Below are 57,671 nucleotides of genomic sequence, written 5' to 3' on the forward strand. Positions count from 1 at the left end.
TTCCTTCATTCAGCAAAAGCAAACGGTCACAATACAAACTGGCAATGTTCACATCATGAAACACACCGATCACCGTTAAGTTAGAGGAAGCGGTCTCTTGTTTAATCAAATCGAGTAACTCTTTTTGATAAGCTAAATCAAGAAAACTGGTTGGTTCATCCAGCAATAAATAGTCAGGGCACTGAGCCAGCGCTTGAGCTAAGTAAACCCGCTGCTGTTCTCCACCGCTTAACTCATGGATGGATTGATCCTTAAATTGCGCAATATCTGTTTGGTCCATCACCTTGCTGACAATCTCGATATCTTCTTTCGTAACAGATTGCAGCCACCCTTTCTGATAAGGATAACGCCCAAACTGGACCGTTTCTTCCACTGTAAATGAAAAGGCTTGATCGGTCTTCTGAGGGAGAACCGCCAATTTTTGCGCAAGTGCCTTTGGGCGGTAGGATTGAACTGGATGACCACTTAGTGTTACTTGGCCGCTCTCAGGTGCTAAAATACCTGCGATCATTTTAAGTAGCGTCGTCTTACCGCTCCCATTCGGACCAAGGATGCCGAGGAATTCCCCTCGCTCCACTTCAAAACTCACGCCGTGAATGACCTCTTTTTCACCATATCCTCCTCTAACTTCCTTCACTTGAATCATAGATGCGTCCCTCCTCTATATCTGCGGATGAGGATGATGCCAAAGACAGGAGCACCAATTAACGCCGTAATGATGCCAATAGGCAATTCAGTCGGTTCAATGATCGTACGGGAGAGCACATCTGCTAAAACGAGAAAGGAAGCACCATTCAGCATCGACAAAGGCAGCAAATGACGATGATCCGTAATGGATAAAAGACGGATAAAATGTGGAATCACCAGTCCTACAAATCCGATCGTTCCTGACACAGCCACCGCACTTCCAGTCAGAATCGAACCAGCAAGCAACACCACATATTTGCTCCGTTTCACATGCACCCCTAACAGTTTTGCCTTTTCTTCGCCATATGTCATCACATTTAAATCTCTTCCCATCAGGATGAGTGCAAATGTACCAATGAGGAAAAAAGGAAGGAAAAGAGCAATATATCGCCAGCCTCTCATAGACACACTGCCTAGAAGCCAATGAATAATCTCTTTTAAATCATCACCTGTTAACGCAATCATTAATGAAATGAGCGCTCCTAAAAAAGAGCTAAAGATGACCCCCGTCAAAATTAAAGAAGAAATGCTCATTCCTCGGTGAACCAGACGGGCAAAAAAGAGGACGAGACATAGTGTGACAAGCGCTGTTGTCATACTCAAAAAAGGCAGTGTAAAACTGCCAAGCAAAGGAAACTGCAAACTGAAAAACAATGTGGCTACAGCCCCCACAGATGCCCCTTGAGATACCCCAAGTGTATAAGGGTCAGCGAGGGGATTTTTTAATAAACCTTGAAAGGCTGCACCAGATAACGCCAGAGCTGCTCCGACTAACGCCGCTAATATCACTCTCGGCAGCCGGATATTCATCATAATATTGCGGTCAATTGCATCAATGGTTCCGGCCTGAATTCCAAATACTTCATGAACAAAGATCCGAAGTATAGAAGGAATGGGAATCCCTAAACTGCCAAATGAGATTCCCATTCCAATGCTCACCACAAGAAGTAAAGCACTTGCTGTGTATGCGATGATGATTTTATTTGAACGTGTCAGGATAGATGCTTTTCGCAAGAGCCTCCACTCCTTCAACCAATCGCGGTCCCGGTCGTGATGCCAGATCCGTATTCAATTGAAAGACTTGTTTTTCTTTGACTGCTTTGATCGCCTTCCAGCCGTCTCTTTTTTTCAGATCAGCTAAACTTGCGCCATCAATCGTAACAATAGCATCAGGATTTCGTTTAATAATTGATTCTTCCGTCATTTGCACCCAGCCTATTTGGTCGCCAGCAGCATTTTTTGCATGAATGACAGACAACATTTCGTCCATAAACGTTTGTTTACCTGTTGTATAAATTTCAGGCGCACCTGATACTTCGACAAAAACTGTTTTTTGTTTGTCTTTGGAGATGGATTCTGCTTGTTTTTTGATGTCATTCAGTTTTGATTTCATCTCATCTACAAGCTTCGTTGATGCCTCTTTTACGCCAGCTGCTTCACCAATCATATTAATAGACTTATACACATCTTTGAAGGAAGCTGCATCATTAACAGTCAGCACTTGAATACCTGCATCTTCAAGCTGTTTAAATCCGTCTTTTGAGCTCATTTGTGATGCATGTGCTAAGACAAGATCAGGCTTTAAGGAAATAACCTTCTCTACATTGAAATCAAGACCGCCAATCTTCTCCACCTTTTCTACTTCCTTTGGATAGTTGTCAAAGTCTGATCTACCAACGATTTTATCTCCAAGACCAAGGGCATAGGCAACCTCTGTATTACTTGGAATTAACGAAACAATTCGTTTAGGCTGTTCTTTGATTTCAACTGTTTTACCAGCTGCATCTTTGATGGATACAGGAAATGCTGCAGCCGCTGTCTCTTTAGGCTTTGAACTGTTTGTTTTTTGGTCCGTTTCCGCACCTGCACACCCTGCTAAAACACCGATCACAAGTAACAATGATAGCCAAATACCAGTTAACTTTTTCATCAATAAACCCCCTGCTTTATGTACTGCTTGACGTCATCTCTTTCGTCAATTCTTTTCTAATTTCGGGAATATTATACTACAGTGCAGATAGGTTGTATATGTGATTCCGAATACGTCTTGTCTGTCCTTGTAAAAGAAAAACAGCCTTTGACGTGGCTGTTTTCACTTCCGCTATTGGTTGATATGTTCACCATTAATGACAACTTTCTGAAATGAAGGAGATACTGCATGTTCCAATGAAAGAGGGTACGTGACATCCTCAATGACACAGTCTTTCATTTTAAAGTGTGTGACCGGGGAATGTGAGTATGCGGCGATCTTGACACCATATCGCCCTCCGCTGCTTTTTAATCCTTCTACTTCAATATGACGGACTACAGGTCTATGCGGACCGGCATCCCCTTCCTCATACATCATGTCGATACAGACCACCTCATGCTTTAAGCTTTTCACTAGATTGTTTTTAAAATAGATGTGTTCAATGGTACCGCCCCTGACAGAGTTGGTCTTAATGCGCAATGCCCTGTCGAGGTTCGGACTGTCCATGACATTATCCTCTGCATATACATACTTGACGCCTCCAGAGATTTCACTCCCGATCGTTACTCCGCCATGACCATCACGCATCGTATTTCTACGAATGACGATATTTTCAGATGGAACACCGATTCTCCGGCCGTCCTCATTTCTGCCCGATTTAATGGCAATACAATCATCGCCATTATCAAAATAACAATCTTCAATGAGCACATGTCGGCACGACTCTGGATTCACACCATCTGTATTTGGGCCATGACCGATGATATTCACCCCACGGACGATGACGTTTTCACTTAACACCGGATGGACTTGCCACATCGGTGAATCCTTTACTGTTACTCCTTCAATGAGAATGTTTTGGCAATTGTATGGCTGGATAAAGCTTGATCTTAAATAATGTCCTTCGCCAAACACCCTTTCTTCCACTGGTATTCTTTTTTCAGCCATTTCAAAAAGAAGCTGTCGATCCCGATCTTGAGAGGGTTGACCATTTGTTCCATACTTCCAAGGCCACCAGTGGTGTTCATCGCCCCTCCCGTCCAGCGTGCCTGCTCCTGTAATCGCGATGTTTTCTGCATGATGGGCATAAATAAGTGGTGAATAATTATAAAGCTCAATTCCTTCATATCTTGTTAGAACAAGTGGGAGATAATCACGTGTATCTTGGCTGAAGCTCACATAGGCGTTTTCATGAAGATGAAGCTCTACATTGCTTTTCAATTCAAGAGCGCCTGTCAAAAATGTCCCTTCAGGAATCAGCACACGCCCTCCTTTCAAACGATGTGCATCATCGATGGCAGACTGAATAGCATTTGTCGAAAGCTCTATCCCTTTGTTATCTGCACCATAATGAATGACATTGAATTCACGATCTGGGAACTTTGGCGCTTTTATCTGCTTTAACACATGATCTATACCATCTGTTTCTTTGTCTTTTTTCCCTTGCTTTGCTAAACGTGCGAGTCCAATTCCTGTTAGTACTGTTCCTGCTGTCACATACATCAAATTCCATTTTTTAGACATTTCCTCATCCCCCAGACGCCTTAAAGTGTCACACCTGTTTTAAAAATGGCCAGCTCTCTAAAATTGTTTTTTTCATGATTTAACAGCTTTCCACTCGCCACATCAATCACCGTGGCAATGAATTTCTCTAGCACCACATCTTCTGGTACATCTTCAAGCAATTCCCCCGCATTAAAGTCGATCCAATGTTTTTTTGTTTCATATAAAGCGGTATTGGTCGATACCTTCATCGTTGGAACAAATGTGCCAAACGGTGTGCCTCTGCCTGTTGTAAAGAGGACGAGCTGACAGCCAGACGCTGCGAGAGCAGATGAAGCAACCAAATCATTCCCAGGCGCACTTAATAAATTCAATCCTTTTCGTTTTAGTAGCTCCCCGTATGTTAAAACATCCTTTATAACGGAAGTACCCGCTTTTTGTGTGCAGCCGAGAGATTTATCTTCTAATGTCGAAATTCCTCCTGCTTTATTTCCCGGGGAAGGATTTTCATATACTGGCTGTCGATGATCCATAAAGTATTGTTTAAAATCATTGATCATCTGCACAATACTGTCGAATGTCGCTTTTGATTCCGCTCTCTCCATTAAGATCGTTTCAGCCCCGAACATTTCCGGTACTTCTGTTAAAACGGTGGTCCCTCCTTGAGCCACAATAAAATCGGACAGTCTGCCTAAAAGTGGATTTGCGGTAATGCCTGAAAACCCATCTGATCCTCCGCATTTCAACCCAATTTTCAGCTCAGATAACGGAATGTCTTCACGCTGATCTTCTTTCGCTGCGTCATAAATTTCCTTGAGCAAAGCGACACCTGTCTCAATCTCATCCCCTACTTCTTGGCTTCTTAAAAATTTCACCCTCGTCTGGTCATACTCCCCTAATGTAGCTTTAAAATCCTCAATGTCATTGTTTTCACAGCCAAGCCCTAGAACGAGAACCCCTCCAGCATTCGGGTGCTTTACGGCATTTTGTAAGATGGTTTTTGTGTTTTCATGATCATCCCCAAGTTGGGAGCACCCATAATTGTGCTTTAATACTAACGCCGTTTCAAAAGGATGGATGCTTCCCCCCATTTCAGCAGTAAATATTTGAATGATTTGATCGGCAATGCCATTGACACACCCAACTGTTGGGACAATCCAAAGCTCATTTCGTATACCACTTGCGCCATTTTTTCGTTTATACCCTTTGAATGTCAGATTCGTTTTTTCATAGGGGTTTTCTGTTAAAGAAGGTCGGTATTCGTAATCGAGCTTACCTGATAGATTCGTTTTGATATTGTGCGTATGCACCCATTCTCCAGTCGAAATCGCAGTGGATGCATGACCAATGGGGTAGCCATATTTGATGATATTCTCTTTTTCTTTGATCTCAGCCAATGCAAATTTATGACCTTTAGCAACGGTTTCTTTTAAAATGATTGTATGTCCTTGGTGCTGAAGCTCTTCGCCTTGCTCAAGCACTTTTAAAGCGATGCCAACATTATCTGAAGGATGAATCACAACAAAGTCTCTCATACCTTCTCCCCCTGACTTTCATATTGAAGTATTTGGTGAACAGCAGCTCTCATGCCATTTTCATGAATGCAGGTGAGCTGCTCGGCTACTGCATCCTTCAGCCCTGCGATCCTCGTCAAATCCATCCCCCATAAAACTTCGTTTGAAAGAAGTCGATCGACCATTAATTCATAGGAATGTTCCACTTCCTCCCATGCTTCCTTCATGAATGTCATCACAGACTCATCATCCTTTATTTGCTCTGCTTGGATTTGATAAAAATAAATCAAACTGCTCAGTGAGAACATAAGTTTCGTAGGCAACTGTTTTTTTAGCTCTATATAATCTAGAAGAGACGGGAGAATACGTGCCCGAAATTTAGATACACCATTTAAGGCAATATCGAGTAATTGATGTTTGACAAAAGGGTTGCAGAATCGATCCCAAACGGATTGTGTATAAAGCAGCAGCTCTTCTTCAGGAAGTGGCAAACTTGGCAGCACTTCCTCCTCAAGCATGCGGCGAATGAACACACCAACATGCTCATCATCCACCGCTTTTTTGACAGTATCCAAGCCACATGAATATGCAATCGGCACCATCGCTGTATGCGCACCGTTTAAAATGCGAACCTTGCTCATACGATAGGGAGCGATATCTTCCACAAAAAGTACGTTTAACCCTGCTTCTTGAAAAGGAAGCTCTTTTTGAACAAACGGAGGTGCTTCAATGACAAACAGGTGATAATATTCTGCCGTGACAAGCAATTCATCAATATACCCCTCTTCTTTTTGAACAGTCTCCGCTGCTTTCTGAGAAAATCCTGGGACAATCCGATCAACTAACGTATTACAGAACGTGTTGGCTTCCTTGACCCAAGCCACAAAATCAGGCGGAAGATTCCACTCAGCTGCCATTGTGATCACATATTCTCTTAATCGATCACCGTTTTGTTCAATCAATTCACAAGGTAAAATGATCAAGCCCTTTTTCTCATCTCCAGAAAAAGCTTTGAAGCGGTGATACAAGAAGGCTGTCAGCTTTCCTGGAAAACTTGCTTGCGGCCGATCTTCTAATCGGTCCTCTTTTCTTAACACAAGTCCTGCCTCTGTTGTATTAGAAAAGACAAAGCGCACATCAGGACTTTCCGCTACATGTAAAAAGGCTTCATAATCTGTATATGTGCTGATTCCCCTGCTGATGGATTGAATGACGATCCGTTCGTTCATTTCTTTTTGGTCATGAAACCCTTGAATACATAAAGTGTACAAACCATCTTGTTCATTTAGAGCGGTCACTGATCCTTTTCGAGGAGGAACAACCACTGCTCTTCCTTTAAAATCTGTACAGTCGTTTAACTTCTGGATCTGCCAATTCATAAATCCCCGCATAAAGTTCCCTTCGCCAATTTGTAGAATGGTTTCAGGATATTCAGCCACTGGGTACACATCTTTGGATAATCGTCTCAAACGCTTTTCCTCCCCGCATTTTTTGCACACGTGAACATTTTCATTTAAAAGATGCTGATTACTGCACCTTTTTTACTGAATCTCTAATCATCAGCTCTGTGTGGACATACACTTTTTCCAGATGATCGTCTTCTTGCTTTTCACCGTTGATGACTGAAAGGATCGCTTCTGCTCCAAGCGCACACATTTTTTCAATTGGCTTTTTGACTGTTGTGAGGGCAGGCGTTGTATAAGATGAAAATGAAATATCATCAAAACCGATAATAGAGAGATCATCAGGACACCTTTTACCTTTTGCAAACAATGCATTCATCGCACCAATCGCCATGTCATCGTTTGAGCAAAAAAGGGCAGTTGGCGGATCATCAAGAGTGAGTAAGGCTTCCATTGATTCATAGCCGCTCTTCATATGATAGTCGCCTGTGATCATGTATTCCTTCTTCATGGGTACATGATGGTCAATGAGTGCTTGCAAAAAACCAGCTTTTCTTTCCTGTGTGGATTTAAACCCTTCTTTCCCTTCAATAATGGCAATTTGTTTATGCCCCTGCTGAATGAAATAGTGTGCAGCTTGGTATGCCCCTTCACCATCATCCGCTAATATATTCATCACTTGATTACTTTCTACACGGCGATTCAGTACAATAATGGGAATGCCCTGTTTTTTCACATGATGGATAAACGCTTCATCATGCTCGCTTTGGCTCATAAGCAAAATACCATCATACCGCTGTTTATGAATGGTTGTGTAATCGTGAAAATCGTCAATTCCTCTTACAACCAAATGATAGTTTTCTGTTATTACACTGTTGACGCCTTTTAATGCATCAACAAAGAAACTTGAGGATGTGCCTTCTGTTAAACTCGTAAAAAACAGACCAATTGTAAATGATTTTTGCGAGACAAGGCCTCTGGCATGGACATTCGGTGAGTAATTCAGCTGTTTTGCAATCGACAAGATGTTTTGTTTTGTTTTCTCTTTAATAAAAGGACTGTTATTCAAAGCCCTTGATACTGTGGTATGAGAAACGTTTGCCAATTTTGCTATATCTTTGATTGTGACTGTCATGCTATTCCGCCTTTTATGATTTTTTATCATCTTATCATAAAAACGCTTTCATATTCTTGCTTTTTGTTCATATCATCTTGCTTTTATGCGAAAGCTCATTTGCCCGTTCAAATTGAAAATACTGCTTTGCATTTTCATAGCTGATTCCTTTTACCATTCCCCCTAGCAAATTGAGATCATTAGGCGCTTCACCTTTTTCCACCCAATCTCCAATGATGTCACATAACAGTCTACGAAAATATTCATGTCTTGTGTAAGACAGGAAGCTTCGTGAATCTGTCAGCATCCCAATAAATCGGCTGATCAGTCCGATACTGGAAAGTGCCATCATCTGCTCTGTCATTCCCTGCTTTGTATCATTAAACCACCAGGCTGTTCCATGCTGCATTTTCCCAGGAGTCTTTCCATCTTGAAAACTTCCAGCTATCGTTGAAATCACCACATTGTCCCTTGGATTCAAGGAATAGAGGATGGTTTTTGGCAATGCATGTGCTTGTTCTAACCGATCTAATACGCGGCAAAGAGGTTTTGCAATGTCTTCATCATTCATTGCATCATATCCGGTATCTGGTCCAAGCCGCTCAAACATTTTCGAGTTGTTGTTTCTGAGCGCATTGATATGAAGCTGCATCGCCCATCCCCGCTGAGCATATGCCTGACCTAGTTCAATGAATGTGTGTGTTTTAAATTGAACCTTCTCCTTTTCCGTCAATGGATGTCCAGACATTCTTTTATGAAAAATGATCGTAGCTTCTTCTTCCGTCGTGTCTTCGTACGTCATTTCATTGATGGCATGATCTGAAATCAAACAGCCCTGTTCATGAAAGAAATCGATTCGCATATGAAGTGCTTTTATGAAGTCTTGATAGGATTCGATCTTGATAGATGAAACCTCCGCTAGCTGATGAACATACTCGATAAACAAGTCATTTGTGATATCTAATGCCTTATCTGGCCGAAACCCTGGCAGTACTTGCACAGAAAAGCCTTCTTCCCGCAGTTGTTGGTGATAAATCAACGAATCAACCGGATCGTCTGTCGTCACAACCGTTTCAACATTTGATTTCACAATGAAATCTCTCGCACCAAATCCATCTCCTTGCAACTTTTCATTTACTTTTTTCCAGATGATGTCTGCGCTTTCTTCATTCAAAAGTTCTTCAACATCAAAATATCGTCTTAGCTCTAGATGGGTCCAGTGATAGAGAGGATTTCCAATCGTCATCGGAACAGTTTTCGCCCATGCTAAAAATTTCTCATCATCTGAGGCATCCCCTGTGATATGTGTTTCAGGTATCCCATTTGCTCTCATGGCGCGCCATTTGTAATGATCCCCGTAAAGCCATGCTTCGGTTATATTTCGGAACGTTTTATTTTCATAGATTTCTTTTGGACTTAAATGACAATGGTAATCAATAATCGGAAGGTTCTTTGCAAACTCATGGTATAGCTTTTCCGCCGTTTGACTGTTTAATAAAAACTGCTCATCTAAAAAGGCTTTCATCAAACTCCCCCATCTCTTATAATGATGAAAATCAATTTGTTCACGTTAACAATTTTATTGTAATCGTTTACAAAATTGATTTCAATCCTAAAACAAGAAAAAACGATCTCCTTTAGAAAAGAAAATCGTTTTTTGGTTATTTTACAGAGGGTGTTTTCTTTAGGATAATCGCAATAGTTGTTCCTTGACCTAATTCACTTTCTACTTGAATATCGCCATCGTGTAGCAAGACAAGCTCTTTTGCAATCGCCAGTCCTAATCCTGTTCCATTTGTTGGATCATTCGTATTTGTCCCTCTATAGTAACGATTAAATAAATGATCCACCGTTTCTTGCGCCATTCCGCGTCCGTTATCTTTCATTTCGATCCGAACTTCATCATTTGTTTCAGATAGAACAGCTTGAATAAGAGTACCTTTCTGGTTATGCTTCACTGCGTTCGCCAGCAGGTTCTCAATGACTCGTCTAAACCAGGCTTTATCGATCTCAAACATGACACCCTCTGTTTGATCTTCAAAGGATGATAAATAATCTTCTGAAAGCGTGCTTCTTGAAAACTCGTCCATAATGGAGGCTAAAAATTCACCAAGCTCAACAGGTTTTCGATTAATAGGCAATGCACCATTTTTCAATCGATACGTGAGGTTTAAATCCTCAATCAAGGTCGACATGTATTCTGATTTCTCACGAATGACTTGTCCCATTTCCATGACTTCTTCCTTGGACCATTGGTATTGATCTGATTCTAGCATTAATCCATAGCCGTAAATCGTGCTAAGAGGCGTTTTTAGATCATGAGACAGCCCTGCGATCCATTCTTCCCTTGTGGTTTGAATTTTTCTTCGGTTTGCTTCATTCTCTTTTAACGTATTGGTGAGCTGATCCATTGTTTTGAGGATATCCTCAAACAGCCGGTACTCCCGCTTAATACGGCCCTTTTTATTTTTACTTACTGGAATACCTTTTCTATTTGTTGGCTCCTGCAACTTATTTCTTGATAAGAAAATCAGCCAGCGGATAATGTGATAGATCGGTAGCCCATAGCGATACGAGTACCATAATGTCATAACGATAATAATCGTAAGCGCAAGACCTGCAATCAAAAGCGTTGTATATTGGTTTAAAGCCTCTGTCTCTTTATCATAAAGCTCGTCTGGGCTGTATACTTTGTTTGGCACCGAAACAATCATATACAAATCCTTATTCACTTTGATATACGACAGGTCACTTCTAAACTCCCAAGGCTTTGATTGATACTTGAGCAGTTCAACATCCGTTACGTTATTTTTCAAATTATTTTTGGCTCGGATACCTTTTAAGTATTTTCCTTCTTCATTAAACAGATGCACCGATCCATTCATTCTTTTCAAAAATTCTTTTGTTTCAACCGAATATTGAGACAATGCAGCCAGGTTTTTTTCATGCTGCTTGAGATAATTGGCTACCTTTGTGCTGTTCGTTTTAAATCCATATAAGACGATAAAGCTTTCTTGATCAATCTCAATTGGCCAGAAGTACATCTTGTAATCTTTAAATTGTCTTTTTTCAAAGATCTTGATCATTTCATCCTTTTGATAGGATGTTGGAATGTTTTTAGGGAGTTGATAGCTATAGACGTTGCGTTTTTTGGAATCAATCACTTGTAGCCAGCCATCACGTTTTTCCACTGCTTGTTTGAGCTGATCATCGGCTTCCATTTTTCCATCCTCGTTAAAATAAAGCCAGCTCATGAGTGTATCTCCATCTGCCTTCGTTAAACCAGTTTCAGTCATATTCTCATAGCGCTTTTGAAAATAAAGATTTTCAGAGAATGTTTGCCCGATCGTTAGAATGACGATGACAATAAACATTTGTCCGACAAAGTGAAAGAAAAGTTTTGTTCGTAAATTCATAAACTATTGAAGAACCTTCACAGGTTGCGGAATGAACTTATAGCCCATACCACGGATCGTCACAATATATTCAGGCTGGCTTGGATCTAACTCTATTTTTTCTCTCAGCTTTCGGATATGAACCATGACGGTGTTGTTGTCACCATATGACGGAACACCCCATACTTTCTCATAGATTTGATCTTTTGAAAGTACCACATTCGGATGGTCACAAAAATACTTCAGCAAGGACAAAAGCTGAGCTGAGCAAGCTGTCACCTTTCCCCTTACTTTCAACTCGGCTGCATGAGGATGGTACGAGAAATGAGCATATTCATATTGACTGTGCGCTTCTTCCTGCTCCTCCTGTAAGGAGATATAAGTTCGGTTTAAGTGCGCCTTAATTCTAGCTACTAGCTCTAACGGATTAAATGGCTTTGTGATGTAATCGTCTGCACCTTGTGCAAATCCAGTCAATTTGTCTACATCAGACGTTCTTGCTGTTAAATAGAAAATCGGTGCCTTCGTCATTTTCCTGATGTCAGGCAGAACATCAAAGCCTGACTTACCGGGCATCATCACATCTAGAAGTAAGAGGTGGATGTCCTCGTTTTTGACAATATCTAATGCTTCATCTGCATGATAGGCTTTATAAATATGTTGAAACCCTTCTTTTTTTAATACGCGTTCAACCATTTTTACAATTGCTTCTTCGTCATCTGCAATCAATATTTTTGCTGTTTCCACGCATCTCTTTCCTTTCTAGCTATGATCTCTAACCGTATATTACCATTGTCCAAAGTAAAAAAGTACCTCTTTTCTGCATAAAAGCGAAAAAAGATCAACTGGAGAAAATGGCATCACAAGGTAATATCAAAAAATGCAAAAAAACCCGGTCATACATACCGAGTTTTTTGTCCATCTATTATCCGTTCACAGCTTCAAGCTTTCTTTCATGATTCATTAAGTCATATGTTAAACAGATTGGCTTATTCGTTCTCGGATCAAGAACAATTTCTGCATCGATGTGGAACACCTGACTGAGCACCTCTTTTGTCATGACTTCATGAGGCGTACCATCTTTAATGACTTTCCCTTGATTGAGGGCAATCATGTAATGTGAAAAGCGTGCAGCATGATTGAGGTCATGAATCACCATCAGCACCGTTCTGCCCTGCTCTCTGTTTAAGCGTTCTAATAGCTGAAGGATCTCCAGCTGATGAGCAAGATCTAAATACGTCGTTGGTTCGTCTAATAAAAGCAGCTCTGTTTCCTGAGCGAGTGCCATCGCAATCCATACCCGCTGACGCTGTCCACCGGAGAGTGCTTCAATTGGCCGGTCATGAAATGCAATCATTCCCGTCTCCTCAAGTGCCCATCTGATGATTCGTTTGTCCTCATTTGATAAGCGGCCAAATCCATTTTGATGTGGGAAACGTCCATATGACACAAGCTCATAAACGGTCAGACCACTTGGGGCTTCAGGCGTCTGCGGTAAGATAGCCATTTGTTTTGAAATTTCTTTTGTTGGTGTTTGATGGATCGCCTGGCCATTTAAATAAACAGCACCTTGATGGGACTTCATAATACGAGACATTGTTTTTAAAATCGTTGACTTCCCGCACCCATTCGGCCCAATTAATGTGGTCACCTTGCCTTTTGGGATGCTGATATTTAAATCGTCTACAATCAAACGGTCATGATAGCCAATACAAAGCTTTTCTGTTTCAAGTGATTTCATCTGTTGTACTCTCCTTCCTCATTAGTTCGTTTTCATCAATAAGTAAATGAAGTAAGGTGCGCCTAAAGCAGAAACGACAAGTCCAACGGGCACCTCTGATGGAGCAAGTATGACACGCCCAAGTGTATCTGCAAGTAATAACAGCAGTGCACCAATCATAGCGGACGCCGGTATCATTCCTTGATGTTTCGGCCCAACTAGCTTTCTTGCGAGGTGTGGTGCCGCTAACCCTAGGAACGATATACTCCCTGCAACTGCGACACTTGCACCGGCTAATGCAACTGCAATCAGCATGAGAAAACTTCTTTCTTTATGAACTGAAATCCCTAAGCCATAAGATATCTGATCACCCAAATTCATGATATTTAAGTAGCGTGCCCTCACCATCGCTAATACAAGAAAAATCAGCATCCATGGCACGACTGATAAGACATATGTCCAGCTTGAGCCCCAAATACTTCCTGACAGCCACACAATGGCTTGGTTAAAATCATTTGGGCTCATCTTTAATTGAATGACTACAATTGCTGCCGAAAATGCAGCATTGATCCCAATACCAGTTAAAATCAATCGAACAGGCGTAATGCCCTTTTTCCACGCTAGCACATAAATGAGAAATGCAGCAAAGGCTGCACCTGCGAAAGCGAAAAGCGGCAGTACAAATATCGTAAAATCACCTAAGTTCGACATCGAGCCCTGAAAGGCAAAGATAAACAAAACAACCGCAAAACCTGCACCCGCATTTACACCTAGAATGCCGGGATCAGCTAAACCATTTTGAGAAACACCTTGCCAAATGGCACCTGATACAGCGATAGAAGCGCCAACAAGTAAAGCGATGACCATCCTTGGAAGTCTGAACTCGAATAATACAAGCTCATCCATTTCACTTCCGAGTCCAAAAAATGTTTTGAATGTATCCATCGGAGAAATCCTTATCTCTCCGGTATTTAAACTAATCAGGAACACAGCCACGATGGCTAAAAAGATCATGACCATCGTTCGTTTGTATTTCTTTTTCTTTGCCTGCTGCACCATTTCCATTTAAATTCCGCTCCTTTCACGTCTCGCTAAATATAAGAAGAAAGGAACGCCTATAATGGCTGTAATGGCACCAACTGGCGTTTCAAACGGCGCATTGACAAGCCTTGCCGCAATGTCTGCATAAATGAGCAAAATAGCCCCTAAAATAGCTGAGCAAGGTATAATCCAGCGATAGTCAACGCCGACCAAGAAACGCGTAACATGAGGAATCACAAGCCCGATAAAGCCAATAGAACCTGCAACTGACACGGCTGCACCTGTTAAAAGGATCACGACCAATATGCCAAGTACCTTGACTGTTCGTGTATATTGTCCAAGCCCTTTTGCTAATTCATCGCCCAAGCTTAAAACCGTAATGGAGCGGGCAAGAACCATAGCGATGATCAGTCCTACAACCGCAACTGGAATGATGATCTTAATATTGCTCCAATTTACCCCAGCCACACCGCCTGCGTACCAAAAACTCATATCTTGCGCGACGTCAAATCGAATGGCAATCGCTGAGGAAATTGAGCTTAAAAGTGCGCCAACAGCCGTACCGGCTAATGCGAGTTTTACAGGAGTAAGCCCCCCTTTTGAAAGGGTTCCAACCCCAAATACAATAGAAGCACCGAGTGCGGCACCCAAAAATGACCAAAGAATTAATGTAAAAGAAGATTGGCCTGGGAAAAAAGCAAACGCAATGGCAATCGCAAATGCAGAGCCATTTGTCACACCCATGATTTCAGGAGACGCAAGCGCATTTCTTGTCATGCCTTGCATGATGGCACCCGATACTGCTAAAAAGGCACCGACAAGTGCGGCACCAACTGTACGCGGCAGCCTCAGTTCCCTAATGATTTGATGTGAGGTTTGTTGTGAGTCAAAATGAAAGACGGCTTCCCATACCGTGTGTAAATGAATGTTTGCCGCTCCTAGCGATACTGATAAAAAAAGACCGAATGCTAAAGCAATGATTCCTATGATGACAACAGCTGCTGTACCAAAAGGCTTTGTCACAATATCTATCGCATCATCTTTAGCTGACAGCTGTTTATTCGATTGTGAGCCCAAAACCAGTCTCTTCCTTTCCGTTCATATCTATTCGTTATTAGTGATAATGATTATCAATCTCGGAGTCTAGTATATCACTTTCTTCACGTTTTGAAATCCTTGTTCTGATAAATTTCTTTATTTTCATCAAAAAACCGGGAGAATTTCACCATTTTCATTTTGGTCATAAAATAGCCGATGCATTTTTTCTTCTATCATGTTAAGATATAATCGCGAATGAGAATCATTATCATAAACAATTGAATAGGAGCGAACTTTTGTGAAAAAACGAACTGGACTTCTTTTGATTTCCTTCATGACCCTTATGATTTTTACTGCTGCTTGCGGCAGCACTTCCAATAAAGAATCGGGAGCCAAAAAAAATGCCACGATCACCTATCAAGATGTAAAGGGTGAAGTGAAACTGCCTCAAAACCCACAACGAATTGTGCTTCTGGCGGAAAGCTATTACGGGGATCTCGTCACACTCGGCAAAACCCCAATTGCTGCCACTGCGCCCATCTTTAAAAACCCTTTCTATAAAGGGAAAACAGATGGAGTGAAAAATCTCGGAAAATCTCCCTCTGTTGAGAAAGTAGCCTCTTTGAAGCCAGATATGATCATTGCTTGGGGAGAAGATGAGAAATTTGATCAATACAAAAAAATTGCACCTACAGTTGCCATTCAATACAATCAATATTCGTTTAAAGACCAGCTAAAAGAATTCGGTAAAATGACAGGCACATCAAAAAAAGCAACGGATTGGATCACAAAATGGGATGCCAAAATTGCTGAAGTGAAACCAAAAGTAACAAAAGCTGTAGGAAACAAAACCGTTTCGATCGTATCACCATTCGATAAGGGCATTTACATTTTCGGTAACACTTTTGCACGCGGTGGTGAAATCATTTATGACGAGCTGAAATTAAAAGCTCCGAAGGCCGTCCAAAAAGAAGCCATCGACAGTGGTGTCGGTTATGCAAACATTTCTCTTGAAAAGCTTCCAGAATTTGCAGGTGATTATATTTTCACAAGCCCATGGAGTGGATCAAAAAGTAATGGCGATCAAGTGTATAAAAGCAGCATCTGGGCATCACTTCCTGCTGTCCAAAACAAACGCGTATTTGAAACAGATACAGTCGGTTACTTCTTTAATGACCCTGTGTCACTAGAAGGTCAGCTCGAATTTATTGTGGATCAATTAACATCTGCCTCATAAAAAAATACGTTTCTCCAATGCTGGAGAAACGTATTTCTTATACTGTACCTTTGGCAAATTTTTTGGACATGAATGGGTAAAGTAAAATGCCAACTAAAAACAATCCAATACCAAGACCAAATGTTTTTAAATCAGCTGTGCCTGAAATAATGACCCAAGCGGAATACCCCATGGCCACAAGCGCAATGATCCCGTCTCTTGTCCGATTTCCTTTTTGGAGCTCATATGTGTCACCTTGCATGATGACCTTAAAGCTGTAGATCGACGACACGATATACGGAATGAGATACGCAAGTGTCGCTGATGTTGTTAAGAAAGTAAAGGCTTCATTAATCGTACGTGACATGACTGAGAAAATAAACAGCTGTGACATGATATTTGTGACAGTCAAAGCAAAAACAGGACTGCCTTTTTTGTTTGTTTTTGCAAACACTGCTGGGAAATCGCCAGCCTTTGCTGCTTGATAAGGGACTTCAGAACCAAGCAAAATCCAGCCGAGCATCGAACCAAATAAACAAATGATCGCAAGAAGTGCCATGACAATGCCGCCAGCCGGTCCGATAATCAGCTGAAGCACGTCTACGAATGGTTTATCAGAACCTTGCAATTGATCATGCGGCAGAACGCCCATTGTAATCAAGGTAATAATCATATAAATAGACAGTGCAATTAAAAGTCCTGTAATCGTCGCACGTTTGACATCACGCTGCGAGGAGGCTCTTCCTGATAAAATGACAGCAGATTCAATGCCGATAAATGCCCATAGTGTGGAAATGGCCGCATGATGAATTTGGCCTCCAAGTCCGAGCACTCCTTCACCACTTGCTGCTTCAACAGGGAAGTAATAATGTTCAAATAATGCTGTTTGGAATGCAAATAAGCCTGCGACAATAAAAAGGACGAATCCAAGCACCTTTGAAAAGGTCGTAATAAAATTCAGCTTACTTGCTGCGCTTAAGCTTGTAATTAAAATCGTATGAGTCCCCCATAGAAGGATTGTACATACGATAAACGTTGTGAGCTGACCAAGTGTGATCGCTTCTTTTCCAAAAGTAAAGATCTCCGTTTTCACGGTTAAAATTGGGAAAAAGGTTGTTAAATAACCAGCTAGGCTTGTGATAATGGCGACATTACTAATCCAGCTTGCCACCCAATATCCCCAAACCATTGTAAAACCGGCTGCTTTTCCTTTTTTCGGATCTTTAAAAAGCGCTCTTGCATAGCTTTGTGGTCCAGCTGTCAGCTGCGGTTTATGAATGGACAAATGTCCAAACACAAAGGCAATCATCAGTACGCCGCCACCTGTGACAAGCCATGCCATCGTCACACCTAAAGGACTTGCATGCTGGGCAAGTGTACTAGGCAGCATAAAGATGCCTGAACCTACCATATTTCCGACGACAAAAGCCGTCAATAACCAAAAACCCCATTTTTTTGTCTGTTCCATTTTCGTACCTCCGTTATATTCACTTTGGACCAGACCCGGCAGTATCTTCATTGATATATTTGTGAAGCAATGACTTGCATTCTTTATGTTCATGTTGGGTCACTTTCTTACCAGCATACCCTTTTCTTAGGCAATCAGAACATAAAAAAAAGCCTGAACAAAAGTCCATGCTTTTCAAAACATACACCTTGATCTCCGGATAGCCCTCCACGCTTCAAAGACGTGGCAGTCCTGCATTTGTTCAATGCAGACCCAGCATAAAGAAAGTTGGAGCTCTCTCTACACTTCGGCGCTGATGCCTTTTTTCTCATGATCAACGATTCCATCTCTCCCATGAGTGACTCATCATCCGCGCAACCTCTACCTCACTGAGACATAGCGTGAGGATTTCTATTCATTTTTACTACACGAAGATTATCAAACATTCTCATATCTGTCAAAGGGAAAAACATAGAAAAAAGGCAGAGAAATGATTCTCCGCCTTTCTGTCAGCTTATTGATGGTTGTTTTTCTTCTTTTGGACAGCTTCTTGAAGCGGATCGCCTGCTAGTTCTTTACTTGCTTCTTCTAACAGCTGATCGACCTGCTGATGGTCTTTCTCGCTTTTCGCCTTTTTATCCTTTTGGAAAAATGACATCGCTATTTCCCCCCCTTTTCATAAAATGCCTTTGCCTGTTTAATTTGTGCTACAGCGCTCAGCATTATACAAAGAGGAGCGGTTCATTCATCGTGAAAGGTCTGTCTCATTTTTTGCAAATACGTTAGAAAGGTCTTTAAGTCTTCCTCTGTGAAGTCTGACATCATATGCTGAATCACCTTTCCAAAAAGACGTGTATGCTTTTCGTAAATAGCCAGCCCTTTTTCCGTGGCTTCTAGCCGGACAAGGGAATGATCGTCCTTGTCCCTCTCTCTCTGAATATAGCCTTGCTCACATAATTTATTGAGGGCAATGGAAGCGGCACCTGGGTTGAGCGAGAGTCTTTGTTTGAGCTCTTCAGCATGTGATACTTTTCCTTGTATCAATATAGAAAGAGCATATATCTGTGGAGGCGTGATGTCTTTTTCTAACTCAAGTAACTTGCGGTTTAATTTACGGCTGACTTCATAATGTACAAGAACAATTTCTTTTAAAATGTCTGCATTACTCATCCGAATCGCATCCTTATCGTTAGTGTCAAGATGACTTCCTTCTTATTATAGAATGTTTTTCTAAACAGCCAACTATTTTATCCCATTTTTCTTTAGAAATAAGCCTTGCTGAATGGATTCACCCTTGATATAGTGAGTACTTGAACAAAAAACAGAACAGGAGTACGCATCATGACAGGAAAAACACATATTATGGGCGGAATTGCCGCCTCCACAGCCGTCGCCTATTATTACGGATTCGAACCAGTGACGATGGCTGCTGCTGGATCAGTAGGTGCCCTCATCCCAGATCTATGTCATACGAAAAGCAAAATCGGCAGGAAATTCCCGCTCCTTTCCACACTGATCAGTAGTGTGTTCGGGCACCGCACCTTTACACATAGTTTATTATTTCTGCTGATCATTTATTTTATTGCGACAACATACATTCCAAATGATAGCCTCAGTACCGGGTTACTAGTTGGGATGGCAAGCCACCTCATCCTTGATGCAGGCACAGTGAACGGTATTAAATTTTTGTTCCCTGCAACCATGAAAGTACGCCTCCCCTTTTATGTCAAAACAGGCAGCACAGGAGAACAAGTCGTACTAGCTGCTCTGACCATTGTTACCTGCTATTACATGGCTGTCATTTGCGGAATATCCATCCCATTGCCGTTTTAGAAAAAGAAAAAAGAGTTTTGCAAAAAAGCAGGATATGAATTGATCATTCCTCATTTTTTTAGTAGTTTTAAGATAAGTGTTTTTGCCTTGCAGCTGAATACAGAATGGTGAGGAGTTACATAAATGAAAGCGTTTTTCAAAAATCACTGGTTTTTAGTGTACTCCATCCTCTTTATGTGGATGAAAACATACATCATTTATCAATTCGGATTTCATATACGAACGGCCAATCTGTTTCACGAATGGCTGCTTTTGATCAATCCACTTAGCTTTTTGCTCCCTTTGTTTGGGATTGCTCTTTTCTTAAATGAAACGAAACAAAAGGTCTTTTTATTGACCACAAATTTTATTTTGACAGCCATTTTGATATCGAATACGATCTTTTACGGTTTTTATATTGATTTCATTACCATTCCTGTCTTATTTCAAGCAAAGAACATGGGAGATATGGGCAGCAGTATGACTGAATTGTTTCATCCGCTATTTATACTCATGCTGATTGATTTTGTGGTGCTGGCATGGCTCTTAAAACGGAAACCGTTATCACCAAAAGCGTCTTTTAAGACGATCAAAACATACTATGTGGTTTGCTGCAGTTTTCTATTGTTCCATGTCAGCTCAGCCATGATGGATCACCCTCGTTTTTTGACAAGCTCATATGATCGAGAAGTCATTGTACGCAACCTTGGGCTGTTTCAATTCCATTTGTATGACGGTGCCGCTCAAACAGCACGTATTGGACAAAAAGCCTTTGCTGACGAAGATACACTTTCAACAGTGGCAAACTACACAAAAGCTGATTACAGTGCACCGAATGAAGACTACTTTGGACTTGCTAAAGGCAAAAATGTCGTGTTCATTTCACTTGAATCAACACAGCAATTTGTCATGAATCAAAAGGTGAATGGACAATACATCACCCCATTTTTAAATCAACTTGCCAAAAAAAGCTTCTATTTCGATGAATTTTATCAGCAGACAGAGCAAGGCAAAACGTCGGACTCAGAGTTTATCGTCGCAAACTCCCTCTATCCATCTAGCAGTGGCGCTGTCTTTTTCACAGCGAGTGACAACGAATATGACACACTGTACAAGCAATTGAAAAAAGAGAATTATCAATCCGTCCAATTTCATGCGAATAATAAAACGTTCTGGAATCGTGATGTGATGTATGAATCTCTTGGGATTGACCGCTTTTATGATGTCGATTCATTTGATGTCAATGAACAGAATTCGACTGGCTGGGGCTTAAAAGATATCGACTTTTTTGACCAATCCATTGATTATTTAAAAAAGCTGAAGGCGCCTTATTACAGCACGTTTATTACCTTAACCAATCACTTCCCATTTGAAATTGATCCAAAGGATCAGTTCATTGATGAATATGATTCGACTAGCACCATTTTAAACCGCTATGTGACCACCGTCCGCTATCAAGATGAAGCCATCAAAAGGTTCTTTGAACGAATGAAAGAAGAAGGACTATATGAAAATACAATGTTTGTCCTGATGGGAGACCACTATGGCATTTCAGAAGCACATCATGAGGCAATGGCAGAGCTGCTGAAGCAGGATGAAATCACACCGTTTGATGCGGTTAAACTGCAGCGGGTCCCTTTTTTGATTTACATTCCTGGGGTGACAGACGAGGCGCCTCAAACCATTTCTGAAACAGCCGGTCAAATGGATGTCAAACCGACACTTCTTCATTTACTCGGCATTGAATCAAAAGATGCCATTCAATTTGGAAATGACCTTTTCTCCAATGAGCGTACACCGTTCGCTGTGCTGAGAAATGGAAACTTTATTACAGATGATTATCTTTATACAAAGAACACGTGCTATGATCAAAAAACAAAACAACCTGTTGAAGAAGATGAAGTATGCCAGCCCTATATAGAAAAAGCCAATAAAGAGCTGTCTCTATCAGATAAAGTGATCAACGGGAACTTACTACGTTTTTATCAGCACTAAAAGCTGCCCTCTGGCGGCTTTTTCTTTTCTCTTTTCCTGAAAACCTATGAATGGTCAAATAAGTTTGATTATAATAAAGGATACACATGATGTTGAATGATAAAGAGGTGTGATCATGAAATATTTATTCGTAACCTACGTCACCATCTGTTTGCTCCTGACTGGATGTCAAACGGAGTCGACGTCATCAGATCAAAGCAAAAAGACAGAACTTGTGATTTCAGCGGCGGCAAGCCTGCAGGATACTTTGAAAGAGATTGAATCTGCCTATGAAGATGATCATCCAAACGTGACACTCACGAATAATTTCGGGTCATCAGGTGCATTGAAGCAGCAAATCGCTCAAGGAGCAAAAGCGGATCTCTTCTTCTCAGCAGCTGAAGAGCCTTTTGATGACCTTGTTCAATCCGGCGACATCGATCAGGATCATACAAAGGATGTCATACAAAATGAGCTTGTCCTCATCGTGCCAAAAGATGGTTCCTCTTCTATCAAAACCTTTCGCGATGTTGATCACATAAAAGGAAAGATAGCGCTTGGCACACCTGAATCTGTTCCTGCTGGTACATATGCAAAAGAGATTTTCACAAAACTGAATATATGGGATCAAGTGAAACAAAACGCTGTCTATGGCAAGGATGTTCGTCAAGTATTAAACTATGTCGAAACAGGAAATGTGGAAGCTGGTGTCGTGTATAAGACGGACGCGCTCGTTTCTCGCAAAGTAAAGATAGTAGATGAGGCAAATCAAGACATGCATTCCCCCATCATTTATCCTGTTGGCATCGTCAAACAGACCGAACATATGAAGGAAGCGAATGCATTTTTTCAATATCTCCAATCAGATCCAGCCGCAGCGATTTTTAAAAAGTACGGCTTTCAAGTGAAATAATGCCGATGCTGACCGAAGATTTTCTTTCACCTATCTGGCTGTCCGTACAAGTGGCTGCTTTCAGCGGATTATTGGCTGTCGTTTTAGGAACGTCCATTGGTTTTTGGATGGCCCGTACATCTTTCAAAGGGAAAATGATCGTGGAAACGCTCCTCATGATGCCGCTTGTCCTTCCGCCAACGGTCGTAGGATTTCTGCTGCTCGTTGCGTTCGGGAAGAACAGCGTGATTGGACAAGCCATTGAATGGATCTTCCATCAGCCTGTCATCTTCACTTATTGGGCAGCGGTCATTGCATCGACAGTTGTCGCATTCCCGCTCATGTATCAATCAGCGAAAGCTGGTTTTTCTACGATTGAGTCAGACATTGAAGGTGCTGCAAAAGTTGATGGTGCGCATTCTTTCCAGGTCTTTGCCTATATTACCGTCCCACTCGCACTGCCATCTCTTCTCTCTGGTGCGGTTTTAAGTTTCGCAAGGGCCTTAGGAGAATTTGGAGCGACTTTAATGTTCGCCGGCAACATTCCTGGGAAAACGCAAACCCTCCCAACAGCCATCTATGTGGCGATTGATTCTGGACGAATGGAACTTGCGTGGGCTTGGACCATTTGTATTGTGATCCTGTCTTTCCTCATGCTGTTGGCTGTGCGCCGAAGCAGGACTTAAAAAATCCCCTTCTCAAAAAGAGAAAGGGGATTCAGATTGTTGACAAAGGGCTAAAATGAACTTGATTTTAGCCCAGCCCTTTGTCTTCTTTTCAGCGTGATAGAAAACCTTTGCTAGTCTAGGAAGCACCAGTACTCACTGACAAAATATGCGAGGGTTTGTCTACACGCTAAGGGGATAATTTTATTTATTCAAACCCAACCGTCATCGTTTCTGGATTAGACCCGACACGTTCGTTATTATTAAGTGCATTGATTTTTTCCATGTCTTCTTGTGAAAGCTCGAAGTCAAAAATGTCGGCATTTTGTTTAATGCGATCTTCATTGATTGATTTTGGAATGGTGACAACGCCGCTTTGCAGATCCCAACGCAAGATCACTTGAGCCACAGATTTGTTGTATTGTGCTGCAATTTCCTTTAATACGTCATGATCCAAAAGCTTTCCTTGCATCAGCGGAGACCATGCTTCAATTTGAATGCCTTTTTCTTTCGCATATTGTCGTAATTCGACAAGTGTCAGTTTTGGATGAAACTCCACTTGGTTCACCGCTGGAACAACCTCCGCATCTTTTAACAGCTCTTCTAAATGCTGCACGTAGAAGTTGCTGACACCAATCGCTCTTACTTTTCCATCTTTATAAAGCTTCTCAAGCGCACGCCATGTCTCTTTAAATGTATCTGCATTTGGTCCAGGCCAATGAATCAAATAGAGGTCTAAGTAATCAAGACCGAGCCGGTTTAAGCTTGCGTCGAATGCAGCGAGTGCTTTGTCATATCCTTGATCTGTGTTCCATACTTTTGACGTAATGAACAATTCTTCTCTTTTGACGCCAGATTCTTTAATGGCTTTCCCTACGCCTGTCTCGTTTTTATAAACGGCAGCCGTATCAATGCTGCGATAACCGTTTCGTATGGCTGCTTTTACGGCATCAACCACTTGGTTGCCGTCCTCCACTTTGAATACACCTAAACCAAACCATGGCATTTCTACTCCGTTATTTAGTGTTACGGTATCATTCAAGCTTTTGACCATGTTAACAACCACCTTTTCATAGATTCCATCTTTTTCATTATCTCATGTTGCGTTTGAAAACTCTATTATCAGGCGTTTCTCTTCGCTTCAATCGCTAACAGCAAAGCACCTGTCATACCTGCCTTGTCCTCAAGTCCAGGAGAGACAATGTATGTATCAAGCGGCGGCATGTCGACATAATCATTGACATACGCAGCCAGCTTCTCTCGAATGAGCGGAAATAGCTGTTTTTGCTTCATGACGCCTCCACCCATTATGATTCGCTCTGGGCTTAATATCAGCGTGTATTGCATTAATGCCTGTGCTAAATAATCTGCTTCAAGAGACCAAACTTCTTCTTCTTCGGTAAGCTCTTTAGCCGGCTTCCCCCACCTTGCCTCAATAGCTGGTCCTGCCGCCAGTCCTTCTAAGCAAGTACCATGCGCTGGGCAGACACCTGCGAACTGATCTGATTCATACTGCCTGACCAGGATGTGTCCCATCTCTGGATGTGAGTGACCGTGGAGAAGCTCATTTTTCACAACAGCCCCGGCACCAATCCCCGTACCGACCGTGATATACAGACAGCTGCTTAGCCCTTTGGCGGCCCCTTTTGTCAGTTCACCTAATGCTGCGGCATTGACATCTGTCGTAAAGGACACCGGTACGCCTAATTGTTTCTCCAGCTCAGGTATAAACGGGTAATGTTTCCATTCAACCTTCGGCGTATTCATGATGTAACCGTAAGAAGGATCGTCTTTCTGGACACAAATCGGTCCAAAGGAACCAACCCCTAATGCTGCAATTTCATGTTGCTGAAAAAATGGAATAAGTGATTGGATGGTTTTTTCCGGGTGCTCTGTTGGAATGGTCAATTCCTCTATGATATCACCATGTTCATTGCCAATGGCACAACAGAACTTTGTTCCCCCAGCTTCAATCGCTCCGTAATATGTCATCCTGCCTCTCCCCCTGCTCGTCTCTTTTTTTCATCATAAAACATAGGCGAGAAGATGACAACATCATGTATTGGTCAGTAAGACTGCTTCCATGTCGTTGATATACTCCCTTAAATGATGGGCAATATCACGATTGATTTCGCCATTTTCATATAAGGTTTGGATTTCATTACGAATCGTCTGTACGGCTTGGAAGTTAAGCTCTTTCTTCTTCCGGTCAAACGTACGATCCTTTTGCTGAAAGAAAGAAGGACCATGTTCACAGCGGAATATCACTTGATTGTAAAACCCAATGACTTGATGACACGTTTGTTGATTGTCTTCGGTCATATGGTGCTTAATAGAATCCACCGCAGCTTCAGCCGTTTTCTTACGGATTTGTTTATACGATTCCTCGTTTTCTAATATGCCGCTTGAAATACGCTGATTCGGACGCCATAGTTGAAGCCATTGTAGTAAGCGCAGAAACTTCACTTTTGAGAAACGAATTTTAAAGGAGTTGGAATAGAGCATTTCCAGCTCATGAAATCTCTCTTGCAGCTCATACGCTTCTTCTTTGTCGATTTTCTCTTCCTCAATCAACTGCTGAAGTTTCATCTGTTCTGCTTTAATGCCGTGTAGTCTGATTTTTCTCTCTTGTTTTCTCATACCAAACTGATACGGTTCCCGCTGAATATTTCTCAGCTTCATTCGGTAATCATTGATGAGTGCAAGGGAGACTTCTCGATTGTCTTCATTCATTCCTTCTTTTAGAGTTTTAATGGCACTTCTCAGCAGCTTCCGTTTCGCGTGCTGAATCTTTGTATCTAAGTCCACATCCACTTGCTTATCTTTTTTCTCCGATAAAATAGGCAGCAGCACACTCGCTAAAATGAGTGTACATAAAATGACGCCTGCTGCGAGGAAAATAATTAAATGACGCTCAGGAAATGGTGATCCGTCTGCAAGCGTAAATGGGATGGAGAAAGCACCTGCTAATGTAACAGCACCACGAACACCAGAGAATGTCATCAGCATGGAAGCACGCAGCTTCGGTTTTTTCGCGTTCTTCTTTTTCGATACACTCCAGTTTCCTGCCCAGAACAGCCATACCCATAGAAATCTGAGAATCATTAGACAGAATGTAATGATTAAAATGTAACTGATGACCTGCATATTATTAAAGGCTTCATCTTGGAAAATGACGGTCGATACATCAGGAATTTGTAACCCAAGTAAAACGAAAACAAGGCCATTTAAAATAAATAAAATAATATTCCACGTGTTTGAAGAAGCAATTTGCAGTTTTGCTAAATTCGCTTCCATTCGGTCTTGCTCGATGGCATGTGTCACACCACCGGCAACAACGGCTAAAATGCCGGATACGCCAATTTCTTCCGCTGCTAAATAAATCACAAACGGCGTGAGGATTTGCAGGATGATGTGCATTGTGACATCGTCCATGCCTAAACGGCGGAGAAAATAGCGGAAACGAATGATAAAAAACGACAGAATAAATCCAGTCAATAATCCGCCAGCAGCAATCAGAACAAAGCTAAAGGATGCCTCAGCAATGGAAAATGCCCCTGTAACCGTTGCAGCAATAGCAAATTTAAAGGCAACAAGTCCTGACGCATCGTTCATCAGCCCTTCGCCTTCCAGCAGTCTCATGATCCCCTTCGGCATATTCACACGGCTGGAAAGTGCACTTACAGCCACTACATCTGTCGGTGATAAAATCGCTGCAAGCGCAAATGCAGCTGGAAGTGGTATGCTTGGAATCATCCAATGGATGGTATATCCTGCGACAATGACCGTTGCAAATACGAGCCCTAAAGCTAATAGAAGAATGGGTGCTCTTAATTTCCACAGCTCGTCCCTTGGGGTACGCTTCCCATCATTAAATAACAGCGGTGCAATGAATAAAACGAAGAATAGCTCAGGATTTAAAGAAATATGTAAACCTGAAGGAAAAGCTGCGACCAATATCCCTAAACCCACTTGGATTAATGGAACTGGAATAAAGGGCAGAAAACGATTGATAATATTAGATGATGCAATGAGTGCTAGTAGTACGAGCACTGCCAAAAAAATCTCCACTAGTACATGTCCCTCCCATTTCATTTTTTCCGTCATGTTTTGCTTACATGCAAAGATGTGTTCATTTCTTTCAGATCCATCCGTTCGGTCATGAGCGTTTCTTTAGTATCCCGCAAAAAGCGAAACCAACACATAACAATCCATCTAGGCAAAAAAAGACTGAATCTACATATTCAGTCAAATGACAACATTTTCATCTCGTGTATTGTTCCAATGATGAATAAAGAACCTACTTTTATTTTACACGAAAACAGCTTGACCTGCTGACATCAAGCTCGAATAACACATAAAAAAAAGAGCGACATCGCCCTCTTTTCGTTTTACCCTTTATTTAAAAAATAAGACCTAGCGGGAAGCCGCCATTTGAATAAGTAGGAACAAACCCTGCATATGACGAGGATGACAAACAGCAGATATAAAGCAAGCTCTCCTTGCGCTAAGCCGAGTCCGACGAGTAAGCCGCCAAGGGCTGCCCATACTGCGTAAATCTCTGCTTTTAGCACAAGTGGCTTTCGTCCTGCTAATAAATCACGCACAATGCCGCCGCCACTTCCAGTCAAAATGGCTGCCACAATGACCGCACTGAGCGGGAGCTCTCTTTGTACAGCAAATAATGCGCCTTGAATCGCAAAGGCTGCTAAACCGATCGCATCCGAGAAATTCCCCCACGTGCTCCAGTGCTTGAGCAAAAGCTTTGGAAATAGGAACACGATCGTAATGGATACAAGGGCAATGGTAAACATTTTGCCCTGCGACCATAAAGCAGACACCGGAAGACCAATTAATAGATTCCGAATCGCTCCCCCACCAAATGCTGTGACAATCCCTAAAATGTACACACCAAGAATATCGTACTCTTCTTCCATTGCGACAATCGCACCACTAATGGCGAATGCCACAATGCCAATAATACTTAACACTTCCCATGCCATTTTCCGCTTATCTCCTTACCATTGTCTGATCATCTAACACTCTCCCCTTAATGTATATCTGACACAAATGAAAAGCAATACAAATTTTCTTTAAATTTTATCTTTTTGCAAAAATAAAAAATAGCCTGCTTAAAAGCAGGCTCAGATTGTTGACAAAGGGCTAAAATGAACTTGATTTTAGCCCTTTGTTTTTTTCAGCGTGATAGAAAACCTTTGCAGTCTAGGAAGGACGAGTACTGGCGCGGAGCGAATTTGACATTCGTGAGCACCAGCACGCAGGACTGACAAAGAATGCGAGGGTTTGTCTACACGCTGCAGCCTGCTTAAAAGCAGGCTATCTCCTCAATCTTCTTTTGCATTTAAAAGCAGCATACTAATGATGATCAGAATAAATGCAATGAGAGCTAAGAGTGGAATGGTGATAAAACCAAACCAGTTCAGATAATCAACGGAACAAGGAATACCGCTTAGACAAGGACGAATCGATGCAAAGCCTGGAATCTTTTGTTCCATATAATGATAGATGGAAAAGCAAGCACCAATCCCGGCCAAAGGGAGAACGTAGTACTTCACTTTGACATCGCCACGGAATGTAGCAATTCCAAGTAAAAGCACAAGCGGATACATGAAAATGCGCTGAAACCAGCACATATCACATGGAATAAACTTCTTTACTTCGCTTAAATACAGGCTGCTCATCGTCGCCACAATTGAGACGATCCAAGCGCTGTATAAGTAAATCAGTTTATTTTTCATGATTTTTTCCCTTTCAGCTCTTGATCAATTAATTCTTTGATTTCATCATAGTCATAAAAGTTTTGGACTTGTTTATTGTTAATGAAAATAGTTGGTGTTGCATTTACTTTGTATTGATTCACCAACTGATCATCTGTGTTCAGCTGTGGCTGATATGTTTTCTTTGATAGGTTATCTTTCAGCTTGTCCGTATCAATTTTCGTTGTCTTCTTCGCCAATTCGGTGAGCTTTGCTGGCGTTACCCATTCTGCTTCACTATCTGGTTGTGCGTTGTAGACCGCTTCATGAAATGCCCAGAAGTTTTTCGGATCTTCTTTCCACACTTCTTCAGAAGCCAGTGCTGCTAATACCGCACCGTCCCCATGAACAGGCAGTGGTAAATTAATAAATGAGAAGGATACATCGCCATTATCTATGTAGTCTGCTTTCAATTTTGGGAAAATGTCTGTCTCAAATGATTTACATGATGGACATTTGTAGTCCCCAAACTCGACAACTTGCACTTTTGCCTTTTGATCTCCCATGACAGGCTGTCCTTTAATAGACGGCTTACTGTCGACTGTTTGTGCTTCTTGGCTGTTGTTGTTACCGATCACAACGAAAATACCGATGAGAAGAGCTGCAATGATGGTTAATATAACTGCAAACTTGATGGATGAAGATTGATTATTTTTTTTACTCACAAAAGCACCTACCTTATCTTTTTCATTCATTCCTTCACAAAGAAAAAGGATAACAGCTCAGGAAAATGCCATTATCCAACTTCTTCTATTTTAACAAGAGGGGGTCTATTATGAAAGACGCTATTCATGAATTTTTCCTTACAATTTTATTTCATGACCCTCATCGCATTTAAAACAGCCAGTACAGTGACACCAACATCCGAGAAGACGGCTTCCCACATCGTTGCAATACCGAATGCACCAAGTATGAGAAAGACGGCCTTCACCCCAAGAGCAAACGCAATATTCTGCCATACGATGGCTCTCGTTCTTTTAGCGACAGCAATGGCTTCCGCTACCTTTGATGGCTGATCTGTCATAATCACAATATCAGCCGCTTCAACTGCTGCATCCGAACCAAGCCCACCCATGGCAATACCTATATCCGCTCTTGCCAAAACCGGCGTATCGTTTATGCCATCACCAACAAACAATAATTTGTCTTGAGATGCTTTTTTCTGATACATGTCTTCGATTTTGGCGACTTTATCCTGTGGCAATAATTCAGTGTGAACTTCGTCAATGCCGATCTGCTGTGCGACTGCATTTCCTACTTGCGCAGCATCCCCTGTAAGCATCACGGTTTGAATGCCCGCAGCTTTTAGAGAAGATATCGCTTCAACTGCATCGTCTTTTACTTCATCTGCAATCAAGATAGATCCCGCAAACTCACCGTCTATTGCTAAATACACAACCGTTCCGCTTCGTTTTTCTTTTTCAAAAGAAATGCCTTCTCGTTCCATCAGGCGATGGTTACCTGCCAATACATGGGCTCCGCGAATTGTCGCTTTGATCCCATGACCCGCAATATCCTCGTAAGATTCGATCTGGCTCTCATCAAGAGACGCTCCGTAAGCCGCTTTAATCGATTCTGCAATCGGATGCGAAGAATGTGCTTCTGCCAGTGCCGCAAAAGAAAGCAATTCCTCTTCTGACCATTTCTCATTCGCTGCTTCGATATGAGTGACTGTAAAGTTTCCTTTTGTCAAAGTACCTGTTTTATCAAACACCGCATAGCGCACAGAGTTTAAGGCTTCCAAGTAGTTACTGCCTTTCACTAAAATGCCTCGTTTTGATGCGGCACCAATCCCGCCAAAGAAACCTAATGGAATGGATACAACGAGAGCACATGGACACGAAATGACAAGGAAGACAAGTGCCCGGTACACCCAATCAGACAATTGAGCTGATGGGATGAGAAGCGGTGGTACAAAGGCAAGCAATAAAGCTAGCACGACCACAGCAGGTGTATAATATTTAGCGAACTTTGTGATAAAGTTTTCTGTCTGCGCTTTACGGCTGCTTGCATTTTCGACTAAATCTAAAATCTTCGTAACCGCTGACTCACTGAGCTCTTTTTGCACTTCAATTTCAAGAATGCCGTTTTGGTTCACAAATCCAGCAAGCACTTCTTTTCCTGCTTCCACATCTCTTGGAACAGACTCCCCAGTTAGTGCAGAGGTATCCACAAGAGAATAACCGTCTATCACGCGTCCATCCAAAGGAATTTTTTCACCTGGTTTGACAACAATACGGTCACCCGCTTTGACTTCTTCCGGCTTTACCTTTTTTGTTTCTTGCCCCACTTTGAGGTTTGCGTATTCTGGACGGATATTCATTAATTCGCTAATTGATTTTCTAGAGCGGTTCACAGCTGCCCCTTGGAACAGTTCTCCAATTTGGTAAAACAGCATGACTGCCAATGCCTCAGGATACTGCTGAATCACAAAAGCACCAACTGTAGCTATGGTCATTAAGAAGTTCTCATCAAATACTTGACCGCGCACAATATTTTTCAGCGCTTTCAGGACAACATCTCCGCCAACGAGTAAATACGCGGCGAAAAACATGATGAACTTCAGTAAGCCATTGTCAGGTATAAAATAAGCCGCCGTTCCAATGACTGCACCACCAATTAATTTCAGTACAATCGTTTTTAAATTCTTTGTTCCATGATCGTGATCGTGGTGATGTCCTTCTTCTTTTGGTGATACACTCACATGAGGTTCAATGGACTGAACGGTTTTTTCAATACGCTTTGACATCGTTTCTTGTGCATCAGCATGTGTCACAGTTAATGTACCCGTCGCAAAATTAATTGAGCAGGCTTCAACCCCTTCGAGTTTGCTGACACCTGTTTCAATTTTACGTGCACAGTTTCCACAATCGAGACCGCTTAATACGTATTCATCCTTCATCTTTTTCATGTTCTCACCTTTTTCTATATAAGTAGCCTTCCCTGATTCAATCAAACCTATCAGCTGCTGTAGATATTATATATGAGCACATATTCATATATTGAATTACCCTTATTATATGAGGAGTTCTTACAAACTGTCAATCATTTATAAGCAAATGTTTGAGATTTTTCGTATTCAAGGATGTCACGTGAATTTTCAATAATCCATGCTCATGTCCCCTCTTCGTTGCATAACATAAAAACGATCGCTTGATGGGAATATTCAGCATTTCTCTTTACAAAAGAAGGACATACGATTAGAATAAGATAAAAGTTTCCTTAAGGAAACAAATTAGCGTTAGAGAATCATTTCATCCTTTAGTCAAAATTATTAAATGTATGCATATATTTTTAGGAAACGCAATTGATGATCGAAAGGGGCCGCAAGAGATGTCAAACGCTTTAACAATCGACCGCCTGTATGTCTCATACCACGGACAGGATGCACTAGAAAACGTCTCTCTTTCCATACAGGAAGGAACGATGACTGGAATCATTGGTCCAAATGGTGCTGGTAAATCGACTTTATTGAAAGCATGTTTAGATTTAATTGAAAAGGATCAAGGGGATATTCGTTTTTTTGAACAACCCTTTAAACAAGTGAGAAAACAGATCGCCTATGTACCGCAAAGAAATGATCTAGACTGGACGTTTCCTATCCATGTGCTGGATACCGTACTGCTTGGCACATACCCAAAGCTCGGATTGATCAAACGACCGAAAAAAGAAGACCGTGCCTATGCGTACCATTGCTTAGAAAAGGTCGGGATGCAGGACTTTGCCAAAAGACAGATTGGGGAATTATCTGGCGGTCAGCAGCAGCGTGTCTTCCTTGCGCGAGCACTCGCTCAAAACGCACAGCTCTTTTGTTTAGATGAACCATTTGTCGGAATTGATATGGCAAGTGAAGAAACGATGATCGGCATTTTGAAGGAATTACGAGATGAAGGAAAAACCATTCTGGTCGTCCACCATGACTTAAGTAAAGCCGATGATTACTTCAGCCATCTCGTTCTTCTAAATAAAAAGCTGGTCAAAGCAGGGCCTGTACATGATATTCTTCGTCCTGAGGTCATGCTCCAAGCATACGAAACACAACTGCCATTTTTAAAATCAGCAGGAGGAGACGCGTAATGGAATTCTTAACCGGACTTTTTGAATATGCGTTTTTACAAAAAGCGTTATTTACATCCGTTATGGTAGGGATCATCTGCGGCGTCATTGGCTGCTTTATCATTTTACGGGGAATGGCTTTGATGGGAGATGCGATTTCACACGCTGTACTTCCAGGTGTCGCCATCTCTTATATGCTCGGCATTAACTTTTTCTTTGGTGCGGTTCTAACTGGTGTACTGACAGCCATCGGCATCGGATATGTCAGTCAAAACAGCCGCATTAAAAATGATTCTGCCATCGGCATCGTATTCACTGCTTTTTTTTCCATTGGGATCATTTTGATTACATTTTTGAAAAGTTCCAGCGATTTATATCATATCTTGTTTGGAAACGTACTAGCCGTTCGTTCATCTGATATGTGGATCACGCTTGGCATTGGCATTTTCATTTTGCTGGCTGTCATTGTTTTCTACAAAGAACTGCTCATTAGTTCATTTGATCCAGTGATTTCTTCGGTTTACGGTTTACCGAATCGCATGATCCATTATTTCCTCATGACCTTATTGACCTTAGTGACCGTGGCGTCTCTGCAAACTGTAGGTATTATTCTTGTTGTTGCAATGCTTATTACACCAGCTGCCACCGCTTATTTACTGACAGACCGGCTATGGATCATGATTTATTTATCTGCTTTTTTTGGAGCAGTTTCAGCCGTCGTAGGACTTGGGCTCAGCTTTACGTATAACTTATCGTCTGGTGCTTCCATTGTGCTGGTCGCGACCATATTATTCGGCAGTGCCTTTATCTTTTCACCGAAACAAGGGATATTGTGGAGATCCTTAAAATCGAAGCGAAAACGAACACAGTTAAAAAAGGAAGCGTCTATGTAAAAGGAGGACATATATGAAGAAGGTATTAGCAATCCGTTTGACCGCAGTATGTATTGCCCTTTTGGTCATCGCAGGCTGTTCTACTCAGCAAAAGAGTTCCGGAAAAGATGACGGTACATTAAAAGTTGTCACGACCTACTCCATTCTTTATGACATTGTGAAGGAAGTAGGCGGACAGCATGTCTCTATTCACAGCATTGTTCCCATTGGTACAGACCCACATGAATTTGACCCACTACCAAAGGATGTTCAGTATACGACGGATGCAGACCTTGTTCTATCTAATGGCTTGAACCTTGAAACAGGGAATGGCTGGTTTCAAAAACTGCTTGAATCGAGCGGCAAGGACGGAGATGATGCACCTGTAGCCGAGCTGAGTAAAGGCGTCAAAGTGAAGCATTTGTCTTCAAAAGGGCTTGAAAGCCAGCAGGACCCACACGCATGGCTGAATGTCGAGAATGGGATTCTTTATGCGCAAAATGCCAGAGATGCGCTCATTCAAGCAGATCCTGAGCATAAAGAGGATTACGAGAAAAATGCTGAAACCTATATCAAAAAACTTCAAACGCTTCACGATGAAGCAAAAGACAAGTTTGATCAACTCCCAAAAGACAAAAAACTCCTTGTCACAAGCGAAGGGGCATTCAAATATTTTGCGGATGCGTATGGACTGAAAGCCGGCTACATTTGGGAGATCAACACAGAAAGTGAAGGAACTCCTGGACAAATGAAGCGCATCATTCATTTTGTTAAAGACCATCAAGTTCCTGCCCTTTTTCTTGAAACAAGTGTAGATAAGCGCAGCCTTGAAAGCCTATCTGAGGAAACCGGAGTTCCGATTAAGGGGAAAGTATTTACGGACTCTATTGGCAAAGAAGGTGAAGATGGGGACAGCTACTATAAGATGATGAAATGGAATATTGACACCATTTACAAAGGATTGTCCTCATAGCAAAAAGACAGGTGGAATGAGTCCGCCTGTCTTTTTTGTCAACCTGCTATATTTTCCGGGTGTTTTTTCGGCCAAATGACGTAGCTGATGCTAATGATGAAATCAATGGTTAAGACCATCCCCCACACACTGACAAGCTGCATCAGAGATTCCGTTCGTTCTGGTGCTTGGATGAGATAGGTCAATCCATATAACAGCCCCGCTCCGATGACATAAGAGATGAAATGACGCGTCCAGCCCACCATCTCATACAAAGACCGCTCCTTCCCGTACTTTGGTTTTCCCTTCGGCTTAGGGCCTCCTGCAAAACGATAAGCAAACTTAGCATCCGCCCATTTCACCATTTGATGTCCAAAGGCAAGGCTCACACCAATATAAACAGCCGCAAGCCCGTGAATGACGTTCGCCACAGCCCCTTGCTTTAAATCTATATAAGTAGCCGCAAGAAGGATGAGATCTAAAACCGGCGTACAGACAAGAAAGAAAGCACCCCATTTTTTCTGTTTAAACACATAACGCAGTGTTAAGCCCATAAGAATAAACAGCCAAAAACCAATTTCACATGCCACAATCAATAAACCGACCAATTTCCCCACATCCTTTTTAACACGATTGTATTAAATAAAAAATAACACAACTGTGTTAAAAAAACAATAGCTGTGCTAAAATCAAGGTATGCCAAAAATCGTCGATCACCATAAACAAAAACAAAAGGTCGCTCAAGCTGCTATGAGAGTGATTAAACAAGAGGGATTGGAAAGCGCTTCTGTACGAAAAATAGCCGTTGAAGCTGGCATTTCAGCCGGCTCTATGCGTCATTATTTTTCCACACAGCAAGAATTATTTCTATTCTCCATGAATTTAATTCAGGAAAGAGTGAAGGAGCGAATTGCTAAGCTTCCATTAAACGGTTCAACAGAGGAAAATGTATTCACTTTATTGGAGCAGGTTCTTCCACTAGACGAAGAACGAATATTTGAAATGGAGGTGTGGCAGGCTTTTACAGTCAAGGCACTGACTGAACCAGATTTACAGCCGCTCAATGCAAAGATGTATGACGAGCTTTTTCAAACCGTTCAATTTTGCTTAATGAAATTGAAAGAGGATGAGCTACTGCTAGATCATCTCGATCTTTTATTAGAAACTGAGCGGCTTTATGCGGTCATCAATGGGCTTGCATTGAATGGAATCGTACAGCCCCATCGTTTACCGCCACAGCTCATGCGCTCCGTGCTACAGATGCATCTTCAATCCATCACAAAAAAAGACATGCTCTCCTTATAGAGAGCATGTCTTATTTAATCTTCCATGAAAATACGTTTCGCCTCGTAATAGAGCACCTGTACAAATTTCTTCACATTGATACGTGTGTGCTCTTCTCTTCCACTTTTCTCTTTTGTGAGTTCACTCATTTTCTTACGCACAATGGTAAAATCGAAAAATTTTGATGCATAGTTTTCAAAGGTTGGGTGAGAAAAATCGGTTAACCCGAGCGAGGCGATGTGTTTCAATGATTGGTTGATCGCACGTCTTACCCGCTGTTCCGCTGCTTTTGCTTCTCTTGCGATGTCTGCTGATGTAAAAGGTTCGTTTAATTTATCCTCTGTGATGCCAGTGAAAATTACTTTTAATGAAGGAAAAGAGTCGTGCTGATCGGCATGTAACGCTAAATACTGATCTGTGAAAAGAATCATATCTAGTAAATCCTTAGACCCTTTTTCGCCGACAATCCCAAGCTCCGCCAGCAAAAACTGACCTGCCTCTGCAAGACTTTTCCCACGCTGCTTCGTTTTCGTGGTCTGTCCGCGCTGCTGGAACTGCATGACCGATTTGAGCGAATGCTGAATATTTTCAATTGAGTGCTCTAAATGCAGACGTTCAATCATGAGGTGGAGCACACTTAAGACCTCTACCCGATTGATCGGCTTTGTCACATAATACTCGACACCGAGCGTATATGCCTGGCCGATGAGTTCCTTTGTTTCTACCTGTGACAGCATTAAATATTTCCCATGAAATTCATCCTTGATCGCTCGAATCGTCTCAAGACCGTCCCTTTCCGGCATCAGAAGATCAATACACAAGATATCAATATGCAAATCATTTAAGTAGCTCGCTGTTACTTCAGCACCATCCTCTGCTTCCCCTGCCACAATGCCAAGCTCTTCATCTTCAATGAGCTGTGCCAGTGAAGAACGAACGGCTTCATCATCATCAACAATAAAAAATCTCATCTCCCATTCCCCTCTTTTCTGCTGACTTGATCAATTGGTATCGTTAAAGTGAACATCGTTTGTTGATTTGGGATACTCTTCATTTCAACACTTCCGCCAAGCTTCTCGGCTGTGTCTTTCACATAGGAAAGACCGATGCCGCTTGATGGGTTCCCGGCTTGGTCGTATTTTAAAGTGAAGCCCGGTTTAAAGATCACATGATGGTTACGCTCTTTAATGCCTGGACCGTTGTCACTGATTTGAAAAATTACATCATTCTCTTTCCGCGAAATGGATAGTGATACCTCTCCATTTACTGGAATCGCTTCAACGGCATTGGATACAATGTTATTTAATAAAGATAGAATGGTATACACATGATAAGCAGGGTGCTGTCCTTCTTCATCATAATGAAAAACGATGTGTTTTTTAAGAGATTCCGCGTAATTTTCATGGATACGAATCACAAGTCCAGCGATATGAGCAGGACTTGCATACTCCTGAAAGTTTTCCTCATGAATCAGTTTTGATAAGGCAGAAAAAATCCGCTGATTATCCTTTTTGATTTCGTGTACCTCACCTGCAATTTGCAGGGCTGTTTTTCCGAGTTTTTTTAAATCTAATGATTCCGTATCCTTTGCATGATGCAGAGATTGATACAATTGATATGAAGTAGCTGTAATGTGCTCAGCATGTGCAAGGGTTTTATAAAAATATGTAGATTCCGTATAAAGATTCGACAGCAGCATCAACAGGTGTTCCTTTTCCTTCTTCATTTGGCGCTCTCTCGCCTGTTCTTCGTATAATCGAATCATCGTATAACAAGCCAATACGAAAAAGCTTCTGAAAATCGCCAATACAAATAGTTGAAACAGCGTTCTCACTGTTAAAATTTCATCAATGGCTCCCCTGAGTGCAATCATTTCGACTACACTTGCACATAGTTCCATGATAATCCCTGTCGCCCCAATGAGCCAAGGCTTATCACGGAAACGTCTGACCTGTAATACATAAAAAAGCGTACCATAGACGACGTAATACAGCAGGGAAGGAAATCTTAAAGAAACGGCCTCTTCCAGCGCTAAGTGGCCTGACACAGCGGTATCAAGAAGCACCCGGAATGCAAACACTGATCCCCCCGCAATGATGCCGCTTGCCCATGCCGGGAATTTTTTCATTTGAAGCAGGATAAAGAAAAAGACAACGGTTCCAAAGCTGACCCGAAAGCTATCCTCAAATGGATAAAATTTCAGCTCTCCCCCAATCGGAGTCAGAACAATGAGCATGATAATTAAATAAGGCTCTGTATTCAACCATTTTTTCAGTAGATTCAAACGCAGTCACATCCCTAATAATTGACGATAGTATACTATGTGAGCTTCAGAAAAACAAACAGTCCATGAAAAAACGCACACCGGACATTTGTCGGTGTGCGCTTCTCATGATGCCGCTTAATCTTCTAAACGATCCTTTTCTAAAAGTGATGCGCCAGCAATACCTGGTTTTGTCATTTCAAAAGGATTTAAGATCACATCAAGCTCTTCCTCTGATAACACATCATTTTGCAGACAAAGCTCACGTACAGATACGCCTGTAAGAATCGCTTCTCTCGCAATTCGTGCAGCAGCTTCATAACCAATATGCGGATTGACCGCCGTCATGACACCAGCACTCTTTTCTACATATTCTTTTAATCTAGATTCATCTGCTTTTAGGTCACGCAAGCAGTTATCGACAAAGGATTCAAATACATTTTTCATCATACTGAGAGACTGTAGTAAGTTGAATATTAAAACTGGCTCCATGACGTTCAGTTCAAGCTGACCAGCCTCTGATGCAAGGCAGATCGTGTGGTCATTTCCAATGACTTGGAATGCCACTTGGTTCATGACCTCAGGCATCACTGGGTTGACTTTCCCTGGCATGATAGATGAACCTGGCTGTCTCGGCGGCAAGTGCAGCTCACCAAAGCCTGCTCTAGGACCTGAAGCCATCAAACGAATATCGTTTGCCATTTTGGACATATTCATCATACATACTTTCAGTGCAGCTGATACTTCTGTATAAGCATCTGTATTTTGCGTAGCATCGACTAAATCTTCTGCTCCAACTAACGGCAATCCGCTAATGTCAGCTAGATAACCAACGACCTGGCGAATATATTTAGGATCAGCATTCAGTCCTGTTCCAACTGCTGTTGCGCCCATATTGACTTCATATAAATGCTGTCTAGACTGCTTGATTCGTTTAATATCACGAGCAAGAACCTTTGCATATGCACTAAACTCTTGACCAAGTCTGATTGGAACAGCGTCCTGAAGATGCGTACGTCCCATTTTGATGACATGATCGAATTCTTGCGCTTTTTCTGTCATGACTTGATGCATGTTTTCCATCGTATAAAGTAGTTTTTCAATCATATTCAATGTTGAAATATGAATCGCTGTTGGGAAAACGTCGTTTGTTGACTGCGACATGTTCACATGCGTGTTTGGACTTAGCTCAGTATAAGCGCCTTTTTCCTTTCCTAGTAGTTCAAGCGCTCTGTTTGCAATGACTTCATTGGCATTCATATTCATTGAAGTGCCAGCTCCGCCTTGAATTGGATCGACAATAAATTGATTGTTCCATTTTCCTTCAATCACTTCATCTGCGGCTTGAACAATTTTTTCTCCAAGACCAGCATATAGTCGCTTTGTATCCATATTTGCAAGTGCGGCTGCCTTTTTGACAATCCCTAATGCTTTGATGAGTTCCTCATGAACATGGTAGCCAGTAATTGGAAAGTTCTCTACTGCACGTAATGTTTGAATTCCATAATACGCTTGAGTGTCTACTTCCTTTTCACCTAGAAAGTCTCGTTCGATACGAACTTGCTTGTCCTGTAGCTTCGTCATTTGAAAAGATCTCCTTTTACGCTGCTTTTGTTTGTTGTTTTAATTCCTCAATATACTTCTTCGATTTCTCTTGATCAAACACTTTTTCCCACTTAGACATGACAATGGCTGCAAGTGAGTTACCAAATACGTTAACAGTTGTACGAACCATGTCAAGGATACGGTCGATCCCAACGATGAAGGCAAGTCCTTCAAGTGGAAGTCCCATTGCTCCAAGTGTTGTGATGACAACAACGATCGATGCACCTGGTACACCAGCCATTCCTTTTGATGTGAGCATTAAGATTAATAGTAACGTAATTTGCTCATAGATGGAAAGAGGCATGCCGTACATTTGTGCAACAAATATGGCGGCAATGGATTGATAGATGGCACTTCCATCTAAGTTAAAGGTATAGCCTGTTGGGATAACGAACGACGTGATCGCTTTCGGGCAGCCGAACTTCTCCATTTTATCCATTAGTCTAGGCAGTACAGCTTCTGAACTTGCTGTTGAGAATGCAAGAATGATTTCTTCTTTTAACACTCTAAATAGTGTAAAGACGCTTGTTCCAGCTAATTTTGCGATAATGCCAAGTACGACAATCACGAAGAATGCCATTGTGCCGTAAACGACAAGTACCAGTTTACCTAGCGGGAGAAGCGCTCCGACCCCGAATTTGATCACCGTCACACTGATGAGCGCGAATACACCAAATGGTGCAAACTTCATCACTTTATTGGTCACCCAGAACATTGCTTCGAGTATCCCCTCAAAGAATCCTAACACTGGTTTTCCTTTGTCTCCAACTGCTGCAATTCCTAATCCGAATAACACTGTAAAGAAGATTGTTGGTAATAGATCACCTTCTGCAATGGATTGGAACACGTTTGTTGGCACAAGATGCACAATCGTTTCAGAGAAACTAGCTTTTTCGGCAGAAGACTTAGATGTCTCTTCATATTTAGAGATATCGCCTTTCTCCATGTTACTCATATCAATTCCTGTACCAGGATGGAAAACGTTTGCTGCAAGCAGTCCAACTGCTAATGCAATCGTTGTCACAATTTCGAAGTAAAGAATCGTTTTCCCACCGAGTCTTCCGATGGTTTTCATATCGCCTACACCTGCAACGGCTACAATCAATGCAGCAATAACAATTGGAAGAACGATCATTTTAATTAAGTGGATGAATATATCGCCAATCGGCGTTAACACATTAATAACGGTTTCATTTTGATAAAATAGTGCTCCTACGACAACACCCAAAACAAGTGCGATGAGTATTTGAGAAGCTAACCCTAACTTTTTCATACGTGGACCCCCTTTTTTTGATAACGCTTTCTTTGTTGCTTAATCGCATCTTAACGATGAACCTACAAAAAACGACAAAAAGGAACAAAAAGAAGTGAATTTTTTATGAAAAATCTTTTAAAAGGTGGGTTTTTCCACAAAATTGTTAAAAAAATACTTCGCTTATGGCGAAGTCTCAGATTATTGACAAAGGGCTAAAATGAACTTTATTTTAGCCCTTTGTCTTCTTTTCAGTGTGATAGAAAACCTTTGAAGTCTAGAAAGGACGAGCACCGAAGTGCAGGACTGACACCGAATGCGAGGACTTCGCTTCTGATGAAGTCTCATGTTACATATGATCAGCTGGCGGCTCTTGAAGAGGAGAAAGTTCGACATAAACCGCATAGCCTATCAGTACAATGGCTACATAAATCACAGCACTCAACGTCCACACCCATTTGACATTCAGCTTCATTTTGCCACACCCTCTCTGACAGGTTTCAATCGCTGTAATCTTAGTGCGTTCAGCACAACCGATACAGAACTAGAGGCCATTGCCGCTCCTGCAAGCCATGGTGCCAGGAACCCAAATGCGGCGACTGGTATACCAATACAATTGTAAGCAAGTGCCCAAAATAGATTCTGTTTAATGTTTCTCATCGTTTTTCTGCTAAATTCAAGTGCATCTGCAATGGCATGGAGATCTCCTGTCATGAGCGTAATATCTGCCGCTTCCATGGCAACATCTGTACCTGTTCCGACAGCCATCCCGATATTTGCTGTTGCAAGGGCAGGGGCATCATTAATGCCGTCTCCAACCATCGCCACTTTTTTTCCTTGTTTCTGAAGCGCTACAATATGAGCCGCTTTTTCCTCTGGAAGAACTTCAGCGATGACATGATCTATGCCTGCCTCACTCGCAATCGCTTCTGCTGTGCGCTTGTTATCTCCTGTCATCATCACGACGTGAATCCCTTGCTCTTTGAGACGAGCGACCGCTTGAGAAGAAGACGATTTGATTGTATCAGCAACGGCGACAATACCTGCTGGCTCGCCGTCAATGGCAATGAGCATCGCCGTTTTCCCTTGTTCTTCAAGCTCAGTCACAACTGTTTCTAGTGCTTCGCAGCTGATATGATGTTTCTTTAGGAGTTTCCGTGTGCCAATCAAAAGCTCATGTCCGGCAGCTCTTGCTTCAATTCCATGACCAGGATCTGCTTGAAAAGCTTCTACCTCGACCGCTTGGAGACCCCGAGTCTTCATGCCATCTGTAATCGCTCTGGCAAGTGGATGCTCTGACTGCTGTTCTGCCGATCCTGCTAACTGAAGCAGCTTATCTTCTGTCCAATTGGCAGACGCAATCACATCTGTAAGACTCGGCTCCCCTTTTGTCACAGTCCCTGTTTTATCTAGCACTACTGTATCTAGTGATTGGGTTACCTCTAAGTGTTCTCCGCCTTTAAACAAAATCCCTGATTCAGCTGCCCGGCCGCTGCCTGCCATAATAGAGGTCGGTGTAGCAAGACCAAGCGCACAAGGACATGCGATGACGATGACCGCTATAAAGGTTTCAAGTGCAGATGTCACATTCCCTGGGTCAACAAAGAAAAACCAAATCAGAAAAGTGAGTACAGCCAATCCTACAACAATGGGGACAAATATCCCTGAAATTTGATCTGCCATTCTTTGAATTGGTGCTTTTGAGCCTTGCGCTTGTTCGACGACTCGAATGATTTGTGAAAGAGCCGTTTCTTTTCCTACTTTTGTTGCTTTCACTTTCACAAATCCATTTTTATTGATGGTTGCCCCGATGACTGTATCTCCTGTGGTTTTATCAACTGGCAGACTTTCTCCTGTAATCATCGATTCGTCGATCGCTGTTGTTCCTTCGATGATTTCTCCGTCTACCGGGACTTTTTCACCCGGCTTGACGAACACAAAATCATTCACTTTCACTTCAGAAATAGGAACGGTCATTTCTTTCCCATCTCGCTCTATCACAGCTTCTTTCGCTTGTAAGCCCATCAGTTTTTGAATCGCTTCTGATGATCTCCCTTTCGCTCTTGCTTCCATTAACTTTCCGAGCACAATCAACGTAATCAGCACAGCACTCGTTTCATAATAGAGGCCCGCCTCATGTGTACCTTGAACCGCTGACTGAATACTTTCATATAAACTATAGAAAAAAGCAGCTGATGTCCCTAATGCCACAAGGACATCCATATTGGCACTTTTATTTTTCAACGCTTTATAAGCACCTACATAAAAAGGCCAGCCGACAATGAACTGGACGGGCGCTGCTAATGCGAGCTGAACCCATGGATTCATAAACGCTTCTGGCAACCAAATAAACGATGTGAAAGAAAAATGACTGACCATTGCCCAAAGAAGAGGCAATGACAAAATCATCGAGAACAAAAAGCGTGCCGTTTGTTTCTCAATCGCTACTTGGCGATGGTCTTTTTTCCCTTCCTCTGCATGCTCTTCGGCTGGTTCGATTAATGAATACCCAATGGATTTCACAGCCTCTTTTATGTCACTTGGAGATATTTGCCCTGGATGATACGTCACCTGAAGTGTCTCAAGCGCAAAGTTCACTGACCCTTGATCAATACCCTCCATCCGGTTGACTTTTTTCTCAATTCGGTTTGCACAAGCAGCACACGTCATTCCCTCTATATCAAATTCGGCTTGTTCCATCACCACATCATAGCCAAGAGATTGAATTTTTTGTTTTAGATCCTCTGCTGTGAGTTGTTCTGTTTCATACACAATGTGGGATGTTTCAAGCGCTAAGTTCACACTGGCGGCGTCCACACCTTCCAACCTGTTCAAGCCCTTTTCAATGCGGCCTGCACAGGCGGCGCAAGTCATTCCCGTAATTTGAAAATCAATTTCTTTTTTCATTTATCTCACCTCTCCACATACTCCATGGGGGTATTGTTATTTTTAAAAAAATACGTGCTGTCTTATGCAGCACGTATGCTCATTTTATACGACATCATATCCCTGTTCTTCAATGACATCAGAGATCTGGTGTAACGTGATTTGATCTGAGTGAAAGGAAACCTCCACCTGACCCTTATCTAAATGGACTTTCACAGATTCAACACCTGCTAATTCTCCTACATTTCCTTCGACTGCTTTCACACAATGTCCGCAAGACATGCCTTGCACTTGTAGTGTTGCTTGTTCCACTTCTCATCGCCTCCATCAATCATTTTCTATTTTTACTATACCCTAGTAGGGTATCATTGTAAACATAAATGATCCGCTGTTTGCTACGATTTTGTCAACTTCGTGAAGACATTCATCAACTCTTCAATGGCTTCATCCCCATTACCGCTCTTAATGGCATCTGCTACGCAATGATGTGTATGCTTTTCCATTAATTGAAGACTCACTTTTTTTAAAGCTGCATTGACAGCAGAAATTTGATTCACGACATCTATACAGTAACGATCGTTTTCAATCATTTGCTGAATCCCTCGCACTTGACCTTCCACTCGTTTTAAGCGGTTGATTAATTGCTCTTTTTCCTTCTCGGCTCTAGGCGAAGCGATATGTCTTTCTTCTTGTTCTGTCATCTGATCACCTTTTTTCTATCATACTTGTCTTACATTCCATTAAAGCATATCTTCACCTGAAAAGGCAAAGATATGCTGAGATCACCGTTTGTTTATTCTAGTTTGTCAACTGTTCAATATCTTGCAAAAGGTTGACGGATTGCTGAAGCTGCTTCATGAGGCCTTGCTGATCCTCTAAAATAGCTGCAGCATCGAAGTTGTCCATTTTCAATTGCTGTAAATAGGTTTGAATCTCCTCTGACAGTACTTTATTTTTCTCCATGATTTGTGCATGCAGGTCTTTTGCTATTGATCGGGCTGAGAGTTCATTAAATTCTTGAATGTCTGCTTTCAATGATTCAAGCTGCTGCGTCAAATCTGCTCTTTTGGCAGCATCTTGTACAGCTTCTTCCGCAAGCTGTGGAAAATCCTCTGTGAATTGCTGAATATCCATCACATACTCATTTGCTTCTGTGACATATGTCGTTGTATCGTTCACTTGGTCTAGCAGTCCAGAACATCCACTTAACAAAAACGTACCGGTAAATAGAAACGCCATCACATGTTGTTTCAAGATCCATCATCCTTTCATCTGCTATGTTGAAACCCCTCATTTGTCCAGCTCCCAACCACACAGATGCAAAAAGACCTTAAAAAAAGCCAGACCTTTGCCTCAAGTGTGATAGGCAAAGGTCTGGCTAACATGTTCATGCCGGAATGGCCGAGAAACAACGGATGTTTCTGTAATGACGACCAAACCGTAAAAGCTACTCCCCTTTAGGAAACCGTTCAAATGTTATGTTTATCATATCTAAATGAAGGACAACAGTCAATGAGAAGTAGGCGGAAGATCCTGCTTTTGGTACAGCATATAGTCCGAACCAGTTGATGCATAAATCCGATTACGTCCTTGGCGTTTTGACATATACAAGGCTTGATCTGCCTCAAATAGAAGCGTTTCTAATATAGAGGGATCATTCGCTGTATGGGCGACGCCAAAGCTTGCTGTCACTCTTACTTTTTTCTCATCTGTCTGAAAGAAACTCACTTCAAATGAATGTCTCATTTGTTCCGCAATACGACATGCCTCTTCAAATGAATGATGCGGCAGACAAATGGCGAACTCTTCTCCACCATATCGCCCAAATAAATCATCCATCTTCAAATGCTGCTGACAAATGGACACAACATGACGCAACGCCTCGTCTCCAATGTGATGGCCGTGCGTATCATTGATTTGTTTAAAGAAATCAATATCAAATAGCAGTATTGCGGTATCCTGCGCATCCTCTTCCAATAACATCTGCGTTCGTTCAATAAAGGAAGACCGATTGAAGATATTCGTCAAACCATCAATATATGCTCGGCGCTCCAGCTCTTCCTGCAATAGTCGCTGCTCAGTAACATCACTGATCACAATTTGCCTGCCTTCGACTTCGCCTCTTCTATTAAAAAGAGAAGAAGCAGTGAGATGATAATAGAAGGGCTGCTCTTTTTCCCACATTAAATCATACTGTGAATGATCCTGCGGAGAACGCAGCCACTGTATAAACGCCGGCTCTTTGATGATCCCTGAGAATATATCATCGATTTTATAGCCGATTCCCTTTTTAGCGAGCACAGGAATGATCAATGCAGCCGCAGGGTTATAATCAATCAGTGTTCGGTATCGATCCAATAGAAGAACACCTTCTGACATATGTTCAAACACACGCTCCATCGCAATGGGAGAGAGCTTAAAGAGATGAAAAGACATAATCGCCCATAAGTAGAGTGCGTTGGTTAAAAACATCACCACTGGTACTGGGTCAATGTGAAAGGGCGTGACACCTAATAAATAGATAAAAGAGGTGGTGATCGGTAATAATATCCCAACGAGCAAGATCAGAACCTGTTTCAAATAATCTTTCTTTACACGTAAAAACCAAAGCAGCATAAAAATAGCGAGCATGGAACAACCAAATGTATAGACCCCATGAATGATATACCAATAGCCAATGGTAAAATCAGCCAATAAAAACCCGTCTACTGTATTCATCGTGATGCTTCGGTAAAAGAGTGAATGAAAAGAGTTGGTGAACACCAAAATGGTGGTTAAAATTGGAATCAGCAAGAAGAGAAGCACGCGGCGCTTTGTTACATATTGATGGAAACCAGTAAACTGCAGCACAATCATCAGGCTGAACGGTGCAATGAACGGAAGACCTATGTATTGAAAACTAACCCAGAATGTAATTTCTTGAGGGGTGCGCGCCAATAATTCAAATGTATGTCCAAAAATATAAATCGCAGTTGCTCCAGACATATACATAAACAATTGACAGCCAATATACCGATGGCGATTTGCATGAGCAATGATTGATAATATTACGGACAGAATGCCAGAAACACTCATGATCACAATAAAATGTAAAACAATCGAATCCATGTAAACGCCCCAATTTCAGTTATTTAGAACTAGTCTAATCTTACTATATATGAGGACGTCTCAAATGGGAAGATGTGATTTTGATTTGGTTGGCGGTTTTTTGGAAAGCGTTCGTCATTTTACTAGTCGTGGCGCCTTATCTGTTCATTACTTTTTACTTATTTTATGGATAAAGCATATTGTAGCAAGTGAAATATCTGTACAATGTGGAGATGAATGAAAAGGAGGCTTGATAGGAGATGACTTTTTTGATCATCATGGCAGGTTTGTTCATGCTGATTCTTTTAGAGAAGCCATTTCAGAAGAAACGATCTGAGCTGTTATTTTTGATGAGTTATTTGCTGCTGATTGCGGTTTATGTGATTCAGACAACATTTGTGGAGATTATGCCTGATGGGCTTTTGTTGATGATGGCGGTGATTGTGGTTTGTCCTTTGTTTATTCGGTTGGTTCGGTTTTCTTCAAGGAACTTACATGAAAAGTAAGAAGGATGACAGTATGTAGCATCCTTCTTACGTTGTGAACTAAACTCGTTATTCTTAAGACCCTCTGAGCTTTGTAAAGCAGACGTCTTTTTCTTTACTTAATTATGAATTTGATTTATCTTTTTGTTTTTCATTTGATTTATTGTCTTTCATTTTACTCATCTCTTTTTTAGCATTATCCACTTCTTCTAAAGCTTTTTTCATTCTAGAATTCATGAAACTTAAATCATCATCACTGACTTTATCTCGCTTGATTACTTTTAAGATATCTTTGAAAAGTGATTCAAATTTGTCATCCGCTTTCACCAAGTACTCGTTTACTTTTTTATACGTATCAGGAACTTTAACTTCTTTGTCTTTGGCTTCGCTGAGTAATTCTCTCATGCTATCAATCTTTGTCTCAACATCACTAGCCCATTCTTTATCGTAAACCTCGTCTAAAGGAACCAACGATAAAACAAAAGACATAATTCTTTCTTCAAACCGTTTTAGATATCCCTTATACCATGATGCATATTCGCTATCAGTCATTTTTTCTATTTTTTCTTGTTTTGCTGCTGCTTTGTTTGATGAACCGTTTGCTGATTCATTTTTACCGCATGCTGTACCCATCATCAATGTAAATACTAAAAGAAATACTGAAATGATTGTCTTTTTGTTTGTTTTCATTTTTATGAATTACTCCTTATCCTTTGAGACTTTTTCTAATTCGTCAACTACTTTAGCTGTTTAATCATATGCTTTGTAGGGTCTATTCGAACTTTTTTCTTTTAACTAAATTGTCCCCCTGTCATTATCTGGTGATATTTCCCTACAAATTATCATCGGTTAAAAAATAGGTATATTTAGGTATTCTCCCTAACTTTCTAATAAAAAATTCTATAAGAAACAACCTAAGCATCTATCTTCCAGACACTAGATACGACGGCTTCTGAAAGTTTAGAAACAAGCTACATTGCCGAATCGCTTCTTAATTTTTGAATTTTAAGTGTGAAATGAATTAGATGAAGTATATTAAAGTATAATAAAGAGGTTAAAAAATGAAGTTAGATAATCTTCTAATAAATAAAGAGTGGACATAAAGGAGAACTTACGAATGACTTTTGATGAATTAATGGAACTTTCAGAAGAAGAATTTATAAATTATGATTTCAAAAGAGAGGTTTTTGATTTAAGAAATTTAATATATGATGAAAAAAACCCTATTGCAAATATTATTCTATATAAAGGTAATATTTATGGTTCCCAATCTGATTGTGATAGATTACCTTTGACCCTCGAAATATACAAACGCTTATGGGGAAATCAATTTGAATTCTGGAATACTAAACAAACAGATTTTGTTGAGGCAAATGGAGAAACAATGAATTCATTTGTAACTCCTTACAAAGCCTTTTATAAGGAGACATATGATTTATCTAATCCTATATTTAAAGATTATGCAAAATTAACACACACAGTAGGTAATTTTATACCTGTATACGCCATCAAAAATAATAAAAATTGGTTTTCTCCTTTTAATAGCAAACGTTATAAATCTACCTATGATTATTGGGATCTAACTTTGAACCATATTAAAGTCATTTTAAATGATTTTATGAATAGTAATGATTCTATTGAGATTTTTTTAGAAAACACAATGAACAATAACACTTTTAAGTATAAAAAATATATTATTGAATCCGCTAAGTGGATTTTAAGTTTTAAAACTTGGCCTAATTTTGTGGAGAAGAATTTTTTGCAGAGCTTTTTAGAAAACCCAAAAGATTTAACCAGTGAACCAAAAGAATTTTGGCGCAATCACTTTAAAGAAACAGTTAGTACCAAAGATGAAAATAATCTGAGTGAATTTTTAACTTTTGTTAATCAAGCTATTCTTGAACGAAGTTCACTTATATATAAACAACTGAAACTAAATTATGAATTCCTATAATATTTGTAACAGCAACATATAGCAAAAGTTCATTGCAACTATAAAATTTCACGTATTTAAAAAGTGTCAAAACCCTTATCTAACATGGGTTTTGACACTTTTTTAAAATCATATGGAGACGGTGGGAGTCGAACCCACGTCCAGAGACATCGATTACTTAAGCGTCTACGAGCGTAGTCAACATATTTACGTGTTCACTCATCCTCATGCCTGCTGACGGGCGCTTGGAGAGCTAGTCTGATGGATCTCTTCTTACGTCCTCAGACGAAAACGTAAGCGTAGCCTACTTCATTGGGCTCCTCACAGACACATAGGCGATGTCAGGAAGAGCTCGCTGCGCTTATTAGGCAGCTAGTGCTAAGTTTTGGTTAAAACTTTTAGTTTTGCCAGTTACATTTAGGTGCGTGTTAACGAGATCGCCTCTCGGCTCGCAGCCTAAGCTCGAACCATCCCTGTCGAATCCGTAACGTCCCCTTGTAAAAGGGATATACGGGATGGAAACGTTCTTTAGCTTAACTGCTTCCGTATATGACTATTATAACAATCTCATCGCTCGAAACAACTGGTGGTTTCTGTAAAAAACGACGATGATTGTTTACTGCATAACATATTGTAGCATAATGCTTCCGCTCTCAGCAAGCCATCTGCATGCGTCTAGAATTGCTTTTGCCGGTCACGGAAAGCACGCTCGATTTCACGTTTCGCATCTTTTTTCTTCAGATCTTCACGTTTATCATATTTCTTCTTCCCTTTACCGACTCCAATTAGCACTTTGGCAAAGCCATTTTTCAAATAGAGTTTAATGGGAACAAGTGAGTAGCCCTCTTCCTTTGTCGCACCAATCAATTTGCTGATTTGCTTGCGATGAAGAAGCAGCTTTCTCGTTCTGAGCGGATCATGGTTATAACGGTTCCCCTGCTCGTATGGGCTCACGTGCATATTGTGAAGAAACACTTCTCCTCGTTCGATTTTGGCAAAGGAATCTTTTAAATTCACTTTTCCTGCTCGAATGGATTTGATTTCAGTTCCTTGTAATACAAGGCCGGCTTCGTATGTTTCTTCTATAAAATAATCATGATTGGCTTTTTTGTTTTGGGAAACAACCTTTCCCTCTCCCTTTGGCATTGGCGTACACCCTCCTTTTGACACAGACACGGTCCAAATCGTACGGATTATTTTATCAAACAATCCAGCTTTCGACAATGCTGCTGCCACGTGGTCAAAAAGCAAATAGAGCATGGTGCCCTATTTGCTTTTTGTCACGTTACTTTTTCTTTTTGCGCTTTTGTTTCGGTGCGTTATCAAAAACGCGTTTTTTCTTTTTCTTCTTTTTACGACCTGTAAACCAGTCGCCGCCTTTATCCTCTTTGCCTTTTTCCCCAGAGGCCTTTTGACCTCCGCGTCCTTTTTTGGCTGGTGGATCTGTCCGTTTTTTGAACTTGAAGTCTTTTGGTGATTTACGGCGAGTGCCTTTCATCCCGACGATTTCAAAATCAATGGAATGCTCATCTTTATTCACACTCACCACTTTGACAGTGATTTCGTCACCGATACGGTAGACATTCCCTGTACGTTCACCGATCATGGCAAAGTGCTGTTCATCAAAACGATAGTAATCGTCTGTCATGTAGCTCACATGGACAAGACCTTCTATCGTATTCGGCAGTTCAACGAATAGTCCGAAATTCGTAACGGAACTAATCATACCATCAAACTCTTCACCGATTTTATCAAGCATAAACTCTGCCTTTTTCAGGTCATCTGTTTCGCGCTCAGCATCAACAGAGCGGCGCTCCATTGTAGATGCATGATCTGCGATTTCTGGCAGCAGTTGGCCCCACTTTTCAAGGGTCGCTTCGTCTGTCTTTTTCTCTATTAAATAGGTTCTGATCAGCCTATGCACGATTAAATCCGGGTAACGGCGGATCGGCGATGTGAAGTGTGTATAGAATTCCGTTGATAATCCAAAATGGCCAATGCTTTCTGGATCATACTTCGCCTGTTTCATAGAGCGAAGCATCACAGTTTGAATGACGACTTCTTCTGGTTGATCTCTGACAGCATCGAGGACACTTTGAAGTGCGCGCGGGTGAATGTTCGTTGACGTCCCTTTCACAATGTAACCAAACGTCGTCACGAATTCTAAAAAGCGCTGAAGCTTCTCAGGATTTGGTTCTTCGTGAATTCGGTAAATGAACGGAACATTCATCCAGTGGAAATGCTCGGCAACTGTTTCGTTTGCCACCAGCATGAATTCTTCAATTAGTTTTTCGGCAACAGAACGTTCACGAATGACGACGTCTTTTGCTGCGCCTTCATCATCTACAAGCACTTTTGCTTCCTTGAAATCAAAGTCGACTGCTCCGCGCTCCATTCGCTTGTCACGCAGAATTTCTGCAAGCTTCTCCATCTCTTGGAACATTGGTACTAACGGCTCGTATTTGTCTAAAAGCTCTTCATCTTGGTCAACTAAAATCTTATTCACATCGGAATAGGTCATTCTTTCCGTCGTTTTGATCACACTTTGGAAAATTTCGTGTTTGACGACTTTCCCACTTCGATCAATGATCATTTCACAAGAGAGTGTGAGACGATCAACCTTCGGATTCAATGAGCAAATGCCATTTGACAGGCGATGAGGAATCATTGGAATGACGCGGTCAACAAGATACACACTCGTTCCGCGCTCATAGGCTTCCTGATCAATCGGCGAATTCTCTGTAACATAATGAGAAACGTCTGCAATGTGCACGCCGAGCTTATATTTGCCATCATCGAGCTTTTGCACGGTTACGGCATCATCTAAGTCCTTTGCATCTGCACCGTCAATCGTCACGATCGTTTCATTGCGCAGATCACGTCTACCTTCAAGATCCTTTTCATCGATCGTTTCAGGTGTGTCTGCTGCCTGCTGGAGCGCTTCTTCCGGAAACTCACCTGGTAGACCGTGTTTATGAATAATCGATAAAATATCGATGCCAGGGTCATTTTTGTGACCGAGAATTTCCGTCACTTCACCCTCTGCACTCATTCTTCCTTCTGGATAGCTTGTCAGCGTGACAACGACTTTATGACCTTCAACCGCTCCGTTTTTAGCGGATTTTGGAATGAAGATATCGTTTGTGATTTTTTTATCATCAGGAATGACAAAACCAAAACTTTTCGTTTCTGTATAGGTACCGACAACCGTCTGAGTATTACGCTCCAGAATACGGATGACCGTTCCTTCTTTTTTGGTGCCATTTGATTTGTGGCTGACACGAACCATGACGGTGTCGCCATTCATTGCTGTGCCTAGCTCATTTGGCGGAATGAAAATATCATCCTGCCCAAACTCTTCTGGTGTCACAAATGCAAATCCTTTTGCATGCGCAGACAGCTTCCCTTTGACCAAGTTCATTTTTTCCGGTACACCATAGCGGTCGCTGCGGGTACGGACGATAAGCCCCTGATCCTCTAATATCACAAGTGCTTTGACGAGCTCTTTATAATCATCTGGATTGGTAATTTCCATCATGACTTCTAATTCCTGTACCGTTAATGGTTTGTACGCCTCTTCTTGCATAAACGCAAGTAATTCATCCATAAATTCTTCTTTTTGCACACTCTAACCCCCTATATATTTAAATTGACCAATCGAGTGATTCTAAGAATGCATATACATCCTGATGAACCTTCTCTCGCTCTTTATCAAGCGTGATAACATGGCCCGATTCTTCATACCACTTTAAATGTTTTTCATCTGTCTCTACTTCGTTATAAATAATGTTTGCACTGTCTGTATTAATCATATGATCATGACGTGCCTGAACAACAAAAGTAGGTGAATAAATCATGTCAACATTGTTTCTGACATCTGCAATGAGTTCTTGAAGAGCCTTGAGTGTACCCATTGGTGTTTTCTTGAACTCTTCCATCTCTTGCTCAATTTGATCCTCTGACTTACCCTCGAATTTTTTATAGTTACGGGCATAATCTAGTACACCCTGGTACATGACTTCTTCACTTTTTATGTACATAGGTGCACACATAGGTACAATTCCCTTTACAGGTACAGTGTAACCTAATTTTAATGAAAAAACTCCTCCGAGGGATAGTCCGCAGACCGCAATTTCCTCATAACCTTCGTCTTTTAAAAATTGATAGCCTTCTTCTACATCTTTCCACCAATCTGTAGGACCTGTATGAACAAGCTCCTCTGGCGGTACACCGTGTCCTTTGTATTGAGGTGCATGGCATGTATAGCCTCTTTCATTCAAATAACGCCCAAGCATACGAACATCGGCTGTATTCCCAGTAAAACCGTGAAGAAGAAGCACCGCCTTTTCTCCACCTTTAAACGTAAATGGTTTTGGTGTAACAACTTTCATGATGTGACTTCCTTTCCTTCTGATATGGTTTATATTTTCCACTTGTATGTATGAAACAAACACAAAAGAGTGCTGATAATAAAAAAAGGTCTGAAAAAAGATCAGACCTTCTGTTACTCGCGCCTACACGCCTAAATATGCCAATGCAAGTGTTAAGATGAAGAAAAGCACTGACAAAATGACAGTTAATCGGTGAAGAATCAAGTCAAGACCTCTCGCTTTTTGCTTACCGAAAAGCTGCTCGGCTCCACCTGAAATAGCGCCTGACAGTCCTGCACTTTTACTTGATTGTAATAATACAACGATGATAAGTGCGATACTGACAATTACGAGTAATGTGATAACAAATGCGTGCATGAAAACACCTCCAGACAAACTGGTACACATAACTTTATTTTACATGAAAACAAGGTGCATGTCACGAAACATCAAAATAAAGATTTCCTATATATTGTCGACTTTATTTGTCATTTTGATTCAATTTCGCTCCAATGGATTGTATGCAGCATTTTTTATATGCAATTTTTGAGGTTAAAAAACGTTTTTAGCGAGTTGCTTCTTCTTTTAAGAGCTGTTTTAATTCTACTAACAACCGTTCAGCTCCTTCAGGACTCAGCACGACGTTACCGTTTCCATAGCTTTTGTTGTATTTCGTTATTTGGCCAGTTAATAAGCAGCTCTTATCTGCATCATATTTTTTCAGCATAATGGTTTGATCTTCGATGAAAATTTCTAACAGCTGCTCTTCTTTTATATTGAGTACCTTTCGCATTTCTGAAGGCAGAACAATTCTGCCAAGCGAATCAATGTGTCTTACCATTCCAGTTCTTTTCAATGAAGCCGCCTCCTTAATGATCATACGATGATTTCATTTATTGACTTTTGTCAACATCTTCATAGTAAAATAAATCTTCAAATTTTTTATCAAAGTAATGAATCATTTTGCCAATGACAAGCTGTCCTGGCTTCCGGTGACCATTCAATACCCTGCTGAGTGTGGCAGGAGAGATGCCAATTTCATCTGCGAGCTGATTTAAAGACATATCGTTTTCGATCATATACTGCATCACAAACGCCCGCCTGATCTGAATCTTTTCGACCATCATTACAACCTCCCTATAGGATCAATATGTACAACATGTAGGACTCTCATATCTCCCGGATCCATTAACTTATGTCAACACTTTTACGCCCTTTCTATTTCCTTTGGTCAATGATCATACTAAAATAAGTCATATACTGAAATGTGAGGTTCGATGACATGAATCACTTTGGTGAACAATTACGCATTTTAAGAGAGAATAGAAAGATGTCTGTCAATCAACTCGCCATGTATTCAGGCGTAAGCGCTGCCGGTATTTCTCGGATTGAGAATGGAAAGCGTGGTGTGCCAAAGCCTTTAACCATAAAAAAATTAGCACGCGCTTTGAAGGTGCCTTATGAGGATTTAATGCTGCTTGCCGGTTATATTGAACAGGAAAAAGTGCATGAAATGAAACCGAAATATGAATCCATATTAAAAATCTATCAAACGGCGCTTCAAAAGGATGTAGAACATCTCCCTATTTTCGATGGAGACCAATGGGAAACACTCACCGCACAAGACATCAGCCAGCTGAATCAATACTTTCTCACGCTCATTAACCAAAAAAAGGCGAACAAATAGCGGGGCATAAACATAAGATACATCCACCATTAACTAATGTCAATATTTTCATGGTACACTTATTGCCAATAGTCAACAAATCGAGTACACTAGAGATAACTAATCTTTAACCATGTGAGGTTTTGAGTTGATGAACTTCGGTGCATATTTAAGAGCATTACGTGAGAAAAGGAAACTATCGGTGAACCAATTAGCGATGTATTCAGAGGTCAGCGCTGCTGGTATTTCTCGGATTGAAAACGGGAAACGCGGCATTCCGAAACCTCCTACAATTAAAAAACTAGCAGGTGCATTAAAAGTACCTTATGAGGACATGATGCAGGCTGCAGGGTATATTGAAGAAGCATCTTCTGCCTATGTCATAAAGGAAGAAGAAACGGCTTTTACCCAAATAAAAGAAGCAGCAGAGCAATATGAACTTGATGATCTTGAAATATTTAATGGCGACATATGGTCCACCCTTTCTAAACATGAAATAGAGGATTTAAACCGCTATTTGTTATTTCTACTAAACAGCCGTTCGTCATCGTAAAATGTTTTGATCATTGACAAGCTTTTTGCGCCGATTTTTGACAGAATTACGGTATAATGGGTTCAGATTGGAGTGAAGAAAGATGAATCAATCTGATATGTGCCCACGGTTTGAAAAAGCAGTTGAGTTATTAAGTAAACGCTGGGTGGCACTGATTGTTTTTCAGCTTCTCTCAGGTTCACAGCGCTTTAGTGAAATCGAAGCAGCTCTGACCAACTTAAGCGGAAGGGTTTTATCTGAGAGATTAAAAGAGCTGGAAGCAGCAGGCATTGTAAAACGGGAGGTTTTTGCTGAAACACCCGTGCGTATTGAGTATTCATTAACTGATATGGGGCGCTCACTTGCACCCGTTTTTGAGGAAATTGCGAAATGGTCCTCTGAATGGATCACACTTGAATCATAAATGTCTCCTGATGTGAGCCGCCTAATCATGATAAAAAAACCTCCCCTACAGATGTAGAGGAGGTTTTGTCTTTTCAAGCATTTATGCGGATGTCATGTTTTTTTCAGCTAACGCCTTGCTTTCTTTTTTCTTGTTGGTTGGGCTTAAATAGCGTTCAAGCCAGCCCATGACAAGGTCGGCAATAATGGCCATGAGCGCAGTTGGAATAGCACCTGCTAAAATAATGGCTGTTCCGTTTGTCGCGTTTGATCCTCTGATGATGATATCACCAAGTCCTCCTGCACCAACAAATGTCCCAATCGCTGTAATACCGATTGCGATCACAAGTGCGGTTCTTAAACCAGCCATAATGACAGATAAAGCAAGCGGTAATTCAACCATTCTCAGCACTTGCCATTTCGTCATGCCCATCGCTTTCCCCGATTCTAAATAGGCATGCTCAATGCTGACAATACCTGTGTACGTGTTACGGATAATCGGCAGAAGCGAATACAAAAAGAGTGATAAGATGACTGTATTTGCGCCAAGTCCTAATACAAGCATCAACACAGAAAGCATCGCTAACGCTGGAATGGTTTGAATGACATTGGTTATTGCGAACACCCAATTGCTCAGTTTGCGATAATGCGCCACAAAGATGCCGACTGGTATTCCGACAATTGCCGCAAACAATACCCCATACGCTGACATGAGGAAATGCCGGTAAAATTCTTCTAACACATATGAACCGTTCTGTTGATAATACGCCCATAATTGCTGCAGTGTGTCCATCAGCTCTGACACCTCCCAATCTTACTCAAAGTAATTGTGTTTCTTTAGAAAATCTCTCGCAACAGT

At 41.3% G+C, this 57,671-nt stretch carries 57 protein-coding genes, 1 other RNA gene and 1 riboswitch (2 of these 59 only partly in view); of the genes, 14 read left to right on the forward strand and 44 right to left on the reverse strand.

All coding sequences use genetic code 11. The annotated features are described in order from the left end of the window. The 13 genes from ID12_RS01210 to ID12_RS01270 form a co-directional block, all read right to left on the reverse strand. On the reverse strand, nucleotides 1–646 hold the 5' portion of the coding sequence (locus tag ID12_RS01210; RefSeq protein ID WP_017359259.1) for a heme ABC transporter ATP-binding protein. Its footprint begins 641 nt before the window's first position; 646 of the gene's 1,287 nt are visible here — the first part of the coding sequence; its start codon is at nucleotides 644–646; the stop codon falls past the left edge of the window. Further along, the gene (locus ID12_RS01215) at nucleotides 643–1,701 is read right to left on the reverse strand and encodes a FecCD family ABC transporter permease (protein WP_017359258.1); all 1,059 of its coding nucleotides are present in this window, start codon (nucleotides 1,699–1,701) and stop codon (nucleotides 643–645) included. The genes ID12_RS01210 and ID12_RS01215 overlap by 4 nt, the downstream gene beginning before the upstream one ends. Next, nucleotides 1,667–2,617, reverse strand: coding sequence for an ABC transporter substrate-binding protein (locus ID12_RS01220; RefSeq protein WP_048002136.1), 951 nt, complete (start codon nucleotides 2,615–2,617; stop codon nucleotides 1,667–1,669). The genes ID12_RS01215 and ID12_RS01220 overlap by 35 nt, the downstream gene beginning before the upstream one ends. Nucleotides 2,618–2,788: 171 nt before the next feature. Then, on the reverse strand, nucleotides 2,789–4,180 hold the full coding sequence (locus ID12_RS01225; RefSeq protein WP_048002135.1) for a glycoside hydrolase family 28 protein: 1,392 nt from the start codon (nucleotides 4,178–4,180) through the stop codon (nucleotides 2,789–2,791). 20 nt (nucleotides 4,181–4,200) lie between these two features. After that, nucleotides 4,201–5,694, reverse strand: a complete 1,494-nt coding sequence (locus ID12_RS01230; RefSeq protein ID WP_048002134.1) for a UxaA family hydrolase — start codon at nucleotides 5,692–5,694, stop codon at nucleotides 4,201–4,203. After that, nucleotides 5,691–7,142 (reverse strand): tagaturonate reductase, encoded by a 1,452-nt coding sequence (locus tag ID12_RS01235; protein ID WP_048002133.1) that lies wholly within the window; start codon nucleotides 7,140–7,142, stop codon nucleotides 5,691–5,693. The genes ID12_RS01230 and ID12_RS01235 overlap by 4 nt, the downstream gene beginning before the upstream one ends. A gap of 58 nt (nucleotides 7,143–7,200) precedes the next feature. Then, nucleotides 7,201–8,211 (reverse strand): LacI family DNA-binding transcriptional regulator, encoded by a 1,011-nt coding sequence (locus ID12_RS01240; protein ID WP_017359253.1) that lies wholly within the window; start codon nucleotides 8,209–8,211, stop codon nucleotides 7,201–7,203. Between the two features lie 67 nt (nucleotides 8,212–8,278). After that, nucleotides 8,279–9,715, reverse strand: a complete 1,437-nt coding sequence (uxaC, locus tag ID12_RS01245) for a glucuronate isomerase (RefSeq protein ID WP_017359252.1) — start codon at nucleotides 9,713–9,715, stop codon at nucleotides 8,279–8,281. Nucleotides 9,716–9,851: 136 nt separating this feature from the next. Next, entirely contained in the window at nucleotides 9,852–11,606 is a 1,755-nt protein-coding gene (locus ID12_RS01250) for a HAMP domain-containing sensor histidine kinase (protein ID WP_017359251.1), read from the reverse strand. 3 nt (nucleotides 11,607–11,609) lie between these two features. After that, complete coding sequence (locus ID12_RS01255) at nucleotides 11,610–12,332, reverse strand: response regulator transcription factor (RefSeq protein WP_017359250.1); 723 nt, start codon at nucleotides 12,330–12,332, stop codon at nucleotides 11,610–11,612. 178 nt (nucleotides 12,333–12,510) lie between these two features. Next, on the reverse strand, nucleotides 12,511–13,326 hold the full coding sequence (locus ID12_RS01260; RefSeq protein ID WP_017368048.1) for an ABC transporter ATP-binding protein: 816 nt from the start codon (nucleotides 13,324–13,326) through the stop codon (nucleotides 12,511–12,513). Nucleotides 13,327–13,347: 21 nt separating this feature from the next. Continuing rightward, nucleotides 13,348–14,370 (reverse strand): FecCD family ABC transporter permease, encoded by a 1,023-nt coding sequence (locus ID12_RS01265; RefSeq protein WP_007500263.1) that lies wholly within the window; start codon nucleotides 14,368–14,370, stop codon nucleotides 13,348–13,350. After that, on the reverse strand, nucleotides 14,371–15,423 hold the full coding sequence (locus ID12_RS01270; protein WP_017368049.1) for a FecCD family ABC transporter permease: 1,053 nt from the start codon (nucleotides 15,421–15,423) through the stop codon (nucleotides 14,371–14,373). Between the two features lie 259 nt (nucleotides 15,424–15,682). Between ID12_RS01270 and ID12_RS01275 the strand changes: the two genes are divergently transcribed. Further along, complete coding sequence (locus ID12_RS01275; protein WP_035701365.1) at nucleotides 15,683–16,621, forward strand: ABC transporter substrate-binding protein; 939 nt, start codon at nucleotides 15,683–15,685, stop codon at nucleotides 16,619–16,621. Between the two features lie 37 nt (nucleotides 16,622–16,658). Here ID12_RS01275 and ID12_RS01280 read toward each other — a convergent pair whose 3' ends face one another. The 3 genes from ID12_RS01280 to ID12_RS01290 form a co-directional block, all read right to left on the reverse strand. Further along, the gene (locus ID12_RS01280) at nucleotides 16,659–18,068 is read right to left on the reverse strand and encodes an amino acid permease (protein WP_035701368.1); all 1,410 of its coding nucleotides are present in this window, start codon (nucleotides 18,066–18,068) and stop codon (nucleotides 16,659–16,661) included. 192 nt (nucleotides 18,069–18,260) lie between these two features. Continuing rightward, nucleotides 18,261–18,439, reverse strand: a riboswitch (Lysine riboswitch). A 122-nt stretch (nucleotides 18,440–18,561) separates the two neighbouring features. Continuing rightward, a complete protein-coding gene (sspJ, locus tag ID12_RS01285) occupies nucleotides 18,562–18,705 on the reverse strand; it encodes a small acid-soluble spore protein SspJ (RefSeq protein ID WP_008347117.1) in 144 nt (47 codons plus the stop codon). A gap of 83 nt (nucleotides 18,706–18,788) precedes the next feature. Beyond that, entirely contained in the window at nucleotides 18,789–19,217 is a 429-nt protein-coding gene (locus tag ID12_RS01290) for a MarR family winged helix-turn-helix transcriptional regulator (protein ID WP_007500254.1), read from the reverse strand. A 171-nt stretch (nucleotides 19,218–19,388) separates the two neighbouring features. Here ID12_RS01290 and ID12_RS01295 point away from each other — a divergent pair, with 171 nt between their 5' ends. From ID12_RS01295 to modB, 4 genes are all read left to right on the forward strand, one after another. After that, nucleotides 19,389–19,880 carry a metal-dependent hydrolase gene (locus ID12_RS01295; RefSeq protein WP_008347118.1) on the forward strand — a complete coding sequence of 164 codons (492 nt, stop codon included), beginning with the start codon at nucleotides 19,389–19,391 and terminating at the stop codon, nucleotides 19,878–19,880. Between the two features lie 123 nt (nucleotides 19,881–20,003). Continuing rightward, on the forward strand, nucleotides 20,004–21,854 hold the full coding sequence (locus tag ID12_RS01300) for an LTA synthase family protein (protein ID WP_025207970.1): 1,851 nt from the start codon (nucleotides 20,004–20,006) through the stop codon (nucleotides 21,852–21,854). A 115-nt stretch (nucleotides 21,855–21,969) separates the two neighbouring features. Then, nucleotides 21,970–22,746 (forward strand): molybdate ABC transporter substrate-binding protein, encoded by a 777-nt coding sequence (gene modA, locus ID12_RS01305; RefSeq protein WP_050826608.1) that lies wholly within the window; start codon nucleotides 21,970–21,972, stop codon nucleotides 22,744–22,746. Further along, complete coding sequence (gene modB, locus ID12_RS01310) at nucleotides 22,746–23,411, forward strand: molybdate ABC transporter permease subunit (RefSeq protein ID WP_050826609.1); 666 nt, start codon at nucleotides 22,746–22,748, stop codon at nucleotides 23,409–23,411. Before modA ends, modB begins: the two co-directional genes overlap by 1 nt. A gap of 187 nt (nucleotides 23,412–23,598) precedes the next feature. Here modB and ID12_RS01315 read toward each other — a convergent pair whose 3' ends face one another. From ID12_RS01315 to ID12_RS01345, 7 genes are all read right to left on the reverse strand, one after another. Then, complete coding sequence (locus ID12_RS01315) at nucleotides 23,599–24,444, reverse strand: aldo/keto reductase (RefSeq protein WP_008347122.1); 846 nt, start codon at nucleotides 24,442–24,444, stop codon at nucleotides 23,599–23,601. A gap of 68 nt (nucleotides 24,445–24,512) precedes the next feature. Then, nucleotides 24,513–25,382 (reverse strand): ROK family protein, encoded by an 870-nt coding sequence (locus ID12_RS01320; RefSeq protein ID WP_050826610.1) that lies wholly within the window; start codon nucleotides 25,380–25,382, stop codon nucleotides 24,513–24,515. Nucleotides 25,383–25,445: 63 nt separating this feature from the next. Next, nucleotides 25,446–27,461 (reverse strand): Na+/H+ antiporter, encoded by a 2,016-nt coding sequence (locus ID12_RS01325; RefSeq protein ID WP_017359242.1) that lies wholly within the window; start codon nucleotides 27,459–27,461, stop codon nucleotides 25,446–25,448. A 320-nt stretch (nucleotides 27,462–27,781) separates the two neighbouring features. After that, nucleotides 27,782–28,393: a trimeric intracellular cation channel family protein gene (locus tag ID12_RS01330; RefSeq protein WP_007500242.1), complete on the reverse strand. Its 612-nt coding sequence runs from the start codon at nucleotides 28,391–28,393 to the stop codon at nucleotides 27,782–27,784. Between the two features lie 342 nt (nucleotides 28,394–28,735). Further along, nucleotides 28,736–29,149, reverse strand: coding sequence for a disulfide oxidoreductase (locus tag ID12_RS01335; RefSeq protein ID WP_007500241.1), 414 nt, complete (start codon nucleotides 29,147–29,149; stop codon nucleotides 28,736–28,738). After that, a complete protein-coding gene (locus ID12_RS01340; RefSeq protein ID WP_017359241.1) occupies nucleotides 29,146–29,832 on the reverse strand; it encodes a DsbA family protein in 687 nt (228 codons plus the stop codon). The genes ID12_RS01335 and ID12_RS01340 overlap by 4 nt, the downstream gene beginning before the upstream one ends. 146 nt (nucleotides 29,833–29,978) lie before the next feature. Continuing rightward, the gene (locus tag ID12_RS01345) at nucleotides 29,979–32,078 is read right to left on the reverse strand and encodes a heavy metal translocating P-type ATPase (protein ID WP_050827632.1); all 2,100 of its coding nucleotides are present in this window, start codon (nucleotides 32,076–32,078) and stop codon (nucleotides 29,979–29,981) included. Between the two features lie 422 nt (nucleotides 32,079–32,500). On the opposite strand from ID12_RS01345, the gene ID12_RS01350 reads away from it, so the two are divergent. Genes ID12_RS01350 through ID12_RS01360 form a run of 3 tightly spaced genes read left to right on the forward strand, consistent with a single transcriptional unit; the run spans nucleotide 32,501 to nucleotide 35,068 of the window. Next, nucleotides 32,501–33,244 carry a metal ABC transporter ATP-binding protein gene (locus ID12_RS01350; RefSeq protein WP_008347622.1) on the forward strand — a complete coding sequence of 248 codons (744 nt, stop codon included), beginning with the start codon at nucleotides 32,501–32,503 and terminating at the stop codon, nucleotides 33,242–33,244. Then, nucleotides 33,244–34,116, forward strand: coding sequence for a metal ABC transporter permease (locus tag ID12_RS01355; RefSeq protein ID WP_007500236.1), 873 nt, complete (start codon nucleotides 33,244–33,246; stop codon nucleotides 34,114–34,116). Before ID12_RS01350 ends, ID12_RS01355 begins: the two co-directional genes overlap by 1 nt. Nucleotides 34,117–34,129: 13 nt before the next feature. Then, nucleotides 34,130–35,068: a metal ABC transporter substrate-binding protein gene (locus ID12_RS01360; protein WP_025207974.1), complete on the forward strand. Its 939-nt coding sequence runs from the start codon at nucleotides 34,130–34,132 to the stop codon at nucleotides 35,066–35,068. A gap of 38 nt (nucleotides 35,069–35,106) precedes the next feature. Here the strand turns inward: ID12_RS01360 and ID12_RS01365 are convergent, their stop codons facing one another. Next, nucleotides 35,107–35,655, reverse strand: a complete 549-nt coding sequence (locus ID12_RS01365; RefSeq protein WP_025207975.1) for a hypothetical protein — start codon at nucleotides 35,653–35,655, stop codon at nucleotides 35,107–35,109. Between the two features lie 88 nt (nucleotides 35,656–35,743). On the opposite strand from ID12_RS01365, the gene ID12_RS01370 reads away from it, so the two are divergent. Then, nucleotides 35,744–36,352, forward strand: a complete 609-nt coding sequence (locus ID12_RS01370; RefSeq protein WP_050826611.1) for a TetR/AcrR family transcriptional regulator — start codon at nucleotides 35,744–35,746, stop codon at nucleotides 36,350–36,352. A 14-nt stretch (nucleotides 36,353–36,366) separates the two neighbouring features. Here the strand turns inward: ID12_RS01370 and ID12_RS01375 are convergent, their stop codons facing one another. From ID12_RS01375 to ID12_RS01415, 10 genes are all read right to left on the reverse strand, one after another. Further along, entirely contained in the window at nucleotides 36,367–37,302 is a 936-nt protein-coding gene (locus ID12_RS01375; protein WP_050826612.1) for a response regulator, read from the reverse strand. Next, the gene (locus ID12_RS01380) at nucleotides 37,299–38,615 is read right to left on the reverse strand and encodes an ATP-binding protein (protein ID WP_017368058.1); all 1,317 of its coding nucleotides are present in this window, start codon (nucleotides 38,613–38,615) and stop codon (nucleotides 37,299–37,301) included. Before ID12_RS01380 ends, ID12_RS01375 begins: the two co-directional genes overlap by 4 nt. 117 nt (nucleotides 38,616–38,732) lie before the next feature. Continuing rightward, a complete protein-coding gene (gene aspA / locus ID12_RS01385) occupies nucleotides 38,733–40,178 on the reverse strand; it encodes an aspartate ammonia-lyase (RefSeq protein ID WP_035701391.1) in 1,446 nt (481 codons plus the stop codon). A 16-nt stretch (nucleotides 40,179–40,194) separates the two neighbouring features. Beyond that, entirely contained in the window at nucleotides 40,195–41,472 is a 1,278-nt protein-coding gene (locus ID12_RS01390; RefSeq protein WP_007500222.1) for a cation:dicarboxylate symporter family transporter, read from the reverse strand. 328 nt (nucleotides 41,473–41,800) lie between these two features. Next, a complete protein-coding gene (locus ID12_RS19570) occupies nucleotides 41,801–41,926 on the reverse strand; it encodes a hypothetical protein (protein WP_265784893.1) in 126 nt (41 codons plus the stop codon). After that, a complete protein-coding gene (locus tag ID12_RS01395; protein WP_050826613.1) occupies nucleotides 41,923–44,358 on the reverse strand; it encodes a heavy metal translocating P-type ATPase in 2,436 nt (811 codons plus the stop codon). The genes ID12_RS19570 and ID12_RS01395 overlap by 4 nt, the downstream gene beginning before the upstream one ends. Nucleotides 44,359–44,442: 84 nt before the next feature. Continuing rightward, on the reverse strand, nucleotides 44,443–44,649 hold the full coding sequence (copZ, locus tag ID12_RS01400; protein ID WP_008347645.1) for a copper chaperone CopZ: 207 nt from the start codon (nucleotides 44,647–44,649) through the stop codon (nucleotides 44,443–44,445). 83 nt (nucleotides 44,650–44,732) lie between these two features. Next, on the reverse strand, nucleotides 44,733–45,038 hold the full coding sequence (locus ID12_RS01405) for a metal-sensing transcriptional repressor (RefSeq protein ID WP_008347647.1): 306 nt from the start codon (nucleotides 45,036–45,038) through the stop codon (nucleotides 44,733–44,735). A 97-nt stretch (nucleotides 45,039–45,135) separates the two neighbouring features. Further along, nucleotides 45,136–45,591: a DUF6376 family protein gene (locus ID12_RS01410; protein ID WP_035389408.1), complete on the reverse strand. Its 456-nt coding sequence runs from the start codon at nucleotides 45,589–45,591 to the stop codon at nucleotides 45,136–45,138. Between the two features lie 255 nt (nucleotides 45,592–45,846). Then, nucleotides 45,847–47,445 carry a histidine kinase N-terminal 7TM domain-containing diguanylate cyclase gene (locus ID12_RS01415; protein WP_035389410.1) on the reverse strand — a complete coding sequence of 533 codons (1,599 nt, stop codon included), beginning with the start codon at nucleotides 47,443–47,445 and terminating at the stop codon, nucleotides 45,847–45,849. Nucleotides 47,446–47,684: 239 nt separating this feature from the next. Here ID12_RS01415 and ID12_RS01420 point away from each other — a divergent pair, with 239 nt between their 5' ends. After that, complete coding sequence (locus ID12_RS01420; protein WP_017359230.1) at nucleotides 47,685–47,930, forward strand: hypothetical protein; 246 nt, start codon at nucleotides 47,685–47,687, stop codon at nucleotides 47,928–47,930. A 102-nt stretch (nucleotides 47,931–48,032) separates the two neighbouring features. Here ID12_RS01420 and ID12_RS01425 read toward each other — a convergent pair whose 3' ends face one another. Then, nucleotides 48,033–48,599 carry a hypothetical protein gene (locus tag ID12_RS01425; RefSeq protein ID WP_017368064.1) on the reverse strand — a complete coding sequence of 189 codons (567 nt, stop codon included), beginning with the start codon at nucleotides 48,597–48,599 and terminating at the stop codon, nucleotides 48,033–48,035. Nucleotides 48,600–49,026: 427 nt separating this feature from the next. Between ID12_RS01425 and ID12_RS01430 the strand changes: the two genes are divergently transcribed. After that, on the forward strand, nucleotides 49,027–49,863 hold the full coding sequence (locus tag ID12_RS01430; protein WP_048002942.1) for a hypothetical protein: 837 nt from the start codon (nucleotides 49,027–49,029) through the stop codon (nucleotides 49,861–49,863). A 110-nt stretch (nucleotides 49,864–49,973) separates the two neighbouring features. On the opposite strand, the gene ssrA is transcribed toward ID12_RS01430, so the two are convergent. The 7 genes from ssrA to ID12_RS01460 form a co-directional block, all read right to left on the reverse strand. Continuing rightward, nucleotides 49,974–50,337: a transfer-messenger RNA gene (ssrA, locus tag ID12_RS18715) on the reverse strand. Nucleotides 50,338–50,517: 180 nt separating this feature from the next. Next, nucleotides 50,518–50,988 (reverse strand): SsrA-binding protein SmpB, encoded by a 471-nt coding sequence (smpB, locus tag ID12_RS01435; protein ID WP_008347658.1) that lies wholly within the window; start codon nucleotides 50,986–50,988, stop codon nucleotides 50,518–50,520. Nucleotides 50,989–51,127: 139 nt separating this feature from the next. Then, the gene (gene rnr / locus ID12_RS01440; RefSeq protein WP_008347660.1) at nucleotides 51,128–53,467 is read right to left on the reverse strand and encodes a ribonuclease R; all 2,340 of its coding nucleotides are present in this window, start codon (nucleotides 53,465–53,467) and stop codon (nucleotides 51,128–51,130) included. Between the two features lie 19 nt (nucleotides 53,468–53,486). Beyond that, entirely contained in the window at nucleotides 53,487–54,233 is a 747-nt protein-coding gene (locus tag ID12_RS01445) for an alpha/beta hydrolase (RefSeq protein WP_008347663.1), read from the reverse strand. A 123-nt stretch (nucleotides 54,234–54,356) separates the two neighbouring features. Continuing rightward, nucleotides 54,357–54,590 carry a preprotein translocase subunit SecG gene (gene secG / locus ID12_RS01450; protein WP_003212746.1) on the reverse strand — a complete coding sequence of 78 codons (234 nt, stop codon included), beginning with the start codon at nucleotides 54,588–54,590 and terminating at the stop codon, nucleotides 54,357–54,359. A 187-nt stretch (nucleotides 54,591–54,777) separates the two neighbouring features. Next, on the reverse strand, nucleotides 54,778–55,068 hold the full coding sequence (locus ID12_RS01455; protein ID WP_008347666.1) for an AbrB/MazE/SpoVT family DNA-binding domain-containing protein: 291 nt from the start codon (nucleotides 55,066–55,068) through the stop codon (nucleotides 54,778–54,780). A gap of 37 nt (nucleotides 55,069–55,105) precedes the next feature. Next, nucleotides 55,106–55,339, reverse strand: a complete 234-nt coding sequence (locus ID12_RS01460) for a helix-turn-helix domain-containing protein (protein WP_008347669.1) — start codon at nucleotides 55,337–55,339, stop codon at nucleotides 55,106–55,108. Nucleotides 55,340–55,494: 155 nt separating this feature from the next. Here ID12_RS01460 and ID12_RS01465 point away from each other — a divergent pair, with 155 nt between their 5' ends. The 3 genes from ID12_RS01465 to ID12_RS01475 all read left to right on the forward strand — a co-directional run bounded on the left by ID12_RS01465 (nucleotide 55,495) and on the right by ID12_RS01475 (nucleotide 56,834). Continuing rightward, nucleotides 55,495–55,899: a helix-turn-helix domain-containing protein gene (locus ID12_RS01465; RefSeq protein ID WP_007500204.1), complete on the forward strand. Its 405-nt coding sequence runs from the start codon at nucleotides 55,495–55,497 to the stop codon at nucleotides 55,897–55,899. Between the two features lie 130 nt (nucleotides 55,900–56,029). After that, a complete protein-coding gene (locus ID12_RS01470) occupies nucleotides 56,030–56,431 on the forward strand; it encodes a helix-turn-helix domain-containing protein (protein WP_008347673.1) in 402 nt (133 codons plus the stop codon). 82 nt (nucleotides 56,432–56,513) lie between these two features. Beyond that, nucleotides 56,514–56,834: a catDE operon transcriptional regulator CatR gene (locus ID12_RS01475; RefSeq protein WP_007500199.1), complete on the forward strand. Its 321-nt coding sequence runs from the start codon at nucleotides 56,514–56,516 to the stop codon at nucleotides 56,832–56,834. Nucleotides 56,835–56,915: 81 nt separating this feature from the next. On the opposite strand, the gene ID12_RS01480 is transcribed toward ID12_RS01475, so the two are convergent. Then, the gene (locus ID12_RS01480) at nucleotides 56,916–57,605 is read right to left on the reverse strand and encodes an ABC transporter permease (RefSeq protein WP_008347676.1); all 690 of its coding nucleotides are present in this window, start codon (nucleotides 57,603–57,605) and stop codon (nucleotides 56,916–56,918) included. 21 nt (nucleotides 57,606–57,626) lie between these two features. Further along, a protein-coding gene (locus ID12_RS01485) for an osmoprotectant ABC transporter substrate-binding protein (RefSeq protein WP_008347678.1) crosses the window boundary here: on the reverse strand, nucleotides 57,627–57,671 show its 3' end. It continues 873 nt past the right edge of the window; the window shows 45 of its 918 coding nt (coding positions 874–918); its start codon lies off the right edge, out of view; the stop codon is at nucleotides 57,627–57,629.

Source organism: Bacillus altitudinis (genome assembly GCF_001191605.1).
Lineage (GTDB): Bacteria > Bacillota > Bacilli > Bacillales > Bacillaceae > Bacillus > Bacillus altitudinis.

Coding starts and splice junctions, on each gene's coding strand:
- ID12_RS01360 (WP_025207974.1), top strand. CDS start 34,130: ATGAAGAAGGTATTAGCAATCCGTTTGACCGCAGTATGTATTGCCCTT.
- ID12_RS01480 (WP_008347676.1), bottom strand. CDS start 57,605: ATGGACACACTGCAGCAATTATGGGCGTATTATCAACAGAACGGTTCA.
- ID12_RS01335 (WP_007500241.1), bottom strand. CDS start 29,149: ATGAAAAATAAACTGATTTACTTATACAGCGCTTGGATCGTCTCAATT.
- ID12_RS01295 (WP_008347118.1), top strand. CDS start 19,389: ATGACAGGAAAAACACATATTATGGGCGGAATTGCCGCCTCCACAGCC.
- ID12_RS01280 (WP_035701368.1), bottom strand. CDS start 18,068: ATGGAACAGACAAAAAAATGGGGTTTTTGGTTATTGACGGCTTTTGTC.
- ID12_RS01345 (WP_050827632.1), bottom strand. CDS start 32,078: ATGAAAAAGATGAAGGATGAATACGTATTAAGCGGTCTCGATTGTGGA.
- ID12_RS01375 (WP_050826612.1), bottom strand. CDS start 37,302: ATGAGATTTTTTATTGTTGATGATGATGAAGCCGTTCGTTCTTCACTG.
- ID12_RS19570 (WP_265784893.1), bottom strand. CDS start 41,926: ATGAAGCTGAATGTCAAATGGGTGTGGACGTTGAGTGCTGTGATTTAT.
- modA (WP_050826608.1), top strand. CDS start 21,970: ATGAAATATTTATTCGTAACCTACGTCACCATCTGTTTGCTCCTGACT.
- ID12_RS01475 (WP_007500199.1), top strand. CDS start 56,514: ATGAATCAATCTGATATGTGCCCACGGTTTGAAAAAGCAGTTGAGTTA.
- ID12_RS01405 (WP_008347647.1), bottom strand. CDS start 45,038: ATGACAGAACAAGAAGAAAGACATATCGCTTCGCCTAGAGCCGAGAAG.
- ID12_RS01395 (WP_050826613.1), bottom strand. CDS start 44,358: ATGAAAAAAGAAATTGATTTTCAAATTACGGGAATGACTTGCGCCGCC.
- sspJ (WP_008347117.1), bottom strand. CDS start 18,705: ATGTCATTTTTCCAAAAGGATAAAAAGGCGAAAAGCGAGAAAGACCAT.
- ID12_RS01425 (WP_017368064.1), bottom strand. CDS start 48,599: ATGAAAACAAACAAAAAGACAATCATTTCAGTATTTCTTTTAGTATTT.
- ID12_RS01445 (WP_008347663.1), bottom strand. CDS start 54,233: ATGAAAGTTGTTACACCAAAACCATTTACGTTTAAAGGTGGAGAAAAG.
- ID12_RS01230 (WP_048002134.1), bottom strand. CDS start 5,694: ATGAGAGACTTTGTTGTGATTCATCCTTCAGATAATGTTGGCATCGCT.
- ID12_RS01415 (WP_035389410.1), bottom strand. CDS start 47,445: ATGGATTCGATTGTTTTACATTTTATTGTGATCATGAGTGTTTCTGGC.
- ID12_RS01355 (WP_007500236.1), top strand. CDS start 33,244: ATGGAATTCTTAACCGGACTTTTTGAATATGCGTTTTTACAAAAAGCG.
- ID12_RS01430 (WP_048002942.1), top strand. CDS start 49,027: ATGACTTTTGATGAATTAATGGAACTTTCAGAAGAAGAATTTATAAAT.
- secG (WP_003212746.1), bottom strand. CDS start 54,590: ATGCACGCATTTGTTATCACATTACTCGTAATTGTCAGTATCGCACTT.
- ID12_RS01390 (WP_007500222.1), bottom strand. CDS start 41,472: ATGAAAAAGTTAGGGTTAGCTTCTCAAATACTCATCGCACTTGTTTTG.
- ID12_RS01330 (WP_007500242.1), bottom strand. CDS start 28,393: ATGGCATGGGAAGTGTTAAGTATTATTGGCATTGTGGCATTCGCCATT.
- uxaC (WP_017359252.1), bottom strand. CDS start 9,715: ATGAAAGCCTTTTTAGATGAGCAGTTTTTATTAAACAGTCAAACGGCG.
- ID12_RS01470 (WP_008347673.1), top strand. CDS start 56,030: ATGAACTTCGGTGCATATTTAAGAGCATTACGTGAGAAAAGGAAACTA.
- ID12_RS01260 (WP_017368048.1), bottom strand. CDS start 13,326: ATGAAATCACTTGAAACAGAAAAGCTTTGTATTGGCTATCATGACCGT.
- ID12_RS01220 (WP_048002136.1), bottom strand. CDS start 2,617: ATGAAAAAGTTAACTGGTATTTGGCTATCATTGTTACTTGTGATCGGT.
- ID12_RS01320 (WP_050826610.1), bottom strand. CDS start 25,382: ATGACATATTACGGAGCGATTGAAGCTGGGGGAACAAAGTTCTGTTGT.
- ID12_RS01265 (WP_007500263.1), bottom strand. CDS start 14,370: ATGGAAATGGTGCAGCAGGCAAAGAAAAAGAAATACAAACGAACGATG.
- ID12_RS01370 (WP_050826611.1), top strand. CDS start 35,744: ATGCCAAAAATCGTCGATCACCATAAACAAAAACAAAAGGTCGCTCAA.
- ID12_RS01465 (WP_007500204.1), top strand. CDS start 55,495: ATGAATCACTTTGGTGAACAATTACGCATTTTAAGAGAGAATAGAAAG.
- modB (WP_050826609.1), top strand. CDS start 22,746: ATGCCGATGCTGACCGAAGATTTTCTTTCACCTATCTGGCTGTCCGTA.
- aspA (WP_035701391.1), bottom strand. CDS start 40,178: ATGACGAAGCTACAGGACAAGCAAGTTCGTATCGAACGAGACTTTCTA.
- smpB (WP_008347658.1), bottom strand. CDS start 50,988: ATGCCAAAGGGAGAGGGAAAGGTTGTTTCCCAAAACAAAAAAGCCAAT.
- ID12_RS01250 (WP_017359251.1), bottom strand. CDS start 11,606: ATGAATTTACGAACAAAACTTTTCTTTCACTTTGTCGGACAAATGTTT.
- ID12_RS01290 (WP_007500254.1), bottom strand. CDS start 19,217: ATGAGTAATGCAGACATTTTAAAAGAAATTGTTCTTGTACATTATGAA.
- ID12_RS01240 (WP_017359253.1), bottom strand. CDS start 8,211: ATGACAGTCACAATCAAAGATATAGCAAAATTGGCAAACGTTTCTCAT.
- ID12_RS01300 (WP_025207970.1), top strand. CDS start 20,004: ATGAAAGCGTTTTTCAAAAATCACTGGTTTTTAGTGTACTCCATCCTC.
- ID12_RS01350 (WP_008347622.1), top strand. CDS start 32,501: ATGTCAAACGCTTTAACAATCGACCGCCTGTATGTCTCATACCACGGA.
- ID12_RS01225 (WP_048002135.1), bottom strand. CDS start 4,180: ATGTCTAAAAAATGGAATTTGATGTATGTGACAGCAGGAACAGTACTA.
- ID12_RS01420 (WP_017359230.1), top strand. CDS start 47,685: ATGACTTTTTTGATCATCATGGCAGGTTTGTTCATGCTGATTCTTTTA.
- ID12_RS01315 (WP_008347122.1), bottom strand. CDS start 24,444: ATGGTCAAAAGCTTGAATGATACCGTAACACTAAATAACGGAGTAGAA.
- ID12_RS01460 (WP_008347669.1), bottom strand. CDS start 55,339: ATGATGGTCGAAAAGATTCAGATCAGGCGGGCGTTTGTGATGCAGTAT.